Raw genomic sequence first — 57,309 nt, 5'->3', positions numbered from 1 at the left:
TACCACCAGGAAGGGACCGTCGCCGAGCTGACGCGGACCCTGCCGGCCGCGATCCGCTTCTCCCTGCCGCCCTCCGCACCCGCGCTGCCGTTCCAGGCCACGCGCGAGAGCGACGGGAAGGTCCTCGTCAAGACCTTCACCTTGCAGGAGGACCTCCACAGCCTGCTCGACTGGGCGCACGCCAACGCGGTGGAGCTAAGGGAACTCCAGGCCGGACCGACTCGGCTCGATGACGTCTTCCGCGCCATCGGCAGCGCGTAGACACCACCGGAACTTCCCGAGAAAAGGACTTACGCCATGCTCTCCATCGCTTTCAGCGAGCTGATCCAGATCTTCCGGAACCGGCTGGTTCTGCTCAACAGCTTCATCATTCCCGTAGGGGTCTGCGCGTTCTTCGTGTACAGGCACGAGATCTTCGCGGACCTGACCAGCCTCGGCTACATCGCGGGAGTGGTGATGTTCACCGTGGCCGCGTTCGGGCTCTACACATCCACGGTGACCACGCTGGCCTCGCGCCGCCAGACCCTCTTCCTCAAGCGGCTGCGCTCCACCCCGGCGAGCGACGCCGACATCCTCTCCGGGCTGATGCTCCCGGTCACCGTCCTCTCACTGCTCCAGGTGACCGCGATCCTCGCCGTGCTGGCCGCGGTCGCCGGCGAGCCGGCCAATGTTCCCCTCCTGGCCGCGGCGGTCCTCTCGACGGTGATCATGATGCTCGCCCTGGGACTGGCCACGGCGGGACTGACGAACTCCCCCGAGCACGCCCAGGTGACCACGCTGCCCGTCAGCCTCGGCGTCATCGCCGTGACCAGCTGGGTGGGGATCACCGGCACCGAGGAGTTCACCCTGGTCAAGCGGCTGCTCCCGGGTGGCTCGGCCACCGAACTGGTCCTCAACGCCTGGAACGGCGGTGTTCCCCTGGCGGACTCGCTGCTTCTGCTGCTGCCCACACTGAGCTGGGTCGTCGTCTCCATCGCGCTGGCCTCCCGGCTCTTCCGCTGGGAACCACGCCGCTGAGCGTTGCCGCTGGCCGGTGCCGAAGACGGTGCCGCTGACCGGTGGCGCTGGCCGGTGCCGATGACCGTTCGGTCAGGCGCGCTGGGCCCGGTCGTACGCCGCCTTGGCCCTGGCCCGCATCACCTCTCCGTACATCTTGGTCGGAGTCAGCGAGTCCAGCGTCGCGTTGACCGAGACCAGGACGCCCTTGCCGGTGGTGGCGTCGAAGTCGGCCAGCCACGGGCCGCCGCTGGCACCGCCGGTCAGGTCGCAGGGGATGACCTGCGTGCCGTGCTCCTTCTTGGTCTTGCCGACGCAGCGCAGAAGTTCCTCGCCGCGCTGCGGGCGGGTGGCGGAGTAGCCGAGGGCGGAGACGGTGCCGCCGACGGCGCGGTCGAAGGCGATGGGCCGGCCGCCCACGACGTCGGTGAGCTTGCGGCCCTTCTTGTCGGTGTCGACGGTCAGCGCGGCAATGTCATCGGTGGAGTCGTTCACCCAGGCGCGCGGGGTCACGGCGGTGGTGACCGCGAACGCGCCGTAAGGCTTCTCGCCCTTGTCGTAGCCGGGGACGAACACCATCGTGGTGTTGGTGTTGCCGGGGGAGGAGCCCCGGCGCACGCAGTGCGCGGCGGTCATCACGGCCGAGCGGTTGGCGCTCTTCACGGCGGTCGCCGTGCACCAGGTGTCGGCGCCACTCGCGTTGACGAAGAAGAGCCGCCCCACGGTCTTCAGCGCGGTCCCCTTGTACGGCTTGGCCTTCGGACCCGTAGGACCGAGGTCCACGGACTTCCCGACGGCCTTGATACGGGCGGTCGTCCAGTACGCCAGAGCCTCCCGGCGCTCCTTCGCGGTGTACGACATGACGGAGACCGGCTCGGCCGCGGCGGCACGGGCCTGGCCGGTCACGGCCGTCGCCGGCAGCGGGGCGGCGAGGGCGAGGGCCGTACCGGCCACGACGAGCCCCGTGGCCCGGCCACGAAGGCGACGGATCAGGGAAGGTGAGGTCTCGGGCATGGCGGTTGTCTCCTCGGCCGGCGCGGGCGGGCGGCGGACGGTGGGTCCCCGTCCGTCCCACAAGAGAGGCCAACCGGGGTGATCGGTTCGCGCTGTCGATGATCTGTGACAGATGGGATCAGCCGGTGGCGAACCAGGTCTCGGCCTCGTGGCGCATACCGAGGGCGGTGGCCTTGAGGGCGACGGTACGGAAAGGCAGTCCGAGCCGCATGGCCACGGTGGCGAGGGTGGGAAGCGAGATCTCCACCGCGTGCTCGCCGTCGAGGACCGGCACCTCGATCCGCTCTCCTCCGTGCGCGGTCGGGTCGATCTCGACCATCAGGAACGCTTCCGCTTTCCGTTCCCGGAGCCAGCTGTCGGGGAGTTCGGCGACGTCGTAACCGAAGTCCGTGAGCGACTCCGCGACATCCCCCGGCGGGCGTCCCAGATGCTCGGCCACCGCGTACAGCCAGGTGGGAGAGATCGCCGTCGGCTCGTCCTCGGCGGGCAGACACCACTGGAGCGCTTCGAGGTCGTGCTCCTGGAAGCGGTCGAGCAGCGCCGGCTCCGGAGCGCATCGATACCCGAGGTCCCTCAGTCTGGTGGCCGCGTCCGCCATCGAGAGGGTGGAGCGGTCGGCACGTTCCGCGATCGCGCGCAGCCCCAGGGGACGATCCGGCTCGGGCCAGGCCGTGCTCGATTTCCTGTCGTACTTCGTACAGAGGAAGTTGACGTCCTGTTTGCTCAACTCTCTTTCAGCGGCGGAGAGTTCAGGCACCTCGAAGCCGAGCGCGCGCAGCCGCACGGCGACCCCGTCCGGAGTCTGCCCGGTGCGATGGGCCACCCCCACCACATGCGGTACGGGAACCTCGCGGTCCACGGCGATGGAGATTCCGTTGTAGTGGAGCAGCGCCCATTCGTCGTCGTCGAACACCTGCCCAGGTGTGTGCTGAGCGGGCGGGGAGAAGCCCGTGTCCGCCAGCAGATCGACCACCGACTGTGTGGTCACGCCGGAGACGCGCGCCACGCTGACCAGTTGGGCGTAGGTGATGTCCCGCGCCCGGTCGAGCGGTACGGGATCCGCGTGCAGATCCCACAGCGTCCGCAGTACCTCGCGGTCTTCGGCGGTCCAGCCGTCGGAGTTCGGATACTCGGAGGGGACGGTGAAACCCAGTTCCTTCAGCCGGTCGGCCGCCTCCCGGGTGGATGTCTCGGCCACCGCCGCGCTGAAGCAGAGCTGAGCCACCGACAGCTCGCTGCCAGGCTCCAGCCAGCCGTTGGTGACGGAGCCCAGAGCGCGTACCAGGGGAAGGTCGTCCCGTCCGATGAGCTCGCGGCCCGTCGGAGGGGAGACCTCGTACCCCAGGGCCCTCAGCCGCTCAGCGACGGCGCCGGCGGTGAGTTCGGTCCTCTCCACCAGAGTGAAGATCTCGTCGAGGGTGACCACCCGCTCGGGATCGCGCCACATGCCCAGCGCGTAGGCGCTCAGAATGCCGGAGCTCAGCACGAAGCGGGACGGGGCCTTGAGATACAGCTGGGAGTGGTCAGGACCGGCGAGCCACGCCTTGTATCCACGAGTCCAGTTGAGCGTGCCGGCCAGACCGTCGACGGTGAGCAGCCGGTGGTCGGACGGCAGGGCGCACGGCAGCGGAGGCGAGACCCGCGCGGTGTCGGTCAGCGGATCGCCGAGACCGGCCCGGTAGAGCGTGAGCAGCCGCCACCGCAGTACGGGCGCGGGCACCGTGCGCAGATAGGACGGCGCGTGATAGTCCCGTGTCCCCGGGTACTGGCCGGTGACGAGCGGCAGCAGCAGCTGGTCGGGACGGAAGAAACCCACGGCGTCGAAGGGCCGTTCGGTGTCCCCCACGGGCCAGGGCACCTCACTCCGCCTGGCGTGTTCGGCGACCTCGTCCGCGAAACGGACGGAGGAGAGGCTGACCTCGGCCAGCCAGCCCGGCGTCAGGAGCGGCAGCGCGGTCGAGAACAGGCTGGGCAGTGCCTCGCTCAACACCGCGTTGACATGGTCCTTGTCGTTCGCACGGATCATCTTGCGGTCGACGCTCAGCTCCGGCTGGTGCTGTTCATGAAGATTGACCACGGCGCCATAGCGCTCCCGTACTCCGCCGTCGGGCGTGGCGAACGAGCCGGTGGTGGCGAGCAGACCGTCCGCGAGGAAGCGGCCCGTTCCGTCCACCCACCACACACCGGGGTTGTGCGACGGGAAGCAGGCGCCGGAGCGCAGGAACATGTCCGAGTCCTCCGCCCAGGCCAGCTCGGGACCGCTGACCGAGAGCCGCCCCGGCTCCCATTCGTGCCGTCGCGAGCCGTGCTCCGCCTTCGTACGGTACGGAGCGAGCCACAGCACCTTCTGGAGCGTGTCCACGCACGAGACACGCTCCTTGTGGTCGGTCAGCAGGAGCCGCACCGTCGTGCCGGAGTCCGTACCCGGCCCCAGGTCCTCGACGCGGAACAGGTTTCCCGGGCCCGCGATCTTCACCTGGTACCTGTTGCCGGGGCGGCCGTCACGTCCCATGCGGCACGTCGTCACCTCGATCTCGTCCGCCAGCATGAAGTAGCTCAGCACGCCGATGCCGAAGCGGCTGTTGGGGTGCAGCTCGATACGCGGTTCGCCCAGCTCGGCCCAGGCCGTCTGTTCCTCGATGTACTCCGGCAGATCGATGAAGCGCGCGCCGCCCTGGGAGAACACATCGCGCAGCTCGTCGATGCCCATGCCGACGCCGTTGTCCCGGCACTCCAGATACGGGCGGCCCTGGGCGTCGGCCTTCTGGACGAACTCGATGAGGCCGTCCCACGGCGTGGGCATCTCGCCGGTCCTGCGCAGGAATTCCGTACGGCGGTCCCGGTAGCGGACGGCGTCCAGGGCGTTCTGGTACAACTCCCGGATCGCCAGCTCGCGTTCGCCGTACAGCTCCTCGCCCATCAGCAGTTCCTGCACCCGGTCCTCGGCGAGCTGGAAGCGGATGCCGTCGGCCAGATGCGTGGGGGTGTTGCCGCTGAGCCTGACGCGGTCGGCGTCCGCGTACGGCGGCAGGGCGCGCAGCGGGGCGAGCGCCGACGTCCGGTTGATGTCGCGCAGGAGCGCGTCCACGCGGTGGGCGTGCTCGCGCAGGGCGATCTGGACGGCCGGGTGGCGGCAGACCGCGTTCAGCGAGCGGCCGAGGCCCGAGGTGCGCCAGTCGGAGCCGCGGATCGTCGTCAGCAGATCGCCGAGGCGCACGCTGTCGGAGATCCCGATGTGCTCCACCAGGATCTCCGGCAGATCCACCGGGTCGACGGCGAACGCCTGGGCGGCCTTGGCGAGGGACGCGACGAGGGATTCCCTCACCTCGTGCTCGTCTCTCGTGCTGGCGGCGATGACGTCGTAGTCGCCGTCGCCCTGACCGGTACGGTCCGACCGGTCCGATTCGCCCGTGCGGCCGGTGGCGCGGCGGGGCACGGCGAACGGCGCCGCGCGCAGCTCCTGGAGGAAGCGCATGAAGCGCTCGCCGGACAGGGCGTCCGTCACCCACTCCGGGCACTCGGGGCCGCCGGGCGGCGGGCCGAGCAGCGTCTTCAGGGTCTGGGACGCGTACAGCTCGGGCTGCCGGATCAGCCAGCGGTGGAACAGCCACCAGCGGATACGTTCGGCCGATCCGTCCGAGACACCGCGCTGCTCCAGGGTGCGCAGCCGGCGCTGGAGGCGGGGGAACCCCTGGGCGAACTTGCCGAAGCGGTCGCGCTCGGGCGTGGACTGATCGGCCGGGCCCGCGGTGACGACGGGCGCTCGCTGGGCCGCTTCGTGCGTCCAGAACGCCTGGCCGAGCAGCGGCAGCAGGACCGTCAACGCGCCTTCGGTCGGGGAGAGTTCCGTACCGGCCGCGAGTCTGCCGGTGAGGAAGCCCAGCCGGTCCTGGGCACGCTTGGCCAGCTCGGCGTCGTGCCACGGGTCGTCGCGCAGTGTGGCCGCGGCCGTCTCGTACCCCTCGGCGAGCCGGGCGGCGAGGGTGGCGCAGACGTCCTTGAGCGCTTCGCGGGCGGCGCCAGGCGCGGTCCGTTCCCATACGGGGTGGGTGGCGGTGCCGCGTACCCAGGGATGTTCGGCGGCGTCCCGGGCGGGGCCGGGCAGCACCGTGAACTCCCGCCAGGGGATGTCGGTCTCGGCCCTGATCCGCTGGACCGGTGGTGTCTTGCCGTATGCCGTGTGCAGCTCGGTCACCCGGCGCTGCACCTCATCCATGAACTCGCCCATGTGCAGCGTGTGCGGGACGTCCGACACGATGTCGGAGACCGCGCGGGAGAAGAGACTGAACGAGTCCTTCGGCTGGGTGCGGGCGGCGTCGGTGTGCTCGGGGAGTACGGCCTCGGACTCGTCCACGTACAGCGCGTACTGGGCCTTGGAGCACGCGTATACGTACGCGACCTTGCGGCGCAGCGTCGCGGCGATCTTGGGGCGTTCCCAACCGGGCATCCGGGTGGCGGACTTGGTCCTGCGGGACGAACCTTCCCGGCAGGCGTCGATGAGGAAGACCACCTGGCCGGCCGGGGAGTCCTCCAGCTCCTTCTGCCAGCCGATCTCGACGCAGCTCTCGGCGAACGGCTCGCTCTCGTAGTAGGCGTCCTCCGGGACGAGATAGTCCCGGCCGTCGAAGTGCACCCCATGACCGCTGAGCATGATGAACAGGGTGTCGCCGCGGCCGGCCTCGCGCAGGAAGCGCAGGACGTGGCGGTTGACGGCGTTCGGGGTGATGCCGCGCTGGGACTCGGCGATCTCCACCGGCCGGAACCCCCGGTCGGAGAGCGCGCCCTCCAGCCGCTGGAGGTCGTCGCGGACGAAGGGCAGCGAGCGGATCGTCTCGTCGTCGTACTCGCTCGCTCCGATGAGGAGAGCCTTGTGGCGTGGCATGGAACAGCTACGACGGGCGCTTGAAGGTGAGCGTCAGACCGCGGGTTCCCTGTATCTGGCCACTGCCGATGAGCTGGATACCGCCGGTGGCGGTGACCTGGAAGGAGAGCTGGGCCTCGGCGAGCGGGAGCGCTCCGCCGCGGGCGGCGACCTCCTCGAAGACCTTCTGGAGGGCGTCGACCGTATCGGCCAGATTCTTGCGGAGGGGGCCCAGCGGAACCGAGCGCAGGACGGCCTCGCCGTCGTGCCGGAAGAGGCCGCCCATCGCGTTGCCGTCCTCGCCCTCCTCCTCCACGACGTCGACCCAGAACGGCAGCGTCTGTCCCTCGGTCCCGTCCGGCTCGTGCTGCGACATCCCGGTCCCCGCCCCCTGAAGCTGATGGTCCCTCAACTCATGTGTCCCAACTCTAGATTGCCGAGGGGGGCGTGGGGAGTGTTACGTACCAGACGGCCGGGGCCCTGGATGCTGTCCTCTCAGCAGTCCGCGGGGGTGGGGGCGGGCGCCGCCCCGGCCGACTGAGCCGCCTTGGGGGACTCGGCGGACGAGGCCAGGAGCGAGCCCGCGACCACCCGGCTGCCCGCCGTCGCGCGGTGGTAGCGCAGCGAGAGCGCCGCGAGACCGATCGCGACGACCGTCATCGCCGCGCCCGCCCAGGCCGTCGAGGCGAAGCCGAGGTCCGCGTCGATGACCGTGCCGCCGAGCCAGGGGCCGCCGGTGTTGCCGAGGTTGAAGGCGGCCGTGGTGGTGGCGCCCGCGAGCGTGGGCGCCGCGGCGGCGATGTTGAACATACGGGCGTTGAGCGCCGGGGCCGTGAAGAACGCCGAGAGGCCGAGCAGGAAGGTCAGGGTGATGACGGCCACCGGGTGCGAGGCGGTGAGCGCCAGCAGGGCGAGCAGGACCGTCGACGCGGTGACGCCGCCGATCATGACGCCGAAGAGATGCGCGTCCGCGTACCGGCCGCCGAGCGCCGTACCGACCAGCGCGCCGAGACCGAAGAGCGCCAGCACGGTCGGTACCCAGCCGCTGTCGAGGCCCGTCACCTCCGTGAGCAGCGGGGCGAGATACGAGAACGCGCAGAACACACCGCCCGCGGCGAGCGCGGTGACGGCGATCGAGAGCCAGACCTGACGGTCGCGGTAGATGGTCAACTCCCGCTTCAGCCGCGGCTTCTCGGCGGGCGGCGGGATACGCGGGATGAGCGTGACGACACCGACCAGCGCGATCGCGGAGGCCGCGCCGACCGCCCAGAACGCCGAGCGCCAGCCGAGGTGCTCGCCGAGGAACGCGCCGGCCGGGACGCCGAGGACGTTCGCGATGGAGAGCCCGCCGATCATGACCGCCATGGCGCGGGCGCGGGCGTTGTGCGGCACCATCGCGATGGCGACGGCCGCGCCGACCGCCCAGAACCCGGCACAGGCGAACGCGCTGACGACACGGGAGGCGAAGAGGATCTCGTACGTCGGGGCGAGCGCGCCCGCGACCTGGCCGAGGCCGAAGACCGAGATCAGCGCGATGAGGGTGGTGCGGCGGGGGAGCCGCAGGGTGGCGACGGCGAGCAGCGGCGCGCCCACGACCATGCCGATCGCGAAGGCGGATATCAGGAGCCCGGCCGCGGGGATGGACACGTTCATGTCGTCGGCGAGGGGCGGCAGGAGGCCCGAGAGCATGAATTCGCTCGTACCGAGGGCGAAGACGGAGAGGCCGAGGATGTAGACGGCGAGTGGCATACGGGGCCGGGACTGGGACGGATCCTGGGGCGCGGGCCGGCCGGGGGACGGGAGCGGCTTCGCTGTCGGCGCTGTCGGCGCTGTCGACGGTATCGGCGGCTTCGGCTGCTTCGGCGGCGAGGAATCGGCGGAGTCTGGCATGACAGCTGCCAACGTGGGCGTAGGCCGTTACATTCCGCCGATCCGCCGGCTCTCAGCTGGTGAGACGGGTGAGGCCGCGCAGTTCGTCGGCCAGATTCGCGCGGGCGCGCGCCTCCCACTCGCGCGCGCCGTAGGGGGTACGGAACAGCGCGGGCAGGGCGAGCAGTTGCTCCAGTACGGCGGCCCGGCCGGTACGGAAGGCGTCGTCGGGGACGAAGCCGTACTCCTCCCGTACCGCCGCCGTGTAGGCCGCGTACGCCTCGGGACCCGAGGCCAGGACGGCGAGGTCGGCATCGCACAGGACGGCGCCGTCGCGGTCGCCGGGCGCGGCGGCGTGGGTGGTGGTGAGCCGGACGAGCCGGGCGACCTCGCGCGTACGTTCCTCGCTCAGTCCGGCCTCGGGGAGCGCGCGCTCGGCGAGGCGGGCGGAGCGCTCCTCGTTCTCGGATCGGTCGGGCCGGTAGACGGCGTCGTGGAACCAGGCGGCGAGACGGACGACGTCGGGGTCGTCGGCGAACTCGGCGAGGGTGTCGATGTGGTCCAGGACGGCGAGCAGATGATCGGTGGTGTGGTACCGCCGTTGGGGCTCGGACCAGCGGGTGAGGAGGCGGTCGGCGTACGCGTACGGGTCGGGGCCCGCCGCCTCCGCTCGGAGGGCGAGAAGGGTGGTCGCGAACCGGCTGCGCAGATCGGGTGCGGGCATGGGACGACGATAGAGCCGGGCCCCGGAACGGAGGTTCCGGGGCCCGGCTCGGTACGGCCGCTCGTCCATGAGCTCGTCCATGAGTTCGTCTATGAGGCTTTGAAGGTGCGGAGCCGGAGGCTGTTGCCGACGACGAAGACGGAGGAGAAGGCCATGGCGGCCCCGGCGATCATGGGGTTGAGGAGTCCGGCGGCGGCGAGGGGGAGCGCGGCGACGTTGTAGGCGAAGGCCCAGAAGAGGTTGACGCGGATGGTGGTGAGGGTGCGGCGGGCGAGTCGGATGGCGTCGGCGGCGGTGCGCAGATCGCCGCGTACGAGGGTGAGGTCGCCGGCTTCGATGGCGGCGTCGGTGCCGGTGCCCATGGCGAGTCCGAGGTCGGCCTGGGCGAGGGCGGCGGCGTCGTTGACACCGTCCCCGACCATCGCGACGGACCGGCCCTCCGCCTGGAGCCTCTTGACGACGTCGACCTTGTCCTCGGGCATGACATCGGCGATGACCTGGTCGGGGTCGATGCCCACTTCCTTGGCCACGGCGTGGGCGACGGCCTTGTTGTCGCCCGTGAGGAGCAGCGGGGTCAGACCGAGGGCGCGCAGCCGGCGGATGGCTTCCGGGCTGGTGTCCTTGACGGCGTCGGCGACTTCGAGGACGGCGCGTGCCCGGCCGTCCCAGGCGACGGCGATGGCGGTGCGGCCCGCGGCCTCGGCCGCCTCCTTCGCGTGCTCCAGGTTCTCGGGGAGATGGATCTCCCACTCGGCGAGAAGCTTGGTACGGCCCACGAGGACGGCGTGGCCCTCGACGATGCCCTGGACACCGAGGCCGGGGACGTTGGCGAAGTCCTCGGGGGTGGGGAGCGCCCCGGTCCGCTCGGCCGCCGCCGTGGCGACGGCCTGGGCGATGGGGTGTTCGGAGGCGTGCTCCAGCGCGCCCGCCAGCCGCAGTACCTCGGTCTCGTCCGTGCCGTCGGCGGTGTGTGTGCCGAGGAGGGTCATCCGGCCGGTGGTGACGGTGCCGGTCTTGTCGAGAACGATGGTGTCGGCGCGGCGGGTGGATTCGAGGACCTCGGGGGCCTTGATGAGGATGCCGAGCTGAGCGCCGCGGCCGGTGCCGACCATGAGGGCGGTCGGGGTGGCCAGGCCGAGGGCGCAGGGGCAGGCGATGATCAGGACGGCGACGGCGGCGGTGAAGGCGGCGGTGAGCCCGGCGCCGTTGCCGAGCCAGAAGCCGAGGGTGGCCAGCGCGAGCGCGATGACGACGGGCACGAAGACGGCGGAGATCTTGTCGGCGAGGCGCTGGGCGGCGGCCTTGCCGTTCTGGGCGTCCTCGACCATACGGGCCATGCGGGCGAGCTGGGTGTCGGCGCCGACCCGGGTGGCCTGGACGACGAGGCGGCCCCCGGCGTTGAGGGTGGCGCCGGTGACCGGGTCCCCGACGGTGACCTCCACGGGCACGGACTCGCCGGTGAGCATCGACGCGTCGATGGCGGAGGAGCCTTCCACGACGGTGCCGTCGGTGGCGATCTTCTCCCCGGGCCTGACCAGGAAGTGGTCGCCGGTACGCAGCCGCGCTGTGGGGATGGTCACTTCGTCGCCGTCACGCAGGACGGTGACGTCCTTGGCGCCGAGCTCCAGCAGGGCGCGCAGGGCGGCGCCGGCCTTGCGCTTGGAGCGGGCCTCGAAGTAGCGGCCGGCGAGGATGAAGGCGGTGACACCGGCGGCGGCTTCGAGGTAGATGTTCCCGGCGCCGTCGGTGCGGGCGATGGTCAGCTCGAAGGGGTGCGTCATCCCCGGCATGCCGGCCGTGCCGAAGAACAGCGCCCACAAGGACCAGAGGAACGCGGCCGAGACACCGACCGAGATGAGGGTGTCCATGGTGGCCGCGCCGTGGCGGGCGTTGGTCCAGGCCGCGCGGTGGAAGGGCCAGGCGGCATAGGTGACGACCGGGGCGGCCAGGGTGAGGGAGAGCCACTGCCAGTAGTCGAACTGGAGGGCGGGGATCATTGCCATCGCGATCACCGGGACGGACAGCAGGACGGCGGTGGTCAGCCGCTGCCGCAACGGCCGCAGTTCCGCGTCCGCGGTGTCCTCGGCGGTGTCCGCGCCGTCCTCCGTGTCCACGGGGGCCGGTGCGGGTGGTGTGGCGGTGTAGCCGGTGGCTTCGACGGTGGCGATCAGATCCTCGACCGCGACGTCCTCACCCCGGTAGCTGACCTTGGCCTTCTCGGTGGCGTAGTTGACGGTGGCCTCGACCCCGTCCATCCGGTTCAGCTTCTTCTCGATCCGCGCCGCGCAGGAGGCGCAGGTCATACCGCCGATCATGAGCTCGACTTCGGCGGCTGTGCCGGTGGCGCCCGTGGTCCGTGTGGGGCTCATGGCTGACGGCTCCTTCTCCTCGACCGTTGAGCATCCTACCCCCTAGGGGTATCTCACTCCCTCCTGTATACCCCCATGGGGTATCCAACGCAAGGCTTTCCCCGGATGTGCTGATGCGCGCGGACGGGGGCGCCCCGTAGGCTTGGATATTGGACTAGACCTATATCCGAGGTCCTGTCCAGTCATGTCCTCGATCCGCCGGCATACCTATGAATGAGGTCCCATGAGTAAGCGTGCACTCCTGGAGGTGATCGCTCTCGACGCGGAGGACGCGGTCGCCGCCCGGAACGGAGGCGCGGACCGCCTTGAACTCGTCACCGACATGGCGGCGGACGGGCTGACCCCACCCCGCGAGACCTTCGCGAAGATCCGGGCCGCCGTCGACATCCCGCTGAGGGTGATGCTGCGGCTGGCCGACGGGTTCGCGGTGGGCGAGCCGGGAGGCGCGGACGCGCTGGTCGAGGTGGCGCGGGGGCTGCGGGCCGAGGGTGCGGACGAATTCGTCCTCGGCTTCCTCGACGCGGACGGGACGCCGGACCTGGTGACGGTGGAACGCCTGATCGCCGAGTTGGACGGCTGCCGGTGGACCTTCCACCGGGCGATCGACCGCGCGGCCGACCGGGACGCGCTCCGTAAGCGGCTGGCGGATCTGCCGGGCCTGGACACCTACCTCACGGCGGGCTCGGCGGCGGGCGTGGACGACGGGCTGCCGACCCTGCTGACGGAGGCGGCGGCCGGGGCGCGGAGGGAGCCGGGGTACGGCGCGCGGCTGATGGTCGGCGGCGGGCTGCGGCTGGACCACTTGAGGGTGCTGGTGGCGGCGGGGGTGGACGCGTTCCACATCGGGGGCGCGGCGCGGCCGGGGGGTTGGGCGGGGTCGGTGTCGTCGGGGGCGGTACGGGGGTGGCGCGAGGTGCTCGACGCGTAGCGCCTTCCGGCGGGGGGTCGTGGTTGGGGGGTGCGGTTCGGCTGGGGCCGGTTTCCGGGTGCGGGTGTGGTCCGGGGTGCGGTCCGTCTTTGGCTGGGGTCGGTTTCCGGGTGCGGGTTGCTGGGCGTGGGTACGGGTGCGTTTCGGCTGGGGCCGGTGGTGCGGTGCGGGTTGTTGCCGGGGTGCGCTCCGGGCTCGCGTCCGGGACTGCATGATTTACGTCGCGACTCTGGCCACAGTCAGGAGACGGGCGTTCGCGCGCCACAAATCACGCTCTACGTCCCGGACACGATCCCTGCGCGCCCCCCTTCACCGCCCGTCACGGACTGGCCCGGTCGTGCGCGAGGGTGGGTGGGGGAGGCGGCGGCACTCTCCCGCACCCTGCCGGTACCGACCGGATCGGGACGGGTGACCACCGGGGGGAGGGGGTCGGGGTCGTAGGAGGTGCGTGTCCGGACACTAAAGCGTGATTTGTGGCGCGCGGACGCCCGAACCATCGTCGGGGCAGGGTCGCGCCGTAAATCATGCCGTCCGGACATGTACCTCCGGAGGCCCCGGGCCCCGGCACCACAACGCACGCACCCGCACCCCCGCCGGAGGCGCACCGCACCCCCGCCGGAGGCGCACCGCACCCCCGCCGGAGGCGCACCGCACCACCCACCGCGACCCCCTACAGCGACAACTCCCCCGGCAGCCCCGTCGCATGCAGGACGATCAGGCCCGACACCGCCCGCGTCAACGCCACGTACAGCCGCCGCAGCCCCGTCCGTTCGTCCGGTTCGCCGTCGACCACCGCCGCCGGCTCGTCCAGGACCACGTAGTCGTACTCCAGACCCTTCGCGAGGGATGCCGGGACCAGCGTCAGCCGGGCGTCGGCCGTTGTCTCCTCGCCCGGCGAGAGGTATGGCAGGCCCGCCGCCGTCAGTGCCTCACGCAGCGCCGGGATACGGGCGTCCGCCGCGATCAGACCCGTCGAGCCCTCGTGCGCCAGCGATTCCACGCAGGCCGCGACGACAGCCGCGTCGAGACCCGCCGCGACGGGCCGTACCGAGAGTGAGCCCGGTGACTCCCGTACCGACGCGACCTCCGCCAGCCCCGGCGCGATCGACGGCAGCAGTCTCGACGCGTACGCGATCACCTCGCGCGGCACGCGGAAACCCGCCGTCAGTTCTTCCACCACCGCGTCCGTCTTGCCCAGGTGCCGCAGCGCGTCGGTCCAGCTCGCCGTCGCCCACGGCGTCGTCCCCTGCGCCAGATCGCCCAGTACCGTCGCCGAGCCGGTCGAGCAGCGGCGGCCCACCGCGCGGTACTGCATGGGGGACAGGTCCTGGGCCTCGTCGAGCACCACATGGCCCAGCGAGTGGGTACGGGCGATCAGATCGTCCGCCTCGTCGATCAGCACCGCGTCCGCCGCCGACCACTTCGCCGACTTCACGCTCCGCACCGGCTTCGCCCACAGGATCGTCTTCTGCTCGTCGGGCGTGAGGACGCCCTCCGCGTGCGCGGCCAGGAACTCCGCGTCGGAGAGCAGCCGCAGCACCAGCTTCGTCGGTTCGACCGGTGGCCAGATGGCCTTGACCGCCGCCTTCACCGCGGGGTTGCGGGCCACCGCGTCCTGTACCCGGTCGTCGGGCGCCTCGCCCGCCTCCTCCATCCGTACGAGCACGGCGTGCGCGATCCGCTGCGGAAGGGCTTCGCGCGCGGCGCCGTACCGCATGTCCCGGGCGAGCAACTGCTCGACCATCTCTTCGAGTTCGTACGCCGGTACCCGCCACCGGCGCGAGCCGCGTACGACCACGACCGGCTCGGTCGGCGGGGTGACGTGGGACCGTACGGCCCGCCGGAGGACATCCGCCATGCGGGCGTCGCCCTTGATGACGGCGGCGGGCGCGGGGTCCGTACCGCGTACGTCCACCGAGGCGACCAGGTCGTCCACCGTCGCCTGCTTCACATCCAACTCACCGAGCGCGGGCAGGACTTGCTCGATGTAGTGGAGGAAGGAGGCGTTGGGGCCGATGATCAGCGTCCCGGTGCGGGCCAGCCGCTCGCGGTGCGCGTACAGCAGATACGCGACCCGGTGCAGACCGACGGCGGTCTTGCCGGTGCCGGGGCCGCCCTGGACGCAGACGGTGCCGCCGAGGCCGCTCCGTACGATCTCGTCCTGCTCGGGCTGGATCGTCGCGACGATGTCGCGCATGGGGCCGACGCGCGGCCGTTCGATCTCGGCCTGGAGCAGCTTGCTGGAGAGCGCGGTCTCGGTCGGGTCGGAGAGATGCTCGTCCTCGTACGCGGTGATGTCGCCGGCCGTGTAGCCGAAGCGGCGGCGGAGTCCGACGTCCAGCGGGTCCTTCTTGGAGGCCCGGTAGAACGGCTGGGAGGCGGGGGCGCGCCAGTCGATGACCATGGGATCGCCGTCGTGGTCGTGGACATGGCGCCGGCCGATGTAGAAGCGCTCGCCCTCGGCGCCCTCGGCCTCGGCCGCGCCCACGGGGTGCAGATAGTCGAGGCGGCCGAAGAAGAGCGGGGTGTGGGAGAGATCCGCGAGCGCCTTGATGCGGTCCGCGATCTGGGCCTCCAGGACGGCGGCGTTGACCCAGTTCGCGGTGACATCGCGGATGTCGAGCGCCTGGACGTCCTCGCGCATGGCGCGCAGCGCGGAGCGGGAGGCGGCGAGGTGGGCTCGTTCCCGCGCCAGGGGGTCGGGCTGATCGGGGGTGAGGTCGTCGAGGTCGTCAGGGGCGTGCGCGGACACGGTGGTGCCTCCGGGGGGCTCTACGCAGGCCGACGGGCCGCACCCGTCGGGCGACGGGCGGCGGTGGCCGTTCGGCGTGGATCACGTCATGGCGGTCGGCCGTCCGGTTTCCGTCCGGACGACGGCGCTCCGCGAGGGAGGCGGGCAAGGTGGGCGATTGTAGCCAGCCGGTGACGGGGAGGCGAATGATTTTCCCCGTACGGTGTCGGCGCACGGTCCGGCGGCACCCTCGGCCGCGGGAGTGCGTCCGTCTTCCGGGCCATCCACGCCTCCATCCCGTAGGGGAGGCCGTTGGACGGAAGTCGTACTCGGCCGCGGATGAGGCTCAAACCCGAGGGCGATGACTCACCCGGCGCACGTGCCCATCATGGATGTATGAGTACCGCGACTTTCACCCCGGCCCACGCCCCGCACGGTTCGCCGGTTCCCGGCGCGACCGCCACGGGCTCCGTTCCCCACCACGCCCACTACGTCGGCAACGCGCTGCGCGCCGTCAAGGTCTTCGTGAGCACCGCGTTCAGCGTGGCGGTCCTCGGGGAGTACACGGAGGAGGCGGGTATCAAGCGCCGCTGAACCGTGCCGAGCACCACTGATCCGTATCGAACGCCGGTGATCCTTATCGCGCCGGCCACGCGCCGCCCCGTCCCGCCGCGCTCCTGACTGACGCCTCTGATCCACTAGGGTCGCGGCCGTGACATACCGGACCGTGACGCCCCGTTCACTCGCCGCAGTGGGCGCGCTCGCCCTGTCGCTGGCCGCACTCGCGACTCTCTGCGTCGCCCGGCGCATCCCCATGGCCGACACGCTCGTCTACCGCGCGGAAGGCGCTGCCGTCATCCACGGCACCGACCTGTACGGGTTCACGGTCACCGAATGGCAACTACCCGCCACCTACCCGCCGTTCGCCGCGATTCTCTTCGTACCCACCACCTGGCTGCCCGTCGACGCCCTCAAGGTCGTCTTCGTCATCGGGAACGCCGCGCTGCTCGCGCTGCTCGTACGGCTGTCCTGGCGGTTCGCGGGGATGCCCGCCGGTCCCGTACCGCTGCTGGCCGCCGTCGCCGTCGGGCTCTGGCTCGAACCCGTCTTCCAGACCGTCCTCTTCGGACAGATCAACCTCGTACTCGCCTGTCTCGTTCTCTGGGACCTGTCCAGACCCGAGCACGCGCTCGGCAAGGGGTTCGCCCTCGGTGTCGCGGCGGGCATCAAGCTGACCCCGGCCGTCTTCATCGTGTATCTGCTGGTGACCGGGCGCGTACGGTCCGGACTGATCGCCCTGGCCTCCTTCACCGGCACCGTGCTGCTCGGAGCGCTCGTACTGCCCGAGGCGAGTGGCGAGTTCTGGACGACACGCGTCTTCGAGACCGGCCGGGTCGGCAAGGCGTGGATCGTCGACAACCAGTCGCTGCAAGGGATGCTGGGGCGCCTTCTGCACACCCCGGACCCGGGCATGGTGTGGGCGGTGGCCGCCGGGCTCACGGCGGTCGCCGGGCTGTGGATCGCCCGGCGGGCCGTCGTGGCGGCCGGGCTGGAGACCTGGGGCGTGCTGGTCACGGCGCTGACCGCGCTGCTCGTATCGCCGATCAGCTGGTCGCACCACTGGGTGTGGTGCGTACCGCTGCTCGCGGTGCTGATCGCGGAACGCCGGTTCCGTACGGCGGCGGCGGTCGGGGTGGTCTGGACGGCGCGCAGCTTCTGGCTCGTACCGCACGACGGCGATCTGGACCTCCGGCTGCCGTGGTGGCAGCAGGTGCCGTCGTCGCCGTACGCGCTGTTCGCGCTGGGACTGCTCGCCTTCGCGGTGTGGCGCACGGGCGCGGGCGCGGGCAAGGACGGCTCCGCCCTCGTCCTTCCGGTGCAGCGCGCGGAGGCCGGTTCGGGGGTGAGTACGACGGCGGGTACGGGGTGAGTTACGGGGTCAGCTCTCCGCGAGGAGTTCGTCCGCGTCCACGATCCGGTACGCGTAGCCCTGCTCCGCCAGGAACCGCTGGCGGTGCGCCGCGAAGTCCTGGTCGATGGTGTCGCGTGCGACGACCGAGTAGAAGCGGGCCTCGTGGCCGTCCGCCTTCGGGCGCAGCACCCGGCCCAGACGCTGGGCCTCCTCCTGGCGGGAGCCGAACGTACCCGAGACCTGGATCGCGACCGTCGCCTCCGGCAGATCGATCGAGAAGTTCGCGACCTTCGACACGACCAGCACGGAGATCTCGCCCTGCCGGAACGCCTCGAAGAGCTTCTCGCGCTGCGCGTTGCTGGTCTCGCCCTTGATGACGGGGGCGTCCAGATGCTCGCCCAGCTCGTCGAGCTGGTCGATGTACTGGCCGATGACAAGCGTCTGCTCGCCCCGGTGCTTGCGCACCAGCGCCTCCGTCACCTTCCGCTTCGTCGCGGTCGTCGCGCAGAAGCGGTACTTCTCCTCCGTCTCGGCCGTCGCGTACGCCAGGCGCTCGCTGTCGGTCAGATTGACCCGTACCTCGACACAGTCCGCGGGCGCGATATAGCCCTGCGCCTCGATCTCCTTCCACGGCGCGTCGAACCGCTTCGGTCCGATGAGCGAGAAGACGTCCGACTCGCGGCCGTCCTCCCGTACGAGCGTCGCCGTCAGCCCGAGGCGGCGCCGGGCCTGGAGATCGGCGGTGAACTTGAAGACGGGCGCGGGCAGCAGATGCACCTCGTCGTAGATGACCAGGCCCCAGTCGCGGGAGTCGAACAGCTCCAGATGCGGATAGATGCCCTTACGGCGGGTGGTCAGCACCTGGTACGTGGCGATGGTGACCGGGCGGATCTCCTTCTTCGTACCGCTGTACTCGCCGATCTCGTCCTCGGTCAGTGAGGTGCGCTTCACCAGCTCGTGCTTCCACTGGCGGGCCGAGACGGTATTGGTCACCAGAATCAGCGTCGTCGCCTTGGCCTCGGCCATGGCACCCGCCCCCACCAGCGTCTTTCCCGCGCCACAGGGCAGCACGACCACCCCCGAGCCGCCGTGCCAGAACCCCTCGACGGCCTGCCGCTGGTACGGACGCAGCGCCCAGCCCGTCTCGTCCAGCTCGATGGCGTGCGCCTCGCCGTCGACATAACCGGCGAGGTCCTCGGCCGGCCAGCCCAGCTTGAGGAGCGTCTGCTTGATCTGGCCGCGCTCCGAGGGGTGGACGGCGACGGTGTCCGGGTCGATGCGGTTGCCGACCAGCGGCTGGACCTTCTTGGAGCGGAGGATCTCCTCCAGCACGGGACGGTCCGTGGAGGTCAGGACCAGACCGTGGGAGGGGTGCTTGGAGAGGGTCAGCCGGCCGTAGCGGGCCATCGTCTCGGCGACATCGACGAGCAGCGCGTGCGGCACGGGATACCGGGAGTACTCCACGAGCGCGTCGACCACCTGCTCGGCGTCATGCCCGGCGGCGCGGGCGTTCCACAGCCCGAGCGGGGTCAGCCGGTAGGTATGGATGTGCTCGGGGGCACGCTCCAGCTCGGCGAAGGGCGCGATGGCGCGTCGGCAGGCGTCGGCCTGCTCGTGGTCGACTTCGAGCAACAGGGTCTTGTCGCTCTGGACGATAAGGGGTCCGTTCACGCGCGGCTGCCTTTCGGGATGGCTCTGCACGGCCGAATGACCAGTGGCCAAATGACCAGTGTCCCGCATCTTCGCCGGATCGGGACCGGGGGGCGCGTATCCGGGGCGGACGGGGGCATCCGGGGGCTATGACCGCGGAGACGGAAAGGCCCAAGCCGGCGCAGGCTGTCCCAGGGAGTAGCCCGTGGGGACGTGCCGTGTTGCGGATTCTCATCATGACGGTGGCGCTGGTCGCCCTGACCGCGTTCGCAGCGGTGCTGGCCGAACTGACGCTGACGCCGTCCCCCGCGTCCGAGGACATCGCGGGGGCCAATCTCAGCCCCGGGCACTCGTTGAGGCAGTACGCCGAGGACTACACGTTCCTCGCCGCGTGCAAGCAGATCGGCGGCAATCTGCTGATGGGTGCGCCTTTCGGGCTGATCCTTCCGGTGCTCGTGCCACGCAGGCTGCGGATGGTGCGGGTGGTGGCGCTGACGGTGCTGGTGATGGTGCTGGTGGAGCTGGCGCAGGGGGCGGTGGTGCGGGGGCGGGCGTTCGATGTGGACGACGTGATTCTGAACACGAGTGGGGCGGTGATCGCGTATGTACTGGTGGGAAGGGTGATCGGGCGGCGGTTCCACGCGTTGGGCGCGGGTGCGGCGGGTGCGGGTGCGGGGGCCCGTGCGGGGGCGTCCGCCGGGCGGAAGCCGTCGCCTGGGCGGCGGCCGACGGCTAAGCCGAAGCCGAAGCCGAAGGGCAAGCCTGTGATGACGAAGGCGAAGCCGAAGCCGAAGCGGTCAGGCTCGGCGTCCGCCGGGGGGCTGGCGTGAGCGGCTTCGCAGGCTCGGTCGGGGCTGATCGCCTCGCGGCGTGGTGCGGGTGCGTGCGTTGTGGTGCCGGGGGCCGGGGCCTCCGGAGGTACATGTCCGGACGGCACGATTTACGGCGCGACTCTGGCCAGTCGTTGGTTCGGGCGTCCGTGCGCCACAAATCGCGCTTTAGTGTCCGGACACGCACCTCCTCCGACCCCGACCCCCTCCCGCCCGTGGTCGGCTCCCACCGCCGCGTCCGCGATTACGCCGGGTCGTCCGCCAGTTCCGCCACTCCCGTGATGCGGTGCAAGGGGTACGTGCGGACCTCGTCCGCCGTGTGGTCGTAGCCCGTGACGTAGCCGCCCTCCACCCGTACCGGGGCGATGACGCGTTGGCTGGCCGCGCCGTCCGCGTTGACGTAGCCGATCCAGACCGCCGAGCCGGTCATGGCGGCGGCCTGGACCGTGGCGAGGGTTTCCGCCGAGGTGGTGCGGGGGAGTGCGCCGTTTCTGGAGGCCGCCGCGGCGGAGGCCAGGGCGGCGGAGCCGGAGCCGGAGGGTTCCGGGACCGGTTTGTGGACGACCGTGGCGGCCAGGTCGCCCGCGCGGATCGCCCTTACCGCCGCGCTGAGCAGCGCCGTGTCCGGGGTGGGGGGTCCGTCGGGGACCGGGGCGGGGGCCGTTCTGGGTGGGGTGCGGTGGGCGTGGGCGCGGGTGATCATGACGTCGCCCTCGGCCGATTCGGCGGCCGGTGCGAAGCCCATGACGCGCAGCCCGTCGAGCAGGGCGACCGCGTCGGCGTGGGCGGCCAGCACGGTCGGGGCGAGGCGGCGCAGCCGCAGGCCCTGGGAGCGTTTGTCCGCCAGGATCTCGTCGAGTACGGCTTCGTCGTCGCAGCGTACGTACGCGGAGGCCGCGCCGACCCGGAGGTGGCCGTGCTTACGGGCCACGTCGTCGATGAGGTAGGCGAGCGGCTGGGGGACCGGCGTACGGCTGTGGTTCCTGAGGAAGTCGTGCAGGTCGGAGGCCGACTGTCCGGCGTCGAGCGCGCGGCGTACGGAGCCGGGGGTGAAGCGGTAGACGGTCGCCCCGCCCTTCGACTCGACATCGGCGGCGATGGCGAGCAGCTCGGCGAGTGGGCGCAGGAGGGGGCCGGGCGCCACGGCGGTGAGGTCGGCCTGGAGGAGGACATGGTCGAGGGGTTCGGGGAGGAGCGGGGCCAGGGCGCGGGCGGCGCGCAGGCCCGCCGCGGCCACTTCACCGGGCGTGTGGGTGCCCTCGCCGGAGGTGTCCGCGCCGTCCGGTGCCAGCAGGGCTCGGGCGTGCGACGCGAGCGCGCCCCGGCCCGTGATGCCCAGCATCTCCGCTTCGTTGAGGGTCCAGGCCGCCAGCCGCGTGCGCAGATCGTCGGCCCGGCCGGCGCCGGAGGCGCCGCGTAGGGGGCGTTCCCAGCGCAGCCGGGCGAGCAGCGACTCGGGGTCGGGGGCCTCGCCCTCGGGGAGGGTGGCGAGGAGGTCGAGGATCCGGCGCCGTACCTCGGGCGCGGCGCCGCGGTCCAGATCGGGGCCGAGCGCGGCGAGCGTACGGCCCTTGGAGTCCTGGCTGCCGACCAGACCGGCCGTACGAGTCGCCGTCAGCCAGGCCGTGGCGAGCCCGGCCCATCGTTCCGGGGCGGGCAGTTCCTGCCAGTCGTCGTAGGCGGGGGTCGGTGCGTACCGTTCGTCGGTTTCGCCGTCGGCCGCCAACAGCCCGGCGGCGTAGGCGAGTTCGACCCAGAAGGCGGCGACGGGCTCGGAGACGTCCAGGGCGGTGGCGGTGCGCTTGAGGTCGCGTACGGACAGACCGCCGGCCCGCAGGACGTTCGGGCCGCCCTCGTTCCAGTCCTTGGCCAGCTCCTCGATGGTGGCGAGCGTGGTGTACGCCTGTCCGGCCGCCGTGTTGTCCACAACCTGTGGACGGGCGCCGGTGGACGCGTCCGAGACGCGGGGCGCGACGGCGGGTGCCACGGGCTCCGGCGTACGGTGCGCGCGCCCGGCGCGCAGATGCAGCGCCGCCTCGCGCGGCAGGACGACCGTACGGGTGGTCGCGGGCAGCAGCAGCCCGCGGTCGCGCAGCCACTGCACGGGCGGGGTGGGGCTGGAGGTGACCTCGCCGTACGGCGGCCCCCACACCAGCCGGTCCAGCACCGACAGGGCCTCGACGGGGGCGGTGTCGAGCAGCGCCGCCATCCGCGTCCGGTCGGTGAACAGCGCGGTGAGCGAGGCCACCGCGGAGACCGGATCGTGGGTGGAGGGCAGCCCGGCGGCGGTCAGGATCTCCTGGAGCCGGCCGGGCGACATGCCCGCGGTGGCCTCGGCGACCGTCGGGCCGAGCCCGGTCGGCGAGGGGTGGGTGGGGGAGGGGGCGAGCAGTTCGCGGGCGGTGCGTACCAGCCGCAACCGGTCGTCCGCGCCCCAGATCAGCGCCCGGTCGCGCAGCGTCGCCACCGCGCGGGGCAGGGCCGCCTCGATCTCCGGGTCGCCCTCGTCGCCGGTCAGCAGCGCGCGCAGCGTGTCGTACGGCGCGGGCTCCGCGGCGACGGCCAACGCCTCCGCGGTCTGGAGCGTGAACCGGTCGAGCCGTTCCAGCGCCCGTACGACGGAGGCACGGGTGCCCGCGCGCGTCGCGAGCTGCGAGAGGTCGCTCGGTACGGGGCTGAGCAGATCGGGGCGGGCTCGCAGGAGCGCGACGAGCGATCCGTCACCCTGGGTGCGCAGGGCCTCCGCGAGCGTACGCGGTGGCGTACCGCCGGTTCCTTCTGGCACGTGCGCCTCCTGATCAGGCTTCGCGGGTCCCCATCCGTTCCACGTTAGCCCCTGGGAGGCGCTCTGCCGCGCCCCCGGGCCATGGGGGCGCCGCCGGGCCTTCTTCGTACTGGATGAACGGGTGGATGTACGGGCGGACGCGCGGGCCGGATGTACGGGCCGGATGTGCGGGCCGGATGTGCGGGTGGAGGTACGCGGAGGTACGGGGTGGACGTACGGGAGTGACTTCGACACGATCGCCTACGGGTATCCGTCGTGATGGCGGCTGCCGGGCGTGCCTGTGCGGAGGACTGTGTGGGGATCGAGAGCGATCAGCTGGTCTATGACTACCTGAGTCGTGTGGGAGACGAGGCTCAGCAGCGGCAGCTGCCCTCCGGGGACCGGATGCGGCTGGTGTCGTCGCTGCGCAACGAGATCGACAAGCAGCGCGGGAAGGCCGGCGGGGACAGCCCGGCCGCCGTACGCCGCATTCTGGGGCGGCTGGGGACACCGGACGCGGTGGTACGGGCCGCCTCCGAGGGCGCCGCGGGCGACGACGCCCCCGCCCGTCCACCGGAGCCACGGCCCGCGCTGCCGGAGCAGCGGACCCGGCGGCTGAAGGGCGCCAGGAGGCTGGTCATCCCGGAGCAGGCGGCGGAGTCGCCCGCGCCCGCGATGCCCGCAGCGTCGCCGCCGCACCTGGCGGGGATGGACGAGCTGGGCCCGCACGGCGGCGGCCCGGGGCCCGACTGGTGGCGGATCGAACCGGGCCCGATGGGCTCGGCGGAGCAGGTGCCGGGGTTCGTGGGCGGGGTCGAGATCCCCGACATACTCAAGCCACCGCCGAAGGAGAAGCCGGGCAGGACGGCCGAGGGCGCGGCAGCCGAGGACGACGGGGACGGAGACGGGGACGGGGCGGAGGACGCGGCCGGAGAGGCGGCGAAGGACGCCGGCCGTCGTCGGTGGCGTCCACGGCTGTCGCGCCGGGGCGCGGGCGCGGGCACAGGCGCGGGCGCGGAGAAGAAGGCCGGCGGACTCACCCACCCCTTCCTGCTGCTCGCCGCCGCGCTGCTGGTCGGCGGAGCGGTGTTCGGTTCCTGGTTGGCCCTGGGCGGCGGCTGGCTCCTCGCGTACGTCTCCCGCACGCTGTCCCGCGCGGAAGCCAAATGGGCGGTCTTCGGCCTTCCCGGGGTCTCGGCCGCCGGAGGTGCGGTCTGGCTCTGGGGCCGGCTGGACGGCCGCTGGGGCGAGGCGATCCCGGAGGACGGGATGGCCGACGCCCTGTCGGGCGCCTGGCCGGTGGTGCTCCGTACGGCGGCGGTGACCTCCGCGCTGTATCTGGTCTGGCGTTCGCGGCGCAAGCGGGCCGGCTGAGCTCCGGGCGGGAGCGAGGCGGGCCCCGCACCGAGAAGAGGCGGGGCCCGCACCGAGAACCGGTACGGGCCCCACCCCTCACCCCTCCTCGCGCTCCACCCGGATCCACAACTCCGCGTCCGCCCGCGCCCCGTCCTCCGACAGACGGGTACGGAGGATCTCGGGGCCCGGCACGCTCCGGTACGGATTGGACGGGAACCACTGCGTATAGATGTCCCGCCACAGATACTGGAGCGCCCGCGGGAACTCGCCCGAGCTCTCGAAGACCGCCCACGTCCCCGCCGGGACCGTCAGCGTCGCCATCCCCTCGGGCGCGGGCGCGTCGGTCACCACGCCGTGCAGATAGTCGAGTTCGGTGCCCTCCGCGCGGCTCTCCGCGAGGTCGTCCGTGACGGCGACGATCCCGCGCGGCTCCTGGCCGGAGCGCTCCCCCAACTCCCCGAGCTCCTCCAGCCGCTGGAGCGTCTCCCGGCCGAGGCCCCGTATGAACGAGACGATCGCCGGGTTCATGCCCTCGTGCACCAGCGGGACCCGTGTCTTCGGGCCCACCACCCTGAACTCCGTTTTCTGGACCACCCGGTACCGCATGTCGGTACTCCCTTCGACGATGAGACGAAAGGACATCCGTGGCTGGGAGCGCAGCGCCGCACCGGTCCGCCGGGCCTCGCCAGGACCGACGCCGTGCAGCGCACGGAACGCGCGCGCGAACGCCTCGCCCGAGCTGTACCCGTACCGCACCGCCACATCGAGCAGCGTCCGCTCCCCGCCGAGCACTTCGGCGCCCGCGACGGTGAGCCGTCGGCGCCGGATGTACTCGGAGAGCGGCATGCCCGCCAGCGCTGAGAACAGCCGCCGGAAGTGGTACTCCGACGTGACCGCGATCCGCGCGAGTTCGGCCACCTCGATCGGCTGACCGAGGTTCCGCTCGATGTGCTCCATGGCCTGGTTCAGCCGCTCCAGCATCACCGGATCTCCTTCCCTTGCTGATCAGCCACGTTAGGGAGAGGGCACCTCGCCGGACCCGGCAATCCGTGCCCGGTCCTGTCGGGTCGCGTGTCAGGAGGTTCGGGTCGCGCGGGAGGTCCGGAGGTCACGAAGCGCGCGAGGAGTCCGGCCGGTACGGCGCGCCCGGTACCACCAGCGGCGACCCCGTCACCGGGTCCGGGACCACCACCGACTCCAGGCCGAAGACCTCCCGTACCAGCTCCGCCGTCACCACCTCCGCCGGGCGCCCCTCCGCCACGATCCGCCCGGCCTTCATCGCGACCAGGTGATCCGCGTACCGCGCCGCCTGGTTGAGGTCGTGGAGCACGATCACGACCGTACGGCCCTGGTCGTGGTTGAGGCGCCGGACCAGATCGAGCACCTCCACCTGGTGCGCGATGTCCAGGAAGGTCGTCGGCTCGTCCAGCAGCAGCAGATCCGTCTCCTGCGCGAGCGCCATCGCGATCCACACCCGCTGGCGCTGGCCACCGGACAGTTCGTCCACCGACCGGTCGGCGAGCGACGTCACGTCCGTACGTTCCATCGCGTCCGTGACCGCGCGCTCGTCCTCGTCCGACCACTGCTGCCACCAGTGCTGGTGCGGCTGACGGCCGCGCGAGACGAGGTCGGCGACCGTGATGGCCTCCGGGGCGACCGGCGACTGCGGGAGCAGGCCGATCGACTGCGCGATCTTCCGGGTCGGGATCCGCGCCAGCTCCGTACCGTCCAGCAGTACGGAACCGCCGCGCGGCTTCAGTAGCCGGCCGAGCGCGCGCAGGGTCGTCGACTTCCCGCAGGCGTTCGGGCCGACGATGACCGACACCCGCCCGTCGGGGACGGTCAGATCCAGCTCGTGGACGACCGTGCGGTCCTCGTACGCGAGCGTCAGCTCGCGGGCGGTGAGCCTGCTCATGCCTTGCCTCCTGCGGTACGGCCGCGGACGATCAGCCAGATCAGATACGGGGCGCCGACCGCCGCCGTCAGTACACCCACCGGGAGTTCGGTCGGCGAGAGCAGTCTGCGGGCCAGCAGATCGGCGAGGACGACGAGCACCGCCCCCATCAGCGCCGAACACAGCAGCGGGATCTGCGCGGTACGGGTCATACGGCGGGCGATCTGCGGCGCGAGCAGCGCCACGAAGTCCACCGGACCCGCCGCGCCCGTCGCGACCGACGCCAGCACCACACCGAGCAGGGCGAGCCCGAGCCGGACACGGCCGAGCCGTACGCCCAGCGCCGTGGCGGTGTCGTCGTCCATCGAGACCGTGCGCTGCGCGTACGCCGCCCACAGCACCGCGGGCACCAGCGCGAGCAGCAGCCAGCCGAGCGGCGCGGCGAAGTCCCAGCCCCGGCCGTTGAGCGAGCCGGTCATCCAGACCTGGGCCTGCTGGGCGACCAGATAGTCGCCCTTGGTCAGGAAGAGCGTGGTGACGGAGCGCAGGGCGATCGCGAAGCCGATGCCGATGAGCACGAAGCGCGTGGCGTGCAGCCCGCCGCGCCAGGCGAAGACGTACACCAGCGCCGCCGCGACGATACCGCCGGCCACGGACAGATACGGAAGGACGGTGTACGAGGTGACGCCGAAGGTCATCGCGCCGACCGTGAGCGCGCTCGCGCCCTGGCTGATGCCGATGATGTCGGGGCTGGCGAGCGGATTGCGGGCGACGGTCTGGATCAGCGCGCCCGCGACGCCGAACGCGAGCCCGACCAGCAGCCCGACCACCATGCGCGGCAGCCGCAGTGTGCCGACCACCAGCTCGTTCGACGAGGGCTGTCCGAGGAGCACCTTCAGGACCTCGGACGGTGGTACGAAGCTCTCGCCGACGCTCAGATACGCCACGCACACGGCGGCCAGCACGGCGGTGAGCGCGACCGCCACGGCCGCCGCCCGCCGGTGCAGCAGGAACGAGGCGCGTCCGATCCGTACCCGCGTATAGCCCGCCGGCCGTATCCCGCCCGCCCCGGCGACGCTCTCCGGGGCCTCCTTGAGGGCCGTCGTCATGCCGGCACCGCCTTCCGGCGTACGAGAGCGACCAGGAACGGCACCCCGAGCAGGGCCGTCATCACACCCGCCGGGACCTCGCCCGGCGGGAAGACGACCCGCCCGACGACATCGGAGACCAGCAGCATCACGGGCCCGATCAGGGCCGCCATCGGGAGCACCCAGCGATGGTCCGAGCCGACGATCGCGCGGGCGATATGCGGAACGGCGAGCCCGACGAAGGCGATCGGCCCCGCCGCCGCGACCGCCGCTCCGATCAGTACGGTCGCGCCGAGGCCGCCGACGATCCGGACGGCCCCGACGTTCTGGCCAAGCCCCTTCGCCACGTCCTCGCCGAGGGCCAGGGCGTCCAGGCCACGGGCCACGGATATCACCAGTACGGTGCCGATCAGCAGGAACGGCCAGATCTGACCGGCGATTTCGGCGTCCCGGCCCGCGATCGAGCCCACCTGCCAGAAGCGGAACTCGTCCATCGTCGCCGCGCTCGTCGTCAGCACACCCGTCGTCACGGACACCAGCAGCGCGTTGATCGCCGCACCGCCGAGGGCGAGCTTGACCGGGGTCGCGCCGCCACGTCCGCTCGACGCGATCGCGTACACCGCCACCGACGCCACCGCCGCACCCGCGAACGCGTACCAGACATAGCCGGAGAGCGTGTGCACCCCGGCGAGGGCGATGGCCAGGACGACGCCCACGGAGGAGCCCTGGCTGATGCCGAGGATGCCGGGGTCGGCGATCGGGTTGCGGGTGATGCCCTGGAGGGCGGTGCCGGCCAGCGCGAGCGCGGCGCCGACCATCAGCCCGATCAGCGTGCGCGGCACCCGCAGTTGGCGGATGACCTCGGCGTCGTCGCCGCGGCCACCGTGCAGCAGCGCGTCGATGACGGCGGAGGGAGCGACGGCGCGGGCCCCGACCGCGAGACTCAGCAGGACCGAGAGCAGCAGGGCCACGACGGCTGCCGCCGTCCAGCCGATACGGCGGGCGACCAGGGCGTGTCTGGTGCTGTGGATCGGCGGGGCGGCGGCTGGCATCGGAACCTATCGGACGGTGCGGCGGACAGACGAGGTCGGACGGGCGAGGGCGGGCGGGGCGGACGAGCGGTGGTTAGGTTTGGCTAAGTCTAAGCACCCGGTTCCGGCCATCCGCCGGGGCCCGACGCCCCTACGGGCAGCCCGGAGCCTGGGCACAATGACCGCATGGCTTCCCTCACGGCTCGGCAACCGCTCACCGTCGGCTTCGACCTCGATATGACCCTGATCGACTCACGGCCCGGGATCCGCGCCGTCTACCAGGCGCTCTCCGAGGAGACCGGGGTCCCGATCGACGCCGATCTCGCGGTCACCCGGCTCGGGCCGCCGCTCGAACAGGAGCTGGCGCACTGGTTCCCCGAGGAGCGGGTCGCCGAAGTGGCCGACCGCTACCGGGAGATCTATCCCACATACGCGATCCCGCCGACGCGGGCGATGCCCGGCGCCCGGGAGTCCGTCAGCGCCGTCCAGGAGCTGGGCGGGCGCGCGATCGTCGTCACGGCCAAGCACCAGCCGAACGCCCAGCTCCACCTCACCCACCTCGGGATCGAGCCGGATGTGGTGGTCGGCTGGCTGTGGGCCGAGGCCAAGGGCGAGGCGCTGCGGGAGTACGAGGCGTCGGTGTTCGTCGGCGACCACATCGGTGATGTGCGCGGGGCGCACACGGCTCAGGCGCTGTCCGTCGCCGTACCGACCGGGCCGTGCGACGAGGAGGCGCTGCGCGGCGCCGGAGCCGACGTGATCCTGCCCGACCTGACGGCCTTCCCGACCTGGCTGGAGGGTTACGCGGCGGGCTTGGCCCGTCGGCGCTGAGCGGCGATCGAGCGCAGCACACCCGCGGCGGCGATCACGAAACCCACGCCCATCAGCATGCAGACGGCGTAGGCGATGGACGGGAAGGGCTCGGAGCCGAGGAACAGCGGAGCGACGGTGATCAGGGTGGCGATCGCGCCGACGATGAAGACGATCGCGCCGATACGGACCAGCCCGTCGCCGGGTCCGGCCTCTTCCGTCGCACGGGCCGTCACACGGGGTTCAGGAGTAGCAGTCACGCCACCAGGGTAGTTCCCTGCGGAAAGCAGCGGACAGGAACCGTCCGGCGACGTCTTGTCACCAGCCTCTGGACCATTAGCCTTGGTGGTGGCGGGTCGATGGACCCGCTGTAGTGCTATCCAGAGCCGTTTTTGCGCGCGCCAGGGGGTGTCGACATCCTCCGGCGCCCCAACGAGTACGAGGACGAGGACAGACGTGCCTACCGGCAAGGTCAAGTGGTTCAACAGCGAGAAGGGCTTCGGCTTTCTCTCCCGCGACGACGGCGGAGACGTCTTCGTGCACTCGTCGGTCCTCCCCGCCGGAGTCGACGCGCTCAAGCCAGGCCAGCGCGTGGAGTTCGGTGTGGTGGCGGGACAGCGCGGGGACCAGGCGCTCTCGGTGACGGTCCTCGACCCGACGCCCTCGGTCGCGGCGGCCCAGCGCCGCAAGCCCGACGAACTGGCCTCGATCGTCCAGGACCTGACGACGCTGCTGGAGAACATCACGCCGATGCTGGAGCGCGGGCGCTACCCCGACAAGGCGCAGGGCGCGAAGATCGCCGGCCTGCTGCGCGCGGTGGCCGACCAACTGGACGTGTGACCGGGGCGGGTGAGCCGGGCCGGTGATCCGGCCTGTGAGCCGGATGGGCAGTCAGACGAAACGCAGCGCGTCGTGGCCGAGGGGCGGTACGAGTCCCTCGGCCGCGGCGCGGGTGAGCAGCCCGCGGACCGCCGCGTAGCCGTCCTCGCCCAGATCCGCGGTGAACTCGTTGACGTACAGCCCGATGTGCTGGTCCGCCACCGCCGGGTCCATCTCCTGGGAGTGCGCCAGTACGTACGGCCGTGAGGTCTCCGGATCGTCCCAGGCCATCCGTACCGACCTGCGGATCGACTCGGCCAGCAGCTGAAGCGCCTCGGTGCCCAGCGAACGCTTCGCGATGATCGCGCCGAGCGGGATCGGCAGCCCGGTCGTGGACTCCCAGTGCTCGCCCATGTCGGCGAGGCGGTGCAGCCCGTAGTTCTGATAGGTGAAGCGCGCCTCGTGGATGACGAGTCCGGCGTCCACCTTGCCGTCGCGTACCGCGGGCATGATCTCGTGGAAGGGCAGTACGACGACCTTGCCCACCCCGCCGGGGAGCACATCCGCCGCCCACAGCCGGAAGAGCAGATAGGCCGTGGAGCGCTCGCTCGGTACGGCGACGGTCCCGCCGGTCAGATCGGCGCCCGGCTCCTTCGTCAGCACCAGCGGGCCACAGCCCCGGCCCAGCGCGCCGCCGCAGGGCAGCAGGGTGTACTCGTCCAGGATCCAGGGCAGCACGGCGTACGAGACCTTGAGAAGGTCGAACTCCCCGCGCTCCGCCATGCCGTTGGTGATGTCGATGTCCGCGAACGTGACATCGATCTCGGGCGCGCCGGTGACCCTGCCGTGTGCCCAGGCCTCGAAGACGAAGGTGTCGTTGGGGCAGGGCGAGTAGGCGATCTGCAACGGCTGCGGGGTCATGACGGCTCCTCGAATACGGGGGTGAGCAGCGTGAACGCGTACCGCAGCGCGTCCAGCGCCTCGCCGATCCGCCAACCGGCGCGGTCGCGCGGGCCGACGGTGTTGGAGATCGCGCGGATCTCGGCGCACGGTACGGAGTGGGCGGCGGCGGCCTCCGCGACCCCGAAGCCCTCCATCGCCTCGGCGGCGGCGCGCGGATGACGCGCGGTCAGCTCGGTGGTACGGGCGGCCGTGCCGGTCGCGGTGGTGACGGTGAGGACGGGCGCGAGAACCGAGTGGACCCGCGGATCGGCGTCCAGGACCTTCGACAACCGGGCGGTCAGCGCGGTCGACGGCCGGTGGACGCTACGGCCGAAACCCAGCTCCTCGACCGGCAGATAGCCATCGGGGGTCTCGGCGCCCAGATCCGCGGCGATGATCGTGTCCGCGACGACGAGCGAGCCCAGCGGGGCGTGGGGCGCGAAGCCGCCGCCGATGCCGGCGGAGATGACGAGATCGTACGGCGGGTCGTACGGGGAGGCCGCCAGCGCCGTCGCCGTGGCGACCGCCGCCGCGGCCGGCCCCGCGCCGCCCGCCAGGACCTCCACCACCGGTATCCGTACGGACCCCGGCCTCGGTGTGAACTGCGCGTGGGTCGTCATCTCGTACCCACCCGTCAGCTCCCGGACACCGGCGCCCGCGAACCGGCCGAGGCCCGCGGCGACGGCGTCCGCCTCCGCGGCCACCGCCGTGACGACAAGTACACGCATGGCGGGAGCCTCCAGTGGTGCCCGGTCTCCGGGGCCGTACCGGCCGCCGGATCACCGGGTCGGTCAGGACTTCTTCTTGAACTCGAAGTGCCAGATGCCGGTCAGTGTCTTGCCGTTGGTCTCCACGATGCTGACCTGGGTGTCGCTCGTGGTCTCGCCGGTCTGGGTGGAGAAGAAGGCGTTGCCGGGGATGGTCCGGTAGGTCTTCTCGTACGGCTCCTGCTCGGCCTGCTGACCGTTGATGAAGAGCGTCCAGCCGTGCTCGGCGATCGTCGGGTCGACCCCGAAGTGGACCTTGTCGTCCATCGAGATCTCGACGACCTTGTCCGCCTTCTTGTTCAGGCAGGGCTGGATGTCGGCGGCTTTGATCGCCTTGCCGTCGTTGTAGCAGGCCGCCTCGGTGTTGATCGAGTTGTCACCGACCGTCACGGTCGCGAGCGGCGTCGGCTTTTCACAGGCGGCGAGGACGAGGAGTCCGGCGGACACCGCACCGAGGGCGACACCGGCCCGGCGGTACCTACCAGAGAAGAACGCAACGGTCATGGGGCGAAGGCTATCGGTCGCCCGAGCCCACGCCGCGAGGGGGTACGGCGAGCCGTCCACCGGGGCGGCCGGGGCGGGTGTCACGCGACGCGCGCGTGCGCCGTGCCGCGCCGTGCCGCGGTCAGCAGTCCGCGTACGGCCGTGATCGCGCCGACCCCGACGATCGCCGCGGCGACCGACATCCCCAGCACGCCGTTGAGCGGCAGCGCGATACCGATCGCGCCGCCCACCACCCAGGACATCTGGAGCAGCGTCTCCGAGCGGGCGAAGGCGGAGGTCCTCACCTGCTCCGGTACGTCCCGCTGGATCACCGCGTCCAGGGAGAGTTTCGACAGGGCCTGGGTGAATCCGGCCACCGCGCACAGGACCGCCATCATCAGGCCGCCGAAGAGCAGCGCCGCGACGATCGCCGCGGTGAGGGCCACGCCCAGGACGGTGGCGATGATCAGTTCAGGACCGCGGGCCTTCAGCCAGGCGCCGACCGCCGTCCCCAGGGCGTTGCCCGCGCCGGCGGCCACGCCCACGATGCCCAGGGAGACGACAGCGCTGTGCCCGAAGAGCGGATGCTCGCGCAGCAGGAAGGCGAGGTAGAAGGTCAGAAAGCCGGAGAGACCGCGATGGGACGCGTTCGCCTGGAGGCCGTGCAGCACCGCCGGGCCGACCGTACGCAGCGAGGGCTTCCTCTTCGCCCCCTGGGCGACCGTGACCAGCCGCGCCCTGCGCTCGCCCTTCGCGGAGTCCACCTTGCCCGGCAGCGTGAACGCCAGGAACGTGCCGGCGAGAAAGATCAGGCACGCGCCGTACAGCGGCCACCTCGGACCGATCAGGTGCAGCCCCGCGCCGATCGGCGCGGCCACACCGGTGGCCAGCAGCCCGGCCAGGGTGACCCGGGAGTTGGCCCGCACCAGTGAGAACCGGGGCGGCAGCAGCCGGGGCACGACCGCGCTGCGGACCACCCCGTACGCCTTCGACGCCACAAGCACCCCGAGCGCGGCCGGATACAGCTCCAGACTGCCCGTGATGACGGCGGTCGACATCAGGATCGCGAGCGCGGCCCGGGTGAACATGGCACAGGCCATGGCGGCGCGGCGGCCGTGCGGGAGACGGTCCAGGAGCGGGCCGATGACGGGGGCGAGCAGAGTGAAGGGCGCCATCGTGACGGCGAGATAGAGCGCGACGCGGCCCCGGGCCTCGTCCGTCGGCACGGAGAAGAAGACCGTGGACGCGAGAGCGACGGTGATCATGACATCGCCCGCGCCGTTCACGGCGTGCAGTTCGATCAGCTTGCCGAGCCCCGACTCCCCCGCGCCGTGCGCGTGGGTGGCCTTGCGGATCCCCCTCGCCCCGGCCGTCAGAGGGAGCCGCAGGGCATGGCCGATGGCCCGCCCGGTCTTCCGGACCGGCCCGGCCGTATGTGTGTCGGACGACCTCACGGCTGCCACCTCGACATAGTGCCCCAAGGCCTCCTGGTGCGAACCGATTCGGAGCGTGACGGGGCCGTGACGGTGCCATGAAGGACGAGCCGACGTGAGTCACCGGCGAGCCGGGGAGAGTTCACCGTCCGGTACCGGAGCGAGGGACGCGCCCGGAATCTCTCCTGGGTGGATCCGAACACATTGTCGGCCTCCCACCATGGGGTTCCTCCGGGTCACGGCCTGGTTGCGGTGTGGGCCGAAGTCCGGGAAAGGCGGCGTGCAGGTGGGCGGGGGGCGAGAGAGGGGGTAGCGTGCGTAGCGCGCCACCGGCGGTTGTTCTCGGCCGCGCGCCTCTTCGTCATCCCGCAGAATGGATAACGATAGGTGTGCCCGAGGAGAGATCGGGCGTGGACGTCGATGCGGCCCTCTGGTCCGCTCCGCCCTCGGCTCGTACATCGCGAATCGGCCGGCGCACCCGTGAGACGGCGTAGGAGAGAAGCGAGACCTGTGAGTGCTGCGACGACGCGAAGCCGAACCCCCGACCGCCTGTGCGCCGAGGCGGTAGACCTCGCCAGGTCGGCTGCCGAGGAGGCCGCCGCACCCGGCGTTGTCGGGGAACATGTCTCGGTGGTGGCGGACGGGGACCGGGTCGTCACGCACTTCTTCGAGTGCAAGGAGCCCGGCTACCGGGGCTGGCGCTGGGCGGTGACGGTGGCGCGGGCATCCCGCGCGAAGATCGTCACGCTCGACGAAACGGTGCTCCTGCCAGGCCCCGACGCCCTGCTGGCCCCTGAGTGGGTGCCCTGGAGCGAACGGCTGCGCCCCGGCGACATGGGCCCAGGCGATCTGCTGCCCACCGAGGCCGAGGATCTGCGGCTGGAGCCCGGCTACTCCGGCGCGGACGCACCACCGCCGAACTCGGTGCTGCCCGATGTGGTGACCCCGCAGAACCTCGCGGACCTCGTCGAGGCGGAGGACGCGGGGCCCGAGGCTCCCGAATCGGCGGCCGACCGCGCGACGGACACGGCACCCGCTCCCGAACGTGGCTCGATCGCGTCCGTCGCCGAGGAACTCGGCATGCGCCGGGCGCGGGTGCTGTCGCGGTACGGGCTGCACGCGGCGGCGGACCGCTGGGACGAGGCGTTCGGCGCGAAGACCCCCATGGCACAGGCGGCGCCCGCGCCCTGCGTGACCTGCGGCTTCCTGCTGCCCCTCGCGGGCTCCCTGCGACAGGCCTTCGGCGTCTGCGCGAACGAGTTCTCGCCGGCGGACGGGCGGGTCGTGTCGCTGGCGTACGGGTGCGGGGGGCACTCCGAGGCGGCGGTGATGCCGAAGCCGCCGCGGCGGGCGGCGCCGGTACTGGACTCGATGGCGACGGACGCGTTTCCGCTGAGGCCGTCGCCGGACAGCGGGTCGGTGATCACGACGGAGGACGAGTCGGAGGACCTGGGCCACTCTTAGCCTCCCGGCTGGGGGTCGTTGTCCGGGTTCGTTTCGGCGGGGGCCGGTTTCCGGGTGCGGGTCGTGGTCCGGGGTGCGTTTCGGCTGGGGCCGGTGGTGCGGTGCGCCTCCGGCGGGGTGCGGGTGCGTGGCCGGGTGCGGGTGGTTGCCGGGGTGCGCTCCGGGCTCGCGTCCGGGACTGCATGATTTACGGCGCGACCCTGGCCACAGTCGAGATGCGGGCGTTCGCGCGCCACAAATCACGCTCTACGTCCCGGACACGATCCCTGCGCGCCCCCCTTCACCGCCCGTCACGGACTGGCCCGGTCGTGCGCGAGGCGGACCACCGGGGGGAGGGGGTCGGGGTCGGAGGAGGTGCGTGTCCGGACACTAAAGCGTGATTTGTGGCGCGCGACCGCCCGAACCATCGTCTGGGCAGCTGCGCGCCGTAAATCATGCCGTCCGGACATGTACCTCCGGAGGCCCCGGCCCCCGGCACCACAACGCGCCCCGCGCCGAAGGCGCACCGCACCACGACCCCCCGCCGGGAGGCGAAGGCGCACCGCACCACGACCCCGCCGGAAGGCGAACCGCGCCATACCCGAACCCCCGACGGACCGCGACGCGCGGTACCTTCGGGCCCGCACGTACGCGACAGCGAAAGAGCGGAGTCACAGCGTGAGCGTCAGGACCACCGAAGGGGCCGACCCGTTCGGGACGGCTCGGCTGCGGCGTGGAGTACTCGATGCCTGGGGCGCCAGCCCCGCGCGGTTCCGGGAGGACGCCAACGCCGAGGAGGACCTCGCGCTCGGCGGCTACCGCGACCGGCTCGTCATCGAGCTGGCCCAGAACGCCGCGGACGCCGCCGCCCGCGCCGGCGTGCCGGGCCGGCTCAGGCTGACCCTGCGCCCTGGCGGAGCCGATGGCCCCGCCGTACTCGTCGCCGCCAATACGGGCGCGCCGCTCGACGCGACCGGTGTCGAGTCGCTCAGTACGCTGCGCGCCTCGGCCAAGCGCGAGGGGCACGAGGGCGCTGTCGGCCGGTTCGGTGTCGGGTTCGCCGCCGTACTCGCCGTCAGTGACGAGCCCGCCGTCATCGGGCGGCACGGCGGGGTCCGTTGGTCCCTCGCGGAGGCCCGCGAGCTGGCCGGGCGGGCCGCGCAGGCCAGCCCCGGCCTCGGGGACGAGCTGCGGCGCCGCGACGGACACGTACCGCTGCTGCGGCTGCCGCTGCCGGCGGAGGGCACGGCACCCGAGGGGTACGACACGGTCGTGATCCTGCCGCTGCGGGACGGCACCGCCGCCGATCTGGTGGCGCGGCTCCTCGCCGAGGTCGATGACGCGCTGCTGCTGGCGCTCGCCGGACTCGCCGAGGTCGTGATCGAAACCCCCGACGGGGTACGGGTGTTGCGCCGGTCGCAGGACGGCCCGTACATCGACGTGGACGACAGCGCGGACGGCGCCACGCACCGCTGGCGGGTCGTCGGACAGCACGGTGCGACGCCGCCCGCGCTGCTCGAAGGGCGGCCCGTGGAAGAGCGGCTGCGGCCCCACTGGTCCGTCACCTGGGCGGTGCCCGTGGACGGCGAGGGCGCCCCGGCGCGGCCCCGTACCGCGCCCGTCGTGCACGCGCCGACGCCCACGGACGAGCCGCTCGGCGTGCCCGCGCTGCTGATCGCCTCGCTGCCGCTGGACACCACACGGCGCCATCCCGCGCCGGGACCGCTCACCGACTTCCTGGTCGGGAAGGCGGCCGACGCGTACGCGGAGCTGCTCGGCGGCTGGGAGCCGGTGTCGACCGGCACCATCGATCTGGTGCCCGGTCCGCTCGGCAAGGGCGAGCTGGACGGCCGGCTGCGGGCCGCGATCCTGGAGCGGCTGCCCCGGGTGGCCTTCCTCGCCCCGGCGGCTCCGAGCGAGGAGCTGACCGCGCTGCGCTCGTTCGAGGCGGAGGTCGTGGAGGGCGCGGGCGCCGACACCGTGAGTGTGCTGGCGGAGGTGCTGCCGACGCTGCTGCCCGCGGGGTTGGAACGGCGGGTGGAGCTGCGCACGCTGGGCGTCGGGCGGCTGCCGCTCGGGGAGGCCATCGAGCGGATCGCGGGCGCCGAGAGGCCGGCCGGCTGGTGGTGGCGGCTGTACGAGTCGCTCGCGGGTGTCGACCCCGAGCGGCTGTCCGGGCTGCCGGTGCCGCTGGCCAATGGGCGTACGACGATCGGGCCGCGGCAGATCCTGCTGCCGCTGCCGGACGCCGCGGGGTCGGCCGATCTGGCGCGGCTCGGACTGAAGGTGGCGCATCCCGAGGCCACGCATCCGCTGCTGGAGAAGCTGGGCGCGCTGCCCGCCACGCCTCGTGCCGTACTGACCACCCCGCAGGTACGCGCGGCGGTCGCCGCTTCGCTGGACGCGGGCGAGGTCTGGGACGAGGACGTCGACACGCCCGACGCGGAGGAGCTGGCCGAGATCGTGCTCGGTCTCGTACGCGACGCCGGTCTGGAGGTGGGGGACGAGCCGTGGCTCGGCGCGCTGGCGCTGACCGACGAGGACGGCGAGCTGGCGCCGGCCGGTGAACTGGTGCTGCCGGGAAGCTCGTTCGCGTCGGTGCTGCGTGAGGACGAACTCGCCTTCTGCGACGCGGAGCTGGCCGAGCGCTGGGGCGAGCAGCCGCTCGCCGCGTGCGGCGTCCTGGCGGACTTCGCGCTCGTACGGGCCACGGATGTGGTGCTGGACCCCGATGAACTGGAGCCCCGCGAGGGGGACTTCGCCGAGCCGGACGACGCCGGGCTGCTGGACGCGGTCGACGTGTGGTGCGAGGACGTACTGGACCGGCTGCCGGAGACGCCCGTACCGCCGGTCGCGACCGAGATCGTGGCCGTACGGGATCTGGATCTGGTCGATGACGACGCGTGGCCGCGCGCGCTGGCGCTGCTGGCACGGCCGCCGCTGCGGGACGCGCTGACGCAGTCCGTACGGGTGCTGCTGCCGGACGGTACGACGGAGACGGTGCGTTCGTACACCGCGTGGTGGCTGCGCGACCATCCCGTACTCGACGGGCGCCGCCCGGCCGGACTGCGGGCCGCGAGCGGTGACCCGCTGCTGGCGGGGCTGTACGACTCCGTGGACGCGACGGGCTTCGACGATGCCCAGGTGCTGCGGGCGCTGGGGGTGCGGACCTCGGTCGCCGCGCTGCTGGACGAGCCGGGCGGCGGGGCGGAGCTGCTGGGGAGGCTGGCCGACCCGGAGCGGGAGGTGAGCCCGGAGCAGCTGCACGGGCTCTACACGGCGCTCGCGGATCTCGATCCCGAGCAGGTGACGCTCCCGGACGAGCTGCGGGTGGTCGCCGACGGCGAGGTACGGGTGGCCGACGCGGCGGACGCGGTGATCGCGGACGCGCCCGATCTGCTGCCGCTGGCGGGCGGGCTGCCGCTGCTGCCGGTGTCACCGACCCGGGTGACCGAGCTGGCCGAGCTGCTTCAGGTACGGCGGCTGAGCGAGGTGGTGGCCGACGCGGCGGAGGTGACCACGGAGGGCGAGGAGCACACGGTCCCGGACTCGGTCCGCGTACTGCTCGGCGCGGGCACCCCCGGCACCTATGTGGAGCACGAGGAACTTCTCGCGGGCGGTGTCGAGCTGGACTGGCGCCGTACGCCGGACGGAGTGGTGCACGCGGCGACGCTGGAGGGTGTGGCGGCGGGGCTCGCCTGGGCGGCGGGCCAGTGGCCGCGGCGCTTCGAGGTGGCGGCGCTGCTGGAGGATCCGTCGCGGACGGCGGAGCTGGCCAGGGACCGCTGGTTCGACTGACAGCGCGCCCGGCGGGGCAGGGCGGGGCAGGCGGAGCAGGCGGGGCGGGGCGGGCGCGGCGGCGTTCGGTCCGGCGCGCCCGCCCGGAACTACGCCGGGAATCTGCGGCCCACCCACCGCCAGCACAACTCCAGCGCTGCCGACGCCACCACCGCGATGGCCACCGCCGTCCACGGCATCGTCGTGCCCACCAGCTTCAGCGCGAAGAAGTGCTGGAGCCACGGCACCGCCAGCACCAGCAGGAACCCGGCCCCCATCGCCACCACCAGGCCGATCCGCCACCAGGTGTAGGGGCGCGCGACGATCGCCAGCACCCACATGGAGACGAGGAACAGCGTGAGCGTGGCCGCGCTGGTCTCCGCGTTCAGCGCGTCGGGGCCGGAGTAGTAGTTCCGGGCCAGCAGATACGTGACGAAGGTCGCGATCGCCGCGATGACGCCCGAGGGGATCGCGTACCGCATCACCCTGCGCACGAAGTTCGGCCGCGCGCGCTCGGTGTTCGGGGCCAGCGCCAGGAAGAACGCCGGGATGCCGATCGTCAGCGTGGAGAGCAGCGTCAGATGGCGGGGCAGGAACGGGTACTCCACCTGGAAGCAGGCCACCAGGACCGCGAGCAGCACCGAGTAGACCGTCTTCGTCAGGAAGAGCGTCGCCACGCGCGTGATGTTGCCGATGACCCGGCGGCCCTCGGCGACCACCGAAGGCAGCGTCGAGAAGCTGTTGTTCAGCAGGACGATCTGGGCGACGGCGCGTGTCGCCTCCGAACCCGAGCCCATCGAGACGCCGATGTCCGCGTCCTTCAGCGCCAGGACGTCGTTGACGCCGTCCCCGGTCATCGCGACCGTGTGCCCGCGTGACTGGAGCGCGCCGACCATGTCGCGTTTCTGCTGGGGCGTGACCCGGCCGAAGACCGCGCCGGAGTCGAGCGCCTCCGCCATCGCCGTCCGCTCGGCGGGCAGCTGCCGGGCGTCGACCGTGTGCTCCGCGCCCGGCAGACCGAGCTTTCCGGCCACCGCGCCGACCGAGACCGCGTTGTCGCCGGAGATGACCTTGGCGGCGACGTCCTGTTCCGCGAAGTACGCGAGGGTGTCGGCGGCGTCGGGCCGCAGCCGCTGTTCCAGGACGACGAGCGCGGTCGCGCGGGCCCCGGACGCGGCGTCGGGCGCGTCGAGCTCGCTGTCGACGCGGGCGAGCAGCAGGACGCGCAGACCCTGCCGGTTGAGGTGGTCGATCTCGGCGAGCACGGGATCGTCGGAGGCCAGCAGCACATCGGGTGCGCCGAGCAGCCAGCGGGCGGCCTCCCCGTCGGCCTGCCCCTCGGCCTGCCCCTCGGACTCACCGAAGGCGGCGCCGCTGTACTTGCGCGCGGAGGAGAAGGGCAGCGCCTGCGTGACGGGCCACCGCCCGCTCTCGTCGCGGTACGCGTCGATGATCGCCTGGAGGCTGGCGTTGGGGCGCGGGTCGGACCGCCCGATCGCGCCGAGGACCCGCCGTACGTACGTCACGTCCGCGCCGTTCAGCGGTCGCAGCTCGCGGACGTCCATGCCGCCCTCGGTGAGCGTGCCCGTCTTGTCGAGACAGACGACATCGACACGGGCCAGCCCCTCGATCGCGGGCAGCTCCTGCACCAGGCACTGCTTGCGGCCGAGCCGGATGACCCCGATCGCGAAGGCGACGGAGGTCAGCAGGACGAGCCCCTCGGGGATCATCGGCACGATGCCGCCGACGGTCCTGGCGATGGAGTTCTTGAAGTCGTTCTGCTGGACGACGAGCTGGCTGATGATGAGTCCGAGGGCGGTCGGGATCATCATCCACGTGACGTACTTGAGGATCGTGCTGATGCCGTTGCGCAGCTCGGAGTCGACCAGCGTGAAGCGGGACGCCTCCTCCGCGAGCTGCGCGGCATAGGCGTCGCGCCCGACCTTGGTCGCCCGGAACGCGCCGCCGCCCACGACCACGAAGCTGCCGGACATCACCTGGTCGCCGGGGCGCTTCAGCACCGGATCGGCCTCGCCGGTCAGCAGCGACTCGTCGACCTCGATGCTGTCGGCCTCGACCATCTCGCCGTCGACCACGACCTTGTCACCCGGGCCCAGCTCGATGAGGTCCCCGAGGACGATCTCGCTGGTGGAGATCTCGGCGGCGACGCCGTCACGCCGTACGGTCGGTTTCGCCTCGCCGATGACCGCGAGCCCGTCGAGGGTCCGCTTGGCGCGCCACTCCTGGATGATGCCGATCCCGGTGTTGGCGATGATCACGAAGCCGAAGAGGGTGTCCTGGATCGGCGCGACGAAGAACATGATCACCCAGAGAACGCCGATGATCGCGTTGAAGCGGGTGAAGACGTTGGCGCGGATGATCTCGGAGAGGGAGCGGCTGCTGCGGACCGGAACGTCGTTGACCTCGCCGCGTGCGACATGCCGCGCCACCTCGGCGGCGGTCAGGCCGCGGTGGCGGTCGTCGGGCCGGGGCGGCCTCATGGGGTGTACGGGGTCGAGTTCGGCGCCCGCGTCGATGACCCGGCCGGTCGAGGGTGGCGAGCCGGTTGGGTCGATCGGGCCGTGAGATCCGCGGCCGTGCGGCTCGGGGCCATGGGGCTCGGGGCCGTCGGTGTCGATCTTCGCCCGCTGCGTCATGGTTCCGACGGTACGGCCGGTGGGGCGCGTTCACCCGCCGGCCGGGGGGAAGATCCGACCCGGGGACGAGGCGGATCGTCCCCTGGCAGTACGCCGAGGGCGGCTGGGATGCGACTTTGGCGGGGGTCGGAGCTCAGGGTGTGCCGGGGTCGGGCGGAGGCTGGGCCGGGGTCGGAGCTCAGGGTGTGCCGTCGGGGTGGCCGGAGCCGTCCGTCCCGTTCGGGTTGTTCGGGTCGTCCGACTTGTCCGCCGCCAGGGCCGCCGCGCGCTTGATCGCCGCGTCCCGTCCCCGTACGTACCAGATCCCGATGAGCCCGAGCCCGCCGCCGGCGAGACAGGTCCAGATCCACCAGGTGTGCCCGTGATCGCTGAACCAGCCGTAGAACGGAAGCTGCAGAAGGAAGAGGGCGAACCAGATGATCGTGCCGCCCGTGATGGTGCCGACGACCGGCCCCTCCAGAGGCTCGGGCGCCGCACGCCGGGGAGTTGCCGTCCAAGAACCGGTCATGCCCGTCAGTCTATGCGGGGCCTCGGGAAGGCAGGCGCCGCAGGGCTCTACGCGCGGAGATAGCGATCTTCGACTCATGTATTCATACTGAAACGGTTTCTGGCTGACTTGTTTTGTTCGTCTGAATGTCCAAGTCGAGCTGGATTTCGCTCGCTAGTCCGCTCTTCCCTGTCTGCTCCTGTCCTTTCCTGTCTCCTTCGTATGACGACTGAGGTTCCGCATGCCCCCCTCGGCCACCGCTCAGGTCGGTTCCGACGCCCAGCCGCCGACCCCCGGGCAGCCGTCCGGCGGGCTGGACCGGTTCTTCAAGATCTCGGAGCGCGGCTCCACGGTCGGCCGTGAGGTACGCGGCGGCTTCGCCACCTTCTTCGCGATGGCGTACATCATCGTGCTGAACCCGATCATTCTCGGAAGCGCGAAGGACATGTACGGGCATCAGCTCGACAACGGTCAGCTGGTCACCGCGACCGTGCTGACCGCGGCCTTCTCCACGCTGCTGATGGGGGTCATCGGCAATGTGCCGATCGCCCTGGCGGCCGGCCTCGGCGTCAATACCGTCGTCGCCCTCCAGCTCGCCCCCAGGATGAGCTGGCCCGACGCGATGGGCATGGTCGTACTCGCCGGTCTCGTGGTGATGCTGCTGGTCGCGACCGGGCTGCGGGAGCGCGTGATGGGCGCCGTGCCGCTCGGGCTGCGCAAGGGCATCGCGATCGGTATCGGCCTCTTCATCATGCTGATCGGGCTGGTCGACTCCGGCTTCGTCTCGCGTATCCCGGACATCGCCCAGACCACCGTGCCGCTCCAGCTCGGCTCCAACGGGCATCTGCACGGCTGGCCGGTGCTGGTCTTCGCCATCGGGGTGCTGCTCACGCTCGCGCTGATCATCCGTAAGGTGCCGGGCGCGATCCTGATCTCCATCGTGGCGATGACGGTCCTGGCGATGATCATCAACGCGGTCGTGAAGGTGCCCAGCTGGGGTCTGACGACCCCGAAGTGGCCGGGGAACCCGGTCTCCACCCCGGATTTCGGTCTGGTCGGGGACTTCAGCCTGTTCGGCGGCTTCGAGAAGGCAGGCGTCCTGACCGGCGTGCTGTTCGTCTTCACCGTGCTGCTGTCGTGCTTCTTCGACGCGATGGGCACGATCCTCGGCGTCGGCGACGAGGCCAAGCTGATGGACAAGCAGGGGAACCTGCCCGGTATCAACAAGGTCCTCTTCGTCGACGGCATCGCGGTCGCGGCCGGCGGCGCGTCCTCGGCCTCGGCGAACACCTGCTTCGTGGAGTCCACGGCCGGTGTCGGCGAGGGCGCGAGGACCGGGCTCGCGTCCATCGTCTCGGGTCTGCTCTTCACGGTGGCGCTGTTCCTCACGCCGCTGGCGACGATGGTCCCGTCCCAGGCCGCGACGCCCGCTCTGGTGGCGGTCGGCTTCCTGATCCTGGCCGGTTCCGTACGGGACATCGACTGGAGCGACTACACCATCGCCGTTCCGGCCTTCCTGGCGATGGTGATGATGCCGTTCACGTACTCGATCACCAACGGCATCGGTATCGGCTTCATCAGCTTCAGCGTGCTGCGGCTGGTGGCCGGTCGGGGCCGTGAGGTGCCGGTGGCGATGTATGTCGTGTCGGCGGTCTTCGTCTTCTACTACGCGATGCCGGCGCTGGGCCTGACGTAGCGCCGGGGCCTGACGCGGCACCCCGGCCCGGTCCCGGGCCCGAGCCCGGGCCTGGGGGCGGGCTCACCGCGAGCGGGGGCGGGGGCCGCCTCATTTCACCCCGTACTCGTTCACCCCGTAGAACTTCTCCGTCTCCTCGACGGCCGACTTGAAGCGTTCGTCGAAGTCATCGCGAATGAGCGTCCCGACCACATAGTCCTGGACGCTCATTCCGCGTTTGGCGGCATGCCGCCTGAGCCGGTCGAGCAGCTCACCGTCGATCCGCAGGCTGAGCACTGTCGATCCCATACGCACCAGGGTCGGGCCCATACGCGCCCCCGTGCGTCACTTTCCGCAGCGCTCTCACTCGTTTGGGTGATCGGCGGCATGATTTTCGCGGCGGCGTGTGCTGCCGGGAGCTCGCGTACAGGTGCGTGCATCCCGGTGGTATTTAGATTGGGTAATGAGTTACGCTAACAAACATGCCTGACCTATCCCACGGCGACGAGAACGAAGCCGCCGTGAACTCTCTTCGCTCCGCCGTCATGCGGCTGGGCCGGCGCCTGAAGCACCAACGTGTCGACGAGTCGCTGAGCCCCACCGAGATGTCGGTGCTTGGCACCCTCGCGCGCTGCGGTTCCGCCACCCCCGGCGAGTTGGCGCGCAAGGAGCATGTCCAGCCGCCGTCGATGACCCGCATCGTGGCGCTGCTCGAAGCGAAGGGTCTCGTCAGGCTGGAGCCGCACCCCGACGACCGTCGGCAGAAGGTGGTCAGCCAGACAGAGCGGGCCGAGGCGATGCTCGAAGAGAGCCGTCGCAAGCGCAATGTCTGGCTGGCGTCCCTCGCCGAGGGACTGGACGATGACGAGTGGGCGAAGCTGCGCGCTGCCGCCCCCGTACTGGAGAAGCTCGCCCACTTGTAATTCGCGCGCCGTAAGGAGGCGAACCCACTTTGAGTACGGGATCCGGAGCAGACTCCGCCCCCGCACCGAAATCCACCCACGACCTCACCACCTCGGACAGCTCGGACCGGGCCACCTCGGAGAACACGACTTCGAAGAGCTGGGCTCCGGAGAGCAAGGCTCAGAACAGCGGTACATCCGACAGCGATGTACGCCACAGCGATGTACGCCACAGCGGTGTACGCCACAGCGGTGTACGCGACAGCGGTATACCCGAGAGCGGTATACGCGACGACGAAATATCCGAGAGTGAGATACCCGACGGCACGGCCGTCAAGCGCACGACCGACGGCGGGATGTTCTCGTCGCTGAAGATCCGCAACTACCGTTTGTTCGCGACGGGCGCCGTCGTCTCCAACATCGGTACGTGGATGTCCCGGATCACCCAGGACTGGCTGGTCCTCAGCCTCACCGGCTCGTCGGCCGCCGTCGGCATCACGACGGCTCTCCAGTTTCTGCCGATGCTGCTCTTCGGCCTCTACGGCGGCGTGATCGCCGACCGCTACCCGAAGCGTCTGCTGCTGCTCTTCACCCAGGCCGCGATGGGCCTGTGCGGCCTCTCGCTCGCCGTTCTGACGCTCTCCGGACATGTCCAGGTCTGGCACGTCTATCTGATCGCCTTCCTGCTCGGCATGGTGACGGTCGTCGACAACCCGAGCCGCCAGTCGTTCGTCTCCGAGATGGTCGGCCCCGACCGGCTGCGTAACGCGGTCAGCCTCAACTCGGCCAACTTCCAGTCCGCCAGGCTCATCGGCCCCGCCGTCGCCGGTGTCCTGATCACCACGGTCGGCAGCGGATGGGCCTTCATGCTCAACGGCCTCTCCTTTATCGCCCCGCTCGTCGGGCTGCTGCTGATGCGCCAGCACGAGCTGCACAAGTCCGTCCGCGTACCGCGCGGAAAGGGCCAGCTCAGGGAGGGACTGCGCTATGTGCGTGGCCGTCCGGAGCTGATCTGGCCGATCGTCCTGATCGGCTTCATCGGCACCTTCGGCTTCAACTTCCCGATCTGGCTGACGGCGTTCGCGCATGGGGTCTACGACGGCGGCGCCGGGCTGTACGCCTTCTTCAACATCCTGATGGCGGCCGGCTCCCTGGCGGGCGCCCTGCTCGCCGCCCGCCGAGGATCCAGCCGGCTACGGGTGCTCCTTCTCGCGGCGATGGCCTTCGGCGTGCTGGAGATCGCGGTGTCCTTCTCGCCGTGGGTCTGGCTGTTCTCACTGGTGCTCGTGCCCATCGGCATGCTCGGCATGACGACCAACATCAGCGCCAATACGAGCGTCCAGATGGCGTCGGACCCGGAGATGAGGGGCCGGGTGATGAGCCTCTACATGATGGTCTTCGTCGGCGGCACCCCCATCGGCGGCCCGCTTCTCGGCTGGGTCACCGATACGTACGGCGCCCGCGTCGGCTTCGCCACGGGCGGCCTGGTCTCGCTGCTCGCGGCGGCGACGATCGGCCTGATCCTGACCCGGGTGGCGGGGGTACGGCTGAAGGTCGGCCTGCGCGGCGGACGCCCGCACCTGGCGTTCGTACCGAAGAAGGAGCAGCTGGCGACGGCCGCGTGAGGCGACGGGAGGTGGCCCCGACCGGGTGAGCTTGGTCGGGGCCACTACTGCGCAGAGGCGAGGGGGTCAGCTGCGAGGGGGTCAGCTGCGAGGGAACTTGTCGGTCTTCAGGGTCAGGATCTTCTCTTCCACGCCGGTGAGCGTGAGGTCGATCTCCTTGCCGAATGCGATGGTCCGTTCCTCCGTGTACTCGCCCTCCTTCGGCTCCGTGTAGATGTGGCACCTGCCGGTGTACGGATCCGCGATGACAGTCCCATCGGGGAGACGGCTGGGAAACTCGGCCTCATGAGCAGGGGAGGTTCATGACCATGAGACTGTTCGCCGCCGTACTGCCGCCCGCCGAAGCCGTCGAGGAACTGGCCCGTGCCGTGGACCGGCTGCGGGGGCTGCCCGGCGCCGACGGGCTGCGGTGGACCGGTCATGACGGCTGGCACTTCACGCTGGCCTTCATGGGGGAGGTCGAGGACGGGCTCCTGCCCGAACTGACCGAGCGGCTGGAGCGGGCCGCGCGGCGTACGGAGCCGTTCGCGCTCCGTATCCACGGAGGCGGACACTTCGGCGGGCGGGCCCTGTGGGCCGGGGCCGCCGGGGAGATCGGCGAGTTGCGCCTGCTCGCGGAGCGCTCCGGCGCGGCGGCGCGGCGGGCCGGGGTGCCGATGGAGGAGCACCGCCGCTACCAGGCGCATCTGACGCTCGCGCGCAGCCGTGGCGGGCGTAGGGATGGGCCTGGTGGTCGTACGGATGTGTCTGGCCGTACGGATGTGTCCGGTCGTACGGATGTGGATCTGGCGTTGTACGCGGAGGCCCTCGACAGCTTCGAGGGCACGCCGTGGGAGGTGGCCGAGCTGGTGCTCGTACGCAGCCGGCTGCCGGTGAACGGGGTGCCGGGGGAGCAGCCGCGGTACGAGGCGGTCGCGCGCTGTCCCCTCGGCCGGGCCCGGCCGAGGGCGTCCGGGTAACCCGGACGTCGGTGTTGTCACCCCCGGCCGTTAACCTCGACCCGTGGACCCCAAAACCCGTAACCGCATCATGGCGGGCGTGCTTGTGCTGATGTTCGTGATCATCGCTGTGGCGGCCGCGGTCGGTTAGTCACCGTCACCGACCCCGGGCCGCCGTCAGCTACGCTCCGTCGTCGTCCGACGTCATCCGTCGCTGGTACGGACCGATCGCCCGCGTACTACCAGGCGAAGGCCTCCGGCGACGGGCCCGTACCCGGGAAGATCTCGTCCAGCGAGGACAGGACCTCCTCCGACAGTTCGAGCTCGACCGCCCGCAGGGCGGACTCCAGCTGCTCCAGCGTCCGCGGGCCGACGATCGGGCCCGTCACCCCGGGCCGGGTCAGCAGCCAGGCCAGCGCCGCCTCGCCCGGGTCGATGCCGTGCTTGTCGAGCAGATCCTCGTACGACTGGACCTGCGCCCGGATCGCCGTATTGGCGAGCCCGCTGCCCGAGCGGCCCTGGGCCGTACGGGACCCGCCGCCCTCGCGCTCCTTGCGGATCGCGCCGCCCAGCAGACCGCCGCTCAGCGGCGACCAGGGGATGACCCCGAGGCCGTACTCCTGCGCGGCCGGGATGACCTCCATCTCGGCGCGGCGCTCGGCCAGGTTGTACAGGCACTGCTCACTGACCAGACCGTACGAACCGAGCCTGCGGGCGGTCTCGTTGGTCTGGGCGATCTTCCAGCCGGGGAAGTTGGACGACCCCGCGTAAAGGATCTTGCCCTGCTGGATCAGGGTGTCGATGGCCTGCCAGATCTCCTCGACCGGGGTGTCGCGGTCGATGTGGTGGAACTGGTAGAGGTCGATGTGGTCGGTCTGGAGCCGCTTGAGGCTGGCGTCCACCGCCCGGCGGATATTGAGGGCGGAGAGCTTGTCGTGGTTGGGCCACGCGGGGTCGGTGGCGGCCATGTTCCCGTAGACCTTGGTGGCGAGGACGACCTTGTCGCGGCGGTCGCCGCCCTTGGCGAACCAGGTGCCGAGGATCTCCTCGGTACGGCCCTTGTTCTCACCCCAGCCGTAGACATTGGCGGTATCGAAGAAATTGATGCCCGCGTCGAGCGCGGCGTCCATGATCGTGTGGCCGTCGGCCTCATTGGTGAGCGGGCCGAAGTTCATCGTCCCGAGGACGAGTCGGCTTACCTTGAGTCCGGTGCGTCCGAGCTGCGTGTACTTCATGACTCCACAGCCAACGCGTTCGAGCGCGCTCGAAGCAACCCCTGCTGGGCCTTGTGGTCGTCTCCGTGCCGGCGGAGGGAGTGGGCTCGGGGCGTGGGGCTCGCGTTCGCGAAACGTGAGCCCCTGGCCACTCCAGCCCGTCTCAGCGTCTCAGTTCGCGAACGCGTCGATCGCCGCCCGTACCTCGCGGCGCTCCTCCGTGCTGCCCTTGTGCCCCGCGTCCTCGATGACGATCAGCCGCGCGTCCGGCCAGGCGCGGGCCAGCTCCCAAGCCGTGCCGAGGGGCGCGCTCAAATCGAAGCGGCCGTGCACCAGGACGCCCGGGATCCCCGCCAGCCGCCCCGCGTCGCGCAGCAGCGCGCCCTCGTCGAGCCAGGCGCCGTGCGAGAAGTAGTGCGCGCAGATCCGGACGACCGCGCGTCGGGCGGCGGCCTCCCGCTCGCCGAACGGGTGGGCCGAGCCGTGCGGCTCCATGGAGAGTACGGCGTCCTCCCAGGCGCACCAGTCGGCCGTGGCCCGCTCCCGTACCGCGGGGTCGGGGTGCTCCGTCAGGCGGGCGTAGGCGGCGACGAGATCGGCGGCGCGCCCGCCGCGCTCGGCCTCGGGGACGCCCGCGCGGAAGCGCTCGTGCTCCTCGGGGAAGATCTGTCCGACGCCCCCGTACAGCCAGTCGATCTCCGACCGCCGGGTCGTGGTGACGCCGGCGATGACGATCTCGGAGACGCGTTCGGGGTGCCTCTCGGCGTACGCCAGGATCAGCGTCGAGCCCCAGGAGCCGCCGAACAGCAGCCAGCGGTCGATCCCCAGATGGACCCGCAGCCGTTCCATGTCGGCGATGAGATGGTCGGTCGTGTTGTGGCGCATGTCGGCGGCGGGGTCGCTCGCGTGCGGGGTGCTGCGCCCGCAGTTGCGCTGGTCGAAGAGGACGGTGCGGTAGCGCTCGGGATCGAAGAACCGCCGGGAGCGCGGGCCGGCTCCTGATCCGGGGCCGCCGTGGACGACGAGCGCGGGCTTGCCTTGGGGATTGCCGCAGACCTCCCAGTGGACGAGGTTGCCGTTGTCGACGTCGAGCATGCCTTGGTCGTAGGGCTCGATGGGCGGGTAGAGCGGGTCGGGTGACGGGGGCTGGGTCGGGGTCTGGGGCGAGGTCTGGGTCGGGGTCTGGGTCGGGTTCTCGGCTCGGGGCATGGGCGGGCTCCCTCGGTGCGGTGTGCGGGTTGTTTCTTGGTTTCGGCGCCGACCCTACAGATGCAACAGCCCTGTTACATTTTCTTTTATGACTTCAGACAGCCCTGGTCCGTATGGCGCGCGGGATTCGCGCGTCCCACTCGGCTCACCGGGTCCCGAACTGCTCGGGACCCGGCTGCGGCATCTCCTCGACCGTCTCGACTCCGGGGTCGAGGCCGTTTATACGGATCTCGGCATGGACGGCTTCCGCCCCCGCTACACCCCCGTCGCCCGCGTCCTGGCCGCCGCTCCGGGGCCGTGCTCCATCCGTGAACTGGCGCAGGCGACCGGGGTGACACACTCCGCGGCGAGTCAGACCGTCGCGCAGATGGCCAAGGACGGCCTGGTCGTCCTGGCTCCGGGCGACGACGCCCGGCGGCGCATGGTGCGGCTGACACCCCGGGCGGAGGAGCTGCTTCCGGCGCTGAACGCCGAGTGGGAGGCGACCTCGGCCGCGGCGGCGGAGTTCGAGGCGGAGCTGCCGTACTCACTGAGCCGGCTGATCGGCGAGGCACTGGAGGCGCTGGACCGCCGCCCCATGAGGCAACGGATCGCGGACCGGGCGGCTTTGGGCCAGGGCGCGGATCCGGGCGCGGACTCGGGTACGGACTCAGGCCCGGACTCGGGTACGGGGGGTTGATCGGTCCGGGGGTATGGGGGGAGGAGGAGGGGATTGCGTGGTTACGCGGTGACGCGGTTACGCGTCGGGGACCCAACTGCCGTGGAATCCGAGGGGTACCCGCCCCGGCAGATGGATACGGGCGACCGGCTCGCCGGTGAAGTCCTGGGCGGCGAGGATGACCAGGTCGGCCGCGCCGCGCTCGGGGTTGTGCACGTAGGCGAGCGTGTAGCCGTCGTCCTCGGCACGGGTGTCCTCGGCACGGGTGTTCTTGGCGCGGGGGTCCTTGGCGGCGCCCGCCTCCGCCCGCGACGGTACGAACACGGCCTCGCCCGCAGCCGCGCCCCGGGGGAAGCGGTGCACCTCGGTGGTGCCACGGAACAGATCGTGCTTGATCAGGGCGTTGCTGAAGGCGCGGTCCGGCGGGACGCCGTCGACCGTCAGATACGCCTGCCACATCGCTTCGGCCGTGGCGGAGTACGCGTAGCGATGCCGCCGGGACACCAACCCCTCGTTGACCCGGGGGAATTCCTGCGGACGGTCGTCGAGACGTCGCGTACGCACGCGGCCGTGCGCCAGGTCGATGGTCCAGCGGTCGAGGGACGGGGCCCCGAGCGCGGTGGGGCCGCCGGAGCCCCGGCCGGCTGCGAAGAAGGGCGCCGGCATGGTGGTGAGATCCACGACCACGGACGAGCCCTCGTCATACGCGTTCAGGGTGTGTGAGTAGTAGGCGGGCGGCACCTCGAACCAGCGGACCCGGCCACCGGCCCGAGGCATCACCCCGACGCGTGCCGGGTGCCGGTCGTTCCAGATGTACGGGACGAGGGCGCCCGCCTCGGCCGCCACCGGGTCGAAGGTCACGGGCATGTCGAAGACGACCACGTACTTCTCGGTCAGGGCGAAGTCGTGCATCATCGGGCTGTCGGCCACCGGGATCCTCGTGATCCGTACGACCCGTCCGGTGCGGTCCACGACGAGATGCCGCACGTGGTCCCACGTCGGGTAGTACGTGATCGCGTGCAGCTCGTCAGCTCGCGCGTCGAACTTGGTGTGCGCGGTGAACGCGCCGCTCAGCGTTCCGTCGAAGTCATGCGTGCCGACGGTGTTCAGCTCGTCGTCGAGCTCGTACGGCAGTGGCCCGCTCTCCTGCACAGCCAGAACGCGCCCCTTGTACGGGATCACGTGGGTGTTGGCCGCGAAGTCGTCCTCCGGAACCGGACCGTCGTACGGCTCGCCCAGCTTGCGGGCCACGGCGGCCGACCGGATCCAGCGGTTGCGGTACCACTCGGCGCGGCCGTTCCTGAGACGTACGCCGTGGACCATCCCGTCGCCGAGCATCCAGTGGTGCGCCATGGGGTCCTCAAGGCCGAGGACGTTGGGACCGTTGCGCAGGTAGCGGCCGTTGAGCTCGCGGGGTATGCGGCCGGTGACGGGGAGATCGAAGGCGGTGAGCTCGTCCGTCACCGGCGCGAAGGGGCCTTCGAGGAAGGGGCGGGTGGGGGTGCGGGTGGGTGCGGGTGTGGGAGTGGGTGTGGAGGTGGGTGTGGGTGTGGGAGTCGTTCTGGCGGTTGCGGCGGTGGCCCGTGCGCCGAGGGGAGCCCCGCTGTGGAGGCCGAAGAACCCTCCGGCGGCTGCTACTGCCGCGCCGCGCATGATGTTCCGCCGAGTCCGGTCGGTCATGGTCGATCCCCCGTCGTGTGGTTGTGGCCGCTGGTCAGCGGCGTGACAACCAGAAGTCTCCGACGGAACGCCCCGCACGTCAGGAGGGCTGGGCCCCGGAGGGTGGGTGTTGCTGGGCCCCGGAACAAGCGAGCTTCCCCGGGGACCCCTCCCCCCGGGCCGCCCCCCCTCAAAGCTGCACTTGCGGTGGAGGGTTGGGTGTCAGGGGTGGAGCGAAGCGGAATCGGCGTAGCCGACGCGACGAAGGAGCGCCCTTGACGCCCAACCCGCAACCGCGAAACTGAAACCTAGGGGCGGCCCCCACCCGAGACCACACGTCCCGGCCCACCCCGACTACCCCTCGGCACGAACCCGCACCCGAAGTCGAACCACCATCCCCCCTACCCCCCCAACCACCCCGCCGCGTCCAAGCGGAATGCCTGGGGTGGCGTCACCGCGCGGAGGTCCGACTCCATGGCTCGGACGCGGTCCCGGCCCAGCGTTTCGGCCCACTCGTCGCGTAGGCGGTCGAAGATCGCGGCCGAGCGGGCGAGGGCGTCGAAGCCGTGTGGGGTGAGACGGACCAGTTTGCGGCGGGCGTCCGCCGGGTCGTCGGTACGTACCGCGTAGCCCAAGGACTCCAGACGGTCGACCGTCTTGCCCGCAGCTTGTTTGGAGACGCCGAGACGGCGGCCGATGGTGACCGCCGTGGCGCCGTCGCGGCCGATGGCCTGCATGGCGAAGCCATGGACCGGCCGTACGTCCGGGTGGCCCTGGCGGGCCAGTTCGGCATGCAACTGGTCGATCAGGGACCGGAATCCCGCGAAGAGCAGCAGGGGCAGCTCGAAGCCGGGCGTGTCCCGGGCATCGTCCCGGCCTCCGTCGTCCACGCGCTCAGCCATTGCGAAGCTCGACAACCTGGTTTACCTTTTTATCGTCAACCATGTTGTCCATCCTATCGAGGAGCGCCCTTCCCATGTCCTCCCGCTTCATTGACCACACCCTCGAATCCGCGCCCGCCGCCTCCCGTCGCGCCATTGAGGCCACCACCCACCACCTGGGCTTTCTGCCGTCCGCCGTCGCTCGTCTCGCTACCTCACCGCAGTTGCTCGACGGCTTCCAGAAGCTCACTGGTCTCTTCGATTCCACGACGCTCGATCCACTCGCGCGCGAGGTGATCGTCATGACCGTCGCCGTACGCAACGCATGCCATCTCTGTGCCGTCATCCACACCGGGAAGCTCAGGGCGCTCGGCGCCCGTGACGAGCTGATCGACGCGCTGCGGGAGCAGCGTCCGGAGCAGCCGCTGCCGGACGAACGCCTCGAAGCCGTAAGGCGGTTCACTCTCGCCGTCCTCGCGACCGCCGGGGGCGTCGACGACGAGACGCTCGACACCTTTCTCGCGCATGGATACACGGAGCGCAACGCCCTGGAAGTCGTTCTTGGCATCGGTGCGTACACGCTGTCGACCCTGGCCAATCGGCTCACCCGGGCGCGGATCGACCCTCAGTTCGGGGCGGAGCCCGCGCTCGCCTGAGTCCGGACCGGTCTTCCGGAGCGGCGACCCGGAGCAGCGACCCGGACCGGCGACCCGGACCGGCCATACCGGCAGGCCGGCGCGGGCGGGGATGGCAGTCTTGGTGCATGCGTTCGCTTCCGCGCCACCCCGGCCCGCGTGTTTCCGGTGCCATCGCCGCCGTACTGCTGATGACGGCCTCGGCGGTGGTGTCCGCCCCCGCCGTCACCCCCGCCGTAGCGGCCGACGAGGGGGCGCCCGACCGGAGCTTCACGATCAAGGACCCGAGGATCACGGAGTCCAGCGGTCTGGCCGCCAGCGGAGCCCATCCCGGTGTCTACTGGACACATAACGACAGCGGTTATGGGCCCCAGATCTATGCCGTGGACTCCAGGACCGGCGAGACGGTCGCGACGCTCACCCTCGAAGGCATTGGCAAGCCCCGGGATGTAGAAGCCATCTCTATGGGTCCCGATGGGAATGTGTATGTCGGCGATATTGGCGACAACCTGAAGGGCGCCTGGGATCACGTGTGGATCTACCGTTTCCCCGAGCCCAAGCAGCTCAAGGACGCGACGGTACGTGCCACACAGTTCACCGTGAAGTACGCCGACGGGCCGCGCGACGCCGAGTCGATGATGGTGGACCCCAAGACCGGGCGGGTCTATATCGCCTCGAAGAACGAGGACGGCGGCGGGCTGTACGAGGGCCCGGCGGAGCTGACCTCGTCCGGGACCAATACCTTCCGGCGGGTCGATGACGTGCCCTGGGTGACGGACGGGGCGTTCTCGCCGGACGGCAAGGAGCTGGTGCTGCGCTCGTACTTCAGCGCGCGTGCCTACGCGTGGCAGAACGGCCGGCTGGGTACGGAGCGCCGGATCAGCGCACCGATTCAGTGGCAGTCCGAGTCGGTGACCTACACGGCGGACGGCAAGGCGCTGATGTTCGGCACCGAGGGCAAGGAGAGCGGGGTCGTGCGGGTGGACCTGGACAAGGGCACCGACGGCGACTCGTCCTCCGGAGGCAACTCGTCCTCCGGAAGCGGGAATTCCTCGTCAGGCGGGGCTGGGAACGGAGGTACGGCCGACGGCACGGGCGGCGGCGAGAACCAAGGGAACGCCACCCTCGGCGCGGTCATCGTCATCGGTGGGGCCGCGCTGGTCCTCGCCTTCAAGCGGCTGCGCCGGAAGGGCTGAGGCGGAGCACCGGCCGTGTCACGTCGCCCCGCGTCACGTCGCCTTCTGCTCCGCCGTCTCGCGCTCCCGCTCCGCCTCCGCCGCACGCCGTTCGACCAGCACCTCCAAGCCGTCGAGGATTCGCTGGAGCCCGAATTCGAAATGGTCGAATTCGGGGCCGAACGCTTCCACGGACAGCGAGGCCATGACCGGATACACCCCACTGTTCATGGCGTTCGACAGAACGGGCTCCTGGGCCTGCCAGAACTCCTCGTCGGTGATGCCCGACTTCTTCTCCGCCTCGATGGCGTGGACATGCGTACGGGCGATCCCGGTCACATAGCCCTCGATCATGATGATCACCGAGATCAGCTCCGGGTCGCTCAGTCCCATTCCCTTGATGCCGGCGAGCGTCTTCTCCAGTCCGCTGACCGAGTTCGGGCCGAGGACCGGTCTGGCCTGGTTCACGGAGAGCAGCCAGGGATGGCGCTGGTGGAGCGCGAGCGCGGCGCGCGCCATCGCCTCCGCGGCGGACCGCCAGCCTGATCCGGAGCCGGGGCTCTCGGCCGGCGCGGCCGTCTCGCCCTGTACCTGATTCAGCATCAGATCGATCAGCTCGCCCTTGCCGGGCACGTAGCGGTAGAGCGACATGGTGCCCGTACCCAGCTCGGTGGAGAGCCGGCGCATCGAGACGGCGTCCAGGCCCTCGGCGTCCGCGAGCGCGACGGCGGTCGTGACTATCCGGTCGAGCGTGAGGCCGGGTTTGGGGCCGCGGCTGGGGCGTTCGCCCGATCCCCAGAGGAGTTCGAGACTGCGCGCGACGTTGCCGCTGCCGGTCGATTCCGTCGATGTCATGAGCTCAGCGTAATCCCCTTGAAAGAAAATGGGTACGGTGTACTCTCATGTGGGTACGCTGTACTCAGTTGATCGATGGCTTGCCTGGGAGGGGCTGTGACCGAACACGCCGTGCTGGCGGAGGCGATCCAGAAGAGGTACGGGGAGAAGAAGGCGAAGGGGAAGAGGGAGAAGGGAGAGAGGGGAGGGAAGAAGGGGGAGCGGCGGGGGACGTACGCGCTCGACGGCTTCGACCTAGCCGTCCGCAGAGGCACCGTGCATGGGCTGCTCGGGCCGAATGGCGCGGGCAAGACCACCGCGGTCCGGGTGCTGGCGACCCTGCTGCGGTTCGACGGCGGGCGGGCGGAGGTGGCGGGCGTCGATGTGGCGCGCGATCCCTGGGGGGTACGGAGCCGGATCGGCCTCGCGGGGCAGTACGCGGCGGTCGATGAGGTCCTCACCGGCAGGCAGAACCTGGAGATGTTCGGCCGCCTCTTCCATCTCGGCTCGCGGCGGGCCGCGTTGCGCGCCGGTGAGCTGCTGGAGCAGTTCGATCTGGTGGAGGCGGGCGGCAAGGGCGTCGGTGAGTACAGCGGGGGGATGAGGCGGCGCCTGGACCTGGCCGCGTCGATGATCCTCGCCCCGCAGGTCCTCTTCCTCGACGAGCCGACGACCGGTCTCGATCCGCGTGGGCGCGGTGAGGTCTGGGACGCGGTCCGGGCCTTGGTGGCGGGGGGTACGACCGTACTGCTCACCACGCAGTATCTGGACGAGGCGGACAAGCTCGCCTCGCGTATCACCGTCATCGACCACGGGCGGGCCATCGCGGACGACAGCCCCGCGGAGCTGAAGAACACCGTGGGCGGCGACCGGATCGAGGTCGTGGTGGCGGAGCGCGCGGACATACCGGTGGCGGTCGAGGCGGTGGCGCGGGTGGCCGACGCGGCGGTGGAGACGGACGACGCGGCCCGCCGGGTGCACGCGGCGGTGAGCGACCGGGTGGCCGCGCTGACGGAGGTGGCGCGCACGCTCCAGGACCGGGGGACGGCGGTGGAGGACATCGGGCTGCGCAGGCCGAGCCTCGACGACGTGTTCCTCCGGCTGACCGGGCGCCGTACGGGCGTCGACGCCGACACCGCCGCCGGCCCGGACGGGGGCTCGGACGGGGGCTCGGGCGGGGACCTGTCCGCAGATGTGAAGGAGGGGGTGGCGGCATGAGTGTCGCGCTGGATCTGGAGACCGGGAGCGACTACGGCGGCGGCCATGGCCGGGCGTACTGGGCGGTGGCCGACTGCTGGAATGTCGTACGGCGAGGGCTTACCCACTACCAGCGCCAACCGGTCTATATCGTCTGGCAGTTGGGCTTCCCGATCGTCTCCGTGCTGCTGTACGGGTACGTCTTCGGCAGCGCCATGAAGGTGCCGGGAGGTGGCGACTACCGGGAGTTCCTGATGCCCGGGATGTTCGCGATGACGATGGCCTTCGGCTTTATCAACACGGCGGTGGCGGTGGTCACCGACCGCTCCAAGGGGGTCGTCGACCGGTTCCGGTCGATGCCGATGGCCCCGTCCGCGGTGGTCACGGGCCGGGGGGTCGGCGATCTGCTCACGGCTGCCGCGGAGCTGCTGATCCTGGCCGTGACGGCGTTCGTCATCGGCTGGCGATGGGACAGCGGGTTCCCGGGCGCGCTCGGGGCCTTCGGACTGCTGCTGCTTCTGCGCTTCTCGCTGATATGGGTGGGGGTATGGCTGGGGCTGCTGGTCCCCGGTCCGGAAGCGGCCGGGAACCTCTACGTGGTCGCCTTTCCGTTCACGATGATCTCCAGCGTCTTCGTGGCGCCCTCGCTGATGCCTGACTGGCTGGGCACCGTGGCCGCGTGGAATCCGGTGTCCGCGACGGTGACGGCGACGCGGGAGCTGTTCGGCAATCCGGTGGCGAGCGGCGGCACCTGGCCGGAGGAGCACGCCCTGTTGTTGTCGGTGGCCTGGCCGGTGGCGCTGACAGCGGTGTTCGCACCACTGGCGGTACGGAAGTTTCAGCGGCTGAGCAGATGAGTGAGTAGCGGAGACGAGCCGCGGGGGCGCATGCGACGGGCCCCGGCGCGGTGTGAGTGCGCCGGGGCCCGGGAAGCAGCGAGCCGAACCGCCGAAATCCGTGGGATCGCGTGGGATCCGGACGGTCAGAGGCGTTCGATCACATAGTCGATGCACTCCGTCAGCGCCGTGATGTCCGCCGGGTCGATCGCGGGGAACATCGCCACGCGCAGCTG

At 71.3% G+C, this 57,309-nt stretch carries 46 protein-coding genes and 1 pseudogene (2 of these 47 running past the window's edge); 20 read left to right on the top strand and 27 right to left on the bottom strand.

Features of this window, described 5'->3' with window-relative positions:
* Both AB0M67_RS21320 and AB0M67_RS21315 read left to right on the top strand, forming a co-directional pair.
* On the top strand, positions 1-261 hold the 3' portion of the coding sequence (locus AB0M67_RS21320; RefSeq protein ID WP_365747596.1) for an ABC transporter ATP-binding protein. Its footprint begins 624 nt before the window's first position; only the last 261 of its 885 coding nucleotides appear in the window; its start codon lies beyond the left edge, outside the window; its stop codon occupies positions 259-261.
* Between the two features lie 36 nt (positions 262-297).
* The gene (locus tag AB0M67_RS21315; protein WP_365747594.1) at positions 298-1,017 is read left to right on the top strand and encodes an ABC transporter permease; all 720 of its coding nucleotides are present in this window, start codon (positions 298-300) and stop codon (positions 1,015-1,017) included.
* 72 nt (positions 1,018-1,089) lie between these two features.
* On the opposite strand, the gene AB0M67_RS21310 is transcribed toward AB0M67_RS21315, so the two are convergent.
* The 6 genes from AB0M67_RS21310 to AB0M67_RS21285 form a co-directional block, all read right to left on the bottom strand.
* A complete protein-coding gene (locus tag AB0M67_RS21310; protein WP_365747592.1) occupies positions 1,090-2,010 on the bottom strand; it encodes a trypsin-like serine protease in 921 nt (306 codons plus the stop codon).
* 118 nt (positions 2,011-2,128) lie between these two features.
* The gene (locus tag AB0M67_RS21305; RefSeq protein WP_365747590.1) at positions 2,129-6,892 is read right to left on the bottom strand and encodes a caspase family protein; all 4,764 of its coding nucleotides are present in this window, start codon (positions 6,890-6,892) and stop codon (positions 2,129-2,131) included.
* 7 nt (positions 6,893-6,899) lie between these two features.
* Positions 6,900-7,247: a hypothetical protein gene (locus tag AB0M67_RS21300; RefSeq protein ID WP_365747588.1), complete on the bottom strand. Its 348-nt coding sequence runs from the start codon at positions 7,245-7,247 to the stop codon at positions 6,900-6,902.
* A gap of 119 nt (positions 7,248-7,366) precedes the next feature.
* Positions 7,367-8,620, bottom strand: a complete 1,254-nt coding sequence (locus tag AB0M67_RS21295) for a Cmx/CmrA family chloramphenicol efflux MFS transporter (RefSeq protein ID WP_365747586.1) — start codon at positions 8,618-8,620, stop codon at positions 7,367-7,369.
* A 193-nt stretch (positions 8,621-8,813) separates the two neighbouring features.
* Positions 8,814-9,464: a hypothetical protein gene (locus tag AB0M67_RS21290; RefSeq protein ID WP_365747584.1), complete on the bottom strand. Its 651-nt coding sequence runs from the start codon at positions 9,462-9,464 to the stop codon at positions 8,814-8,816.
* Between the two features lie 89 nt (positions 9,465-9,553).
* Complete coding sequence (locus tag AB0M67_RS21285) at positions 9,554-11,833, bottom strand: heavy metal translocating P-type ATPase (protein ID WP_365747582.1); 2,280 nt, start codon at positions 11,831-11,833, stop codon at positions 9,554-9,556.
* Between the two features lie 223 nt (positions 11,834-12,056).
* On the opposite strand from AB0M67_RS21285, the gene AB0M67_RS21280 reads away from it, so the two are divergent.
* Entirely contained in the window at positions 12,057-12,761 is a 705-nt protein-coding gene (locus AB0M67_RS21280; RefSeq protein ID WP_365747580.1) for a copper homeostasis protein CutC, read from the top strand.
* Positions 12,762-13,431: 670 nt separating this feature from the next.
* Here AB0M67_RS21280 and AB0M67_RS21275 read toward each other — a convergent pair.
* Complete coding sequence (locus tag AB0M67_RS21275; protein WP_365747578.1) at positions 13,432-15,513, bottom strand: UvrD-helicase domain-containing protein; 2,082 nt, start codon at positions 15,511-15,513, stop codon at positions 13,432-13,434.
* A gap of 375 nt (positions 15,514-15,888) precedes the next feature.
* Here AB0M67_RS21275 and AB0M67_RS21270 point away from each other — a divergent pair, with 375 nt between their 5' ends.
* Both AB0M67_RS21270 and AB0M67_RS21265 read left to right on the top strand, forming a co-directional pair.
* Entirely contained in the window at positions 15,889-16,086 is a 198-nt protein-coding gene (locus AB0M67_RS21270) for a hypothetical protein (RefSeq protein WP_365747576.1), read from the top strand.
* Between the two features lie 220 nt (positions 16,087-16,306).
* Complete coding sequence (locus AB0M67_RS21265; RefSeq protein WP_365747875.1) at positions 16,307-17,422, top strand: glycosyltransferase 87 family protein; 1,116 nt, start codon at positions 16,307-16,309, stop codon at positions 17,420-17,422.
* 9 nt (positions 17,423-17,431) lie between these two features.
* Here the strand turns inward: AB0M67_RS21265 and AB0M67_RS21260 are convergent, their stop codons facing one another.
* Positions 17,432-19,075: a DNA repair helicase XPB gene (locus AB0M67_RS21260; protein WP_249952150.1), complete on the bottom strand. Its 1,644-nt coding sequence runs from the start codon at positions 19,073-19,075 to the stop codon at positions 17,432-17,434.
* A 197-nt stretch (positions 19,076-19,272) separates the two neighbouring features.
* Between AB0M67_RS21260 and AB0M67_RS21255 the strand changes: the two genes are divergently transcribed.
* Positions 19,273-19,884, top strand: a complete 612-nt coding sequence (locus AB0M67_RS21255; RefSeq protein WP_365747574.1) for a VanZ family protein — start codon at positions 19,273-19,275, stop codon at positions 19,882-19,884.
* 244 nt (positions 19,885-20,128) lie between these two features.
* Here AB0M67_RS21255 and AB0M67_RS21250 read toward each other — a convergent pair whose 3' ends face one another.
* Positions 20,129-22,669 (bottom strand): helicase C-terminal domain-containing protein, encoded by a 2,541-nt coding sequence (locus AB0M67_RS21250; RefSeq protein ID WP_365747573.1) that lies wholly within the window; start codon positions 22,667-22,669, stop codon positions 20,129-20,131.
* 294 nt (positions 22,670-22,963) lie between these two features.
* Between AB0M67_RS21250 and AB0M67_RS21245 the strand changes: the two genes are divergently transcribed.
* Positions 22,964-24,022, top strand: coding sequence for a hypothetical protein (locus tag AB0M67_RS21245; protein ID WP_365747572.1), 1,059 nt, complete (start codon positions 22,964-22,966; stop codon positions 24,020-24,022).
* 78 nt (positions 24,023-24,100) lie between these two features.
* Here AB0M67_RS21245 and AB0M67_RS21240 read toward each other — a convergent pair whose 3' ends face one another.
* From AB0M67_RS21240 to AB0M67_RS21225, 4 genes are all read right to left on the bottom strand, one after another.
* A complete protein-coding gene (locus AB0M67_RS21240) occupies positions 24,101-24,985 on the bottom strand; it encodes an AraC family transcriptional regulator (RefSeq protein WP_365747570.1) in 885 nt (294 codons plus the stop codon).
* Positions 24,986-25,112: 127 nt separating this feature from the next.
* A complete protein-coding gene (locus tag AB0M67_RS21235; protein ID WP_365747569.1) occupies positions 25,113-25,919 on the bottom strand; it encodes an ABC transporter ATP-binding protein in 807 nt (268 codons plus the stop codon).
* Complete coding sequence (locus AB0M67_RS21230; RefSeq protein WP_365747567.1) at positions 25,916-27,007, bottom strand: iron chelate uptake ABC transporter family permease subunit; 1,092 nt, start codon at positions 27,005-27,007, stop codon at positions 25,916-25,918. The genes AB0M67_RS21235 and AB0M67_RS21230 overlap by 4 nt, the downstream gene beginning before the upstream one ends.
* Positions 27,004-28,038 (bottom strand): iron ABC transporter permease, encoded by a 1,035-nt coding sequence (locus AB0M67_RS21225; RefSeq protein ID WP_365747565.1) that lies wholly within the window; start codon positions 28,036-28,038, stop codon positions 27,004-27,006. Before AB0M67_RS21225 ends, AB0M67_RS21230 begins: the two co-directional genes overlap by 4 nt.
* Positions 28,039-28,203: 165 nt before the next feature.
* Between AB0M67_RS21225 and AB0M67_RS21220 the strand changes: the two genes are divergently transcribed.
* Complete coding sequence (locus tag AB0M67_RS21220; RefSeq protein ID WP_365747563.1) at positions 28,204-28,848, top strand: HAD hydrolase-like protein; 645 nt, start codon at positions 28,204-28,206, stop codon at positions 28,846-28,848.
* On the opposite strand, the gene AB0M67_RS21215 is transcribed toward AB0M67_RS21220, so the two are convergent.
* Positions 28,818-29,087 carry a hypothetical protein gene (locus AB0M67_RS21215; RefSeq protein ID WP_365747561.1) on the bottom strand — a complete coding sequence of 90 codons (270 nt, stop codon included), beginning with the start codon at positions 29,085-29,087 and terminating at the stop codon, positions 28,818-28,820. The two genes, AB0M67_RS21220 and AB0M67_RS21215, sit on opposite strands and share 31 nt — an antisense overlap.
* A 196-nt stretch (positions 29,088-29,283) precedes the next feature.
* Here AB0M67_RS21215 and AB0M67_RS21210 point away from each other — a divergent pair, with 196 nt between their 5' ends.
* Positions 29,284-29,667, top strand: coding sequence for a cold-shock protein (locus tag AB0M67_RS21210; protein ID WP_308354918.1), 384 nt, complete (start codon positions 29,284-29,286; stop codon positions 29,665-29,667).
* Between the two features lie 51 nt (positions 29,668-29,718).
* On the opposite strand, the gene AB0M67_RS21205 is transcribed toward AB0M67_RS21210, so the two are convergent.
* The 4 genes from AB0M67_RS21205 to AB0M67_RS21190 form a co-directional block, all read right to left on the bottom strand.
* Complete coding sequence (locus AB0M67_RS21205; protein ID WP_365747559.1) at positions 29,719-30,567, bottom strand: 1,4-dihydroxy-6-naphthoate synthase; 849 nt, start codon at positions 30,565-30,567, stop codon at positions 29,719-29,721.
* Positions 30,564-31,316: a futalosine hydrolase gene (locus AB0M67_RS21200; RefSeq protein WP_365747558.1), complete on the bottom strand. Its 753-nt coding sequence runs from the start codon at positions 31,314-31,316 to the stop codon at positions 30,564-30,566. Before AB0M67_RS21200 ends, AB0M67_RS21205 begins: the two co-directional genes overlap by 4 nt.
* A 63-nt stretch (positions 31,317-31,379) precedes the next feature.
* Positions 31,380-31,859 (bottom strand): DUF2771 domain-containing protein, encoded by a 480-nt coding sequence (locus tag AB0M67_RS21195; protein ID WP_365747556.1) that lies wholly within the window; start codon positions 31,857-31,859, stop codon positions 31,380-31,382.
* A gap of 80 nt (positions 31,860-31,939) precedes the next feature.
* Positions 31,940-33,301, bottom strand: a complete 1,362-nt coding sequence (locus AB0M67_RS21190) for an MFS transporter (RefSeq protein WP_365747554.1) — start codon at positions 33,299-33,301, stop codon at positions 31,940-31,942.
* A 480-nt stretch (positions 33,302-33,781) separates the two neighbouring features.
* On the opposite strand from AB0M67_RS21190, the gene AB0M67_RS21185 reads away from it, so the two are divergent.
* Both AB0M67_RS21185 and AB0M67_RS21180 read left to right on the top strand, forming a co-directional pair.
* Complete coding sequence (locus AB0M67_RS21185) at positions 33,782-34,735, top strand: DUF3027 domain-containing protein (protein WP_365747552.1); 954 nt, start codon at positions 33,782-33,784, stop codon at positions 34,733-34,735.
* Between the two features lie 657 nt (positions 34,736-35,392).
* Complete coding sequence (locus AB0M67_RS21180) at positions 35,393-38,512, top strand: molecular chaperone Hsp90 (protein ID WP_365747550.1); 3,120 nt, start codon at positions 35,393-35,395, stop codon at positions 38,510-38,512.
* Positions 38,513-38,601: 89 nt separating this feature from the next.
* On the opposite strand, the gene AB0M67_RS21175 is transcribed toward AB0M67_RS21180, so the two are convergent.
* Both AB0M67_RS21175 and AB0M67_RS21170 read right to left on the bottom strand, forming a co-directional pair.
* Positions 38,602-41,148, bottom strand: a complete 2,547-nt coding sequence (locus AB0M67_RS21175) for an HAD-IC family P-type ATPase (RefSeq protein ID WP_365747549.1) — start codon at positions 41,146-41,148, stop codon at positions 38,602-38,604.
* Positions 41,149-41,326: 178 nt separating this feature from the next.
* Positions 41,327-41,656 (bottom strand): DUF2530 domain-containing protein, encoded by a 330-nt coding sequence (locus tag AB0M67_RS21170; RefSeq protein ID WP_365747547.1) that lies wholly within the window; start codon positions 41,654-41,656, stop codon positions 41,327-41,329.
* Positions 41,657-41,876: 220 nt separating this feature from the next.
* Between AB0M67_RS21170 and AB0M67_RS21165 the strand changes: the two genes are divergently transcribed.
* A complete protein-coding gene (locus AB0M67_RS21165) occupies positions 41,877-43,331 on the top strand; it encodes an NCS2 family permease (RefSeq protein ID WP_365747545.1) in 1,455 nt (484 codons plus the stop codon).
* A gap of 90 nt (positions 43,332-43,421) precedes the next feature.
* On the opposite strand, the gene AB0M67_RS21160 is transcribed toward AB0M67_RS21165, so the two are convergent.
* Positions 43,422-43,619 (bottom strand): BrnA antitoxin family protein, encoded by a 198-nt coding sequence (locus AB0M67_RS21160; RefSeq protein WP_249952130.1) that lies wholly within the window; start codon positions 43,617-43,619, stop codon positions 43,422-43,424.
* 173 nt (positions 43,620-43,792) lie between these two features.
* Here AB0M67_RS21160 and AB0M67_RS21155 point away from each other — a divergent pair, with 173 nt between their 5' ends.
* The 3 genes from AB0M67_RS21155 (at position 43,793) to thpR (ending at position 46,796) form a co-directional block, all read left to right on the top strand.
* The gene (locus tag AB0M67_RS21155) at positions 43,793-44,233 is read left to right on the top strand and encodes a MarR family transcriptional regulator (RefSeq protein WP_249952129.1); all 441 of its coding nucleotides are present in this window, start codon (positions 43,793-43,795) and stop codon (positions 44,231-44,233) included.
* Positions 44,234-44,568: 335 nt separating this feature from the next.
* Positions 44,569-45,837 carry an MFS transporter gene (locus AB0M67_RS21150; protein ID WP_365747873.1) on the top strand — a complete coding sequence of 423 codons (1,269 nt, stop codon included), beginning with the start codon at positions 44,569-44,571 and terminating at the stop codon, positions 45,835-45,837.
* A 308-nt stretch (positions 45,838-46,145) separates the two neighbouring features.
* Positions 46,146-46,796: an RNA 2',3'-cyclic phosphodiesterase gene (gene thpR, locus AB0M67_RS21145; RefSeq protein WP_365747871.1), complete on the top strand. Its 651-nt coding sequence runs from the start codon at positions 46,146-46,148 to the stop codon at positions 46,794-46,796.
* 218 nt (positions 46,797-47,014) lie between these two features.
* Here the strand turns inward: thpR and AB0M67_RS21140 are convergent, their stop codons facing one another.
* Positions 47,015-48,010, bottom strand: coding sequence for an aldo/keto reductase (locus AB0M67_RS21140; RefSeq protein WP_365747543.1), 996 nt, complete (start codon positions 48,008-48,010; stop codon positions 47,015-47,017).
* A gap of 150 nt (positions 48,011-48,160) precedes the next feature.
* Entirely contained in the window at positions 48,161-49,198 is a 1,038-nt protein-coding gene (pip, locus tag AB0M67_RS21135; protein WP_365747541.1) for a prolyl aminopeptidase, read from the bottom strand.
* Positions 49,199-49,286: 88 nt separating this feature from the next.
* Here pip and AB0M67_RS21130 point away from each other — a divergent pair, with 88 nt between their 5' ends.
* Positions 49,287-49,877, top strand: a complete 591-nt coding sequence (locus tag AB0M67_RS21130; protein WP_365747540.1) for a MarR family transcriptional regulator — start codon at positions 49,287-49,289, stop codon at positions 49,875-49,877.
* A 57-nt stretch (positions 49,878-49,934) separates the two neighbouring features.
* Here the strand turns inward: AB0M67_RS21130 and AB0M67_RS21125 are convergent, their stop codons facing one another.
* Both AB0M67_RS21125 and AB0M67_RS21120 read right to left on the bottom strand, forming a co-directional pair.
* A complete protein-coding gene (locus AB0M67_RS21125; RefSeq protein WP_365747538.1) occupies positions 49,935-51,536 on the bottom strand; it encodes a carotenoid oxygenase family protein in 1,602 nt (533 codons plus the stop codon).
* A 380-nt stretch (positions 51,537-51,916) separates the two neighbouring features.
* Positions 51,917-52,460 (bottom strand): annotated as a pseudogene (locus AB0M67_RS21120) (MarR family winged helix-turn-helix transcriptional regulator).
* A 31-nt stretch (positions 52,461-52,491) separates the two neighbouring features.
* Between AB0M67_RS21120 and AB0M67_RS21115 the strand changes: the two are divergent.
* Positions 52,492-53,052, top strand: coding sequence for a carboxymuconolactone decarboxylase family protein (locus AB0M67_RS21115; RefSeq protein WP_365747537.1), 561 nt, complete (start codon positions 52,492-52,494; stop codon positions 53,050-53,052).
* A 107-nt stretch (positions 53,053-53,159) separates the two neighbouring features.
* On the top strand, positions 53,160-54,227 hold the full coding sequence (locus AB0M67_RS21110; protein ID WP_365747535.1) for a WD40 repeat domain-containing protein: 1,068 nt from the start codon (positions 53,160-53,162) through the stop codon (positions 54,225-54,227).
* 33 nt (positions 54,228-54,260) lie between these two features.
* On the opposite strand, the gene AB0M67_RS21105 is transcribed toward AB0M67_RS21110, so the two are convergent.
* Positions 54,261-55,061, bottom strand: a complete 801-nt coding sequence (locus tag AB0M67_RS21105; protein WP_365747533.1) for a TetR/AcrR family transcriptional regulator — start codon at positions 55,059-55,061, stop codon at positions 54,261-54,263.
* Between the two features lie 75 nt (positions 55,062-55,136).
* Between AB0M67_RS21105 and AB0M67_RS21100 the strand changes: the two genes are divergently transcribed.
* On the top strand, positions 55,137-56,258 hold the full coding sequence (locus tag AB0M67_RS21100; protein ID WP_365747531.1) for an ATP-binding cassette domain-containing protein: 1,122 nt from the start codon (positions 55,137-55,139) through the stop codon (positions 56,256-56,258).
* Entirely contained in the window at positions 56,255-57,094 is an 840-nt protein-coding gene (locus AB0M67_RS21095) for an ABC transporter permease (protein ID WP_365747529.1), read from the top strand. The genes AB0M67_RS21100 and AB0M67_RS21095 overlap by 4 nt, the downstream gene beginning before the upstream one ends.
* 125 nt (positions 57,095-57,219) lie before the next feature.
* On the opposite strand, the gene serC is transcribed toward AB0M67_RS21095, so the two are convergent.
* Positions 57,220-57,309, bottom strand: the end of a protein-coding gene (gene serC / locus AB0M67_RS21090) for a phosphoserine transaminase (RefSeq protein ID WP_365747527.1). Its footprint extends 1,029 nt past the window's final position; only the last 90 of its 1,119 coding nucleotides appear in the window; the start codon falls outside the window, past its right edge — the gene reads right to left on this strand; the stop codon is at positions 57,220-57,222.

This window comes from Streptomyces sp. NPDC051662 (assembly GCF_040681655.1).
In the GTDB taxonomy this organism is placed as follows: domain Bacteria; phylum Actinomycetota; class Actinomycetes; order Streptomycetales; family Streptomycetaceae; genus Streptomyces.
The sequence above is the reverse complement of the archived record's forward strand: the minus strand, read 5'-3'. Positions and strand labels throughout refer to the sequence as shown.

Coding starts and splice junctions, on each gene's coding strand:
- AB0M67_RS21220 (WP_365747563.1), top strand. CDS start 28,204: ATGGCTTCCCTCACGGCTCGGCAACCGCTCACCGTCGGCTTCGACCTC.
- AB0M67_RS21315 (WP_365747594.1), top strand. CDS start 298: ATGCTCTCCATCGCTTTCAGCGAGCTGATCCAGATCTTCCGGAACCGG.
- AB0M67_RS21115 (WP_365747537.1), top strand. CDS start 52,492: ATGTCCTCCCGCTTCATTGACCACACCCTCGAATCCGCGCCCGCCGCC.
- AB0M67_RS21230 (WP_365747567.1), bottom strand. CDS start 27,007: ATGACGACGGCCCTCAAGGAGGCCCCGGAGAGCGTCGCCGGGGCGGGC.
- AB0M67_RS21160 (WP_249952130.1), bottom strand. CDS start 43,619: ATGGGATCGACAGTGCTCAGCCTGCGGATCGACGGTGAGCTGCTCGAC.
- AB0M67_RS21095 (WP_365747529.1), top strand. CDS start 56,255: ATGAGTGTCGCGCTGGATCTGGAGACCGGGAGCGACTACGGCGGCGGC.
- AB0M67_RS21265 (WP_365747875.1), top strand. CDS start 16,307: ATGGCCGACACGCTCGTCTACCGCGCGGAAGGCGCTGCCGTCATCCAC.
- AB0M67_RS21295 (WP_365747586.1), bottom strand. CDS start 8,620: ATGCCACTCGCCGTCTACATCCTCGGCCTCTCCGTCTTCGCCCTCGGT.
- AB0M67_RS21140 (WP_365747543.1), bottom strand. CDS start 48,010: ATGAAGTACACGCAGCTCGGACGCACCGGACTCAAGGTAAGCCGACTC.
- AB0M67_RS21225 (WP_365747565.1), bottom strand. CDS start 28,038: ATGCCAGCCGCCGCCCCGCCGATCCACAGCACCAGACACGCCCTGGTC.
- AB0M67_RS21280 (WP_365747580.1), top strand. CDS start 12,057: ATGAGTAAGCGTGCACTCCTGGAGGTGATCGCTCTCGACGCGGAGGAC.
- AB0M67_RS21200 (WP_365747558.1), bottom strand. CDS start 31,316: ATGCGTGTACTTGTCGTCACGGCGGTGGCCGCGGAGGCGGACGCCGTC.
- AB0M67_RS21130 (WP_365747540.1), top strand. CDS start 49,287: ATGACTTCAGACAGCCCTGGTCCGTATGGCGCGCGGGATTCGCGCGTC.
- AB0M67_RS21235 (WP_365747569.1), bottom strand. CDS start 25,919: ATGAGCAGGCTCACCGCCCGCGAGCTGACGCTCGCGTACGAGGACCGC.
- AB0M67_RS21300 (WP_365747588.1), bottom strand. CDS start 7,247: ATGTCGCAGCACGAGCCGGACGGGACCGAGGGACAGACGCTGCCGTTC.
- AB0M67_RS21195 (WP_365747556.1), bottom strand. CDS start 31,859: ATGACCGTTGCGTTCTTCTCTGGTAGGTACCGCCGGGCCGGTGTCGCC.
- AB0M67_RS21105 (WP_365747533.1), bottom strand. CDS start 55,061: ATGACATCGACGGAATCGACCGGCAGCGGCAACGTCGCGCGCAGTCTC.
- AB0M67_RS21290 (WP_365747584.1), bottom strand. CDS start 9,464: ATGCCCGCACCCGATCTGCGCAGCCGGTTCGCGACCACCCTTCTCGCC.
- AB0M67_RS21205 (WP_365747559.1), bottom strand. CDS start 30,567: ATGACCCCGCAGCCGTTGCAGATCGCCTACTCGCCCTGCCCCAACGAC.
- AB0M67_RS21270 (WP_365747576.1), top strand. CDS start 15,889: ATGAGTACCGCGACTTTCACCCCGGCCCACGCCCCGCACGGTTCGCCG.
- AB0M67_RS21155 (WP_249952129.1), top strand. CDS start 43,793: ATGCCTGACCTATCCCACGGCGACGAGAACGAAGCCGCCGTGAACTCT.
- AB0M67_RS21305 (WP_365747590.1), bottom strand. CDS start 6,892: ATGCCACGCCACAAGGCTCTCCTCATCGGAGCGAGCGAGTACGACGAC.
- AB0M67_RS21125 (WP_365747538.1), bottom strand. CDS start 51,536: ATGACCGACCGGACTCGGCGGAACATCATGCGCGGCGCGGCAGTAGCA.
- AB0M67_RS21170 (WP_365747547.1), bottom strand. CDS start 41,656: ATGACCGGTTCTTGGACGGCAACTCCCCGGCGTGCGGCGCCCGAGCCT.
- AB0M67_RS21175 (WP_365747549.1), bottom strand. CDS start 41,148: ATGACGCAGCGGGCGAAGATCGACACCGACGGCCCCGAGCCCCATGGC.
- AB0M67_RS21165 (WP_365747545.1), top strand. CDS start 41,877: ATGCCCCCCTCGGCCACCGCTCAGGTCGGTTCCGACGCCCAGCCGCCG.
- AB0M67_RS21285 (WP_365747582.1), bottom strand. CDS start 11,833: ATGAGCCCCACACGGACCACGGGCGCCACCGGCACAGCCGCCGAAGTC.
- AB0M67_RS21310 (WP_365747592.1), bottom strand. CDS start 2,010: ATGCCCGAGACCTCACCTTCCCTGATCCGTCGCCTTCGTGGCCGGGCC.
- pip (WP_365747541.1), bottom strand. CDS start 49,198: ATGCCCCGAGCCGAGAACCCGACCCAGACCCCGACCCAGACCTCGCCC.
- AB0M67_RS21110 (WP_365747535.1), top strand. CDS start 53,160: ATGCGTTCGCTTCCGCGCCACCCCGGCCCGCGTGTTTCCGGTGCCATC.
- AB0M67_RS21150 (WP_365747873.1), top strand. CDS start 44,569: ATGTTCTCGTCGCTGAAGATCCGCAACTACCGTTTGTTCGCGACGGGC.
- AB0M67_RS21100 (WP_365747531.1), top strand. CDS start 55,137: ATGGCTTGCCTGGGAGGGGCTGTGACCGAACACGCCGTGCTGGCGGAG.
- AB0M67_RS21240 (WP_365747570.1), bottom strand. CDS start 24,985: ATGCTGGAGCGGCTGAACCAGGCCATGGAGCACATCGAGCGGAACCTC.
- thpR (WP_365747871.1), top strand. CDS start 46,146: ATGAGACTGTTCGCCGCCGTACTGCCGCCCGCCGAAGCCGTCGAGGAA.